This window comes from Kitasatospora sp. NPDC036993 (genome assembly GCF_055607525.1).
The window spans coordinates 1-57,671 of sequence record NZ_JBVJRP010000031.1 but is presented as its reverse complement, the minus strand read 5'-3'; the positions used below and the strand labels follow the sequence as shown (position 1 = coordinate 57,671).

Annotated in this window: 40 protein-coding genes, 3 pseudogenes and 3 riboswitches (1 of these 46 running past the window's edge); of the genes and pseudogenes, 13 read left to right on the top strand and 30 right to left on the bottom strand. The window is 73.9% G+C overall.

Annotated features, from left to right (window positions below; genetic code table 11):
* Together ACZ7C5_RS36880 and ACZ7C5_RS36875 are read right to left on the bottom strand one after the other, a co-directional pair.
* Nucleotides 1–133, bottom strand: partial view of a carbohydrate ABC transporter permease gene (locus ACZ7C5_RS36880; RefSeq protein WP_401088451.1) — the 5' end (the start) only. It extends 800 nt beyond the left edge of the window; only the first 133 of its 933 coding nucleotides appear in the window; the start codon lies at nt 131–133; its stop codon lies beyond the left edge, outside the window.
* Nucleotides 130–1,407, bottom strand: a complete 1,278-nt coding sequence (locus tag ACZ7C5_RS36875) for an ABC transporter substrate-binding protein (protein ID WP_470324369.1) — start codon at nt 1,405–1,407, stop codon at nt 130–132. Before ACZ7C5_RS36875 ends, ACZ7C5_RS36880 begins: the two co-directional genes overlap by 4 nt.
* 229 nt (nt 1,408–1,636) lie before the next feature.
* On the opposite strand from ACZ7C5_RS36875, the gene ACZ7C5_RS36870 reads away from it, so the two are divergent.
* Both ACZ7C5_RS36870 and ACZ7C5_RS36865 read left to right on the top strand, forming a co-directional pair.
* Nucleotides 1,637–2,485 (top strand): universal stress protein, encoded by an 849-nt coding sequence (locus ACZ7C5_RS36870; protein ID WP_470324368.1) that lies wholly within the window; start codon nt 1,637–1,639, stop codon nt 2,483–2,485.
* A 34-nt stretch (nt 2,486–2,519) separates the two neighbouring features.
* The gene (locus ACZ7C5_RS36865; RefSeq protein WP_470324367.1) at nt 2,520–3,083 is read left to right on the top strand and encodes a YbaK/EbsC family protein; all 564 of its coding nucleotides are present in this window, start codon (nt 2,520–2,522) and stop codon (nt 3,081–3,083) included.
* Between the two features lie 28 nt (nt 3,084–3,111).
* Here ACZ7C5_RS36865 and ACZ7C5_RS36860 read toward each other — a convergent pair whose 3' ends face one another.
* The 3 genes from ACZ7C5_RS36860 to ACZ7C5_RS36850 are packed head-to-tail and all read right to left on the bottom strand — an operon-like array spanning nt 3,112 to nt 6,106.
* Nucleotides 3,112–3,975 (bottom strand): ABC transporter ATP-binding protein, encoded by an 864-nt coding sequence (locus ACZ7C5_RS36860; protein ID WP_401088459.1) that lies wholly within the window; start codon nt 3,973–3,975, stop codon nt 3,112–3,114.
* Complete coding sequence (locus ACZ7C5_RS36855) at nt 3,972–5,099, bottom strand: FecCD family ABC transporter permease (protein ID WP_470324366.1); 1,128 nt, start codon at nt 5,097–5,099, stop codon at nt 3,972–3,974. Before ACZ7C5_RS36855 ends, ACZ7C5_RS36860 begins: the two co-directional genes overlap by 4 nt.
* An 8-nt stretch (nt 5,100–5,107) precedes the next feature.
* Nucleotides 5,108–6,106: a FecCD family ABC transporter permease gene (locus ACZ7C5_RS36850; RefSeq protein ID WP_401088463.1), complete on the bottom strand. Its 999-nt coding sequence runs from the start codon at nt 6,104–6,106 to the stop codon at nt 5,108–5,110.
* A gap of 90 nt (nt 6,107–6,196) precedes the next feature.
* Here ACZ7C5_RS36850 and ACZ7C5_RS36845 point away from each other — a divergent pair, with 90 nt between their 5' ends.
* On the top strand, nt 6,197–7,159 hold the full coding sequence (locus tag ACZ7C5_RS36845) for an ABC transporter substrate-binding protein (protein ID WP_401088465.1): 963 nt from the start codon (nt 6,197–6,199) through the stop codon (nt 7,157–7,159).
* Between the two features lie 135 nt (nt 7,160–7,294).
* On the opposite strand, the gene ACZ7C5_RS36840 is transcribed toward ACZ7C5_RS36845, so the two are convergent.
* On the bottom strand, nt 7,295–7,714 hold the full coding sequence (locus ACZ7C5_RS36840; RefSeq protein WP_401088466.1) for a MarR family winged helix-turn-helix transcriptional regulator: 420 nt from the start codon (nt 7,712–7,714) through the stop codon (nt 7,295–7,297).
* A 69-nt stretch (nt 7,715–7,783) separates the two neighbouring features.
* Here ACZ7C5_RS36840 and ACZ7C5_RS36835 point away from each other — a divergent pair, with 69 nt between their 5' ends.
* A complete protein-coding gene (locus tag ACZ7C5_RS36835) occupies nt 7,784–8,635 on the top strand; it encodes an SDR family oxidoreductase (protein WP_470324365.1) in 852 nt (283 codons plus the stop codon).
* Here ACZ7C5_RS36835 and ACZ7C5_RS36830 read toward each other — a convergent pair.
* The 4 genes and pseudogenes from ACZ7C5_RS36830 to folP all read right to left on the bottom strand — a co-directional run bounded on the left by ACZ7C5_RS36830 (nt 8,632) and on the right by folP (nt 11,825).
* A complete protein-coding gene (locus tag ACZ7C5_RS36830) occupies nt 8,632–9,384 on the bottom strand; it encodes an adenosylcobinamide amidohydrolase (protein WP_470324364.1) in 753 nt (250 codons plus the stop codon). The genes ACZ7C5_RS36835 and ACZ7C5_RS36830 overlap by 4 nt on opposite strands.
* Nucleotides 9,381–9,530: pseudogene (locus ACZ7C5_RS36825) on the bottom strand (short-chain fatty acyl-CoA regulator family protein); the annotation flags it as partial. The gene ACZ7C5_RS36830 and the pseudogene ACZ7C5_RS36825, both read right to left, overlap by 4 nt.
* Nucleotides 9,531–9,548: 18 nt before the next feature.
* Entirely contained in the window at nt 9,549–10,814 is a 1,266-nt protein-coding gene (gene thiI, locus ACZ7C5_RS36820; protein ID WP_470324372.1) for a tRNA uracil 4-sulfurtransferase ThiI, read from the bottom strand.
* 96 nt (nt 10,815–10,910) lie between these two features.
* Nucleotides 10,911–11,825, bottom strand: a complete 915-nt coding sequence (gene folP / locus ACZ7C5_RS36815) for a dihydropteroate synthase (RefSeq protein WP_470324363.1) — start codon at nt 11,823–11,825, stop codon at nt 10,911–10,913.
* A gap of 115 nt (nt 11,826–11,940) precedes the next feature.
* Here folP and metF point away from each other — a divergent pair, with 115 nt between their 5' ends.
* Complete coding sequence (gene metF, locus ACZ7C5_RS36810) at nt 11,941–12,858, top strand: methylenetetrahydrofolate reductase [NAD(P)H] (RefSeq protein ID WP_470324362.1); 918 nt, start codon at nt 11,941–11,943, stop codon at nt 12,856–12,858.
* A gap of 74 nt (nt 12,859–12,932) precedes the next feature.
* On the opposite strand, the gene metE is transcribed toward metF, so the two are convergent.
* Nucleotides 12,933–15,248: a 5-methyltetrahydropteroyltriglutamate--homocysteine S-methyltransferase gene (metE, locus tag ACZ7C5_RS36805; protein WP_470324361.1), complete on the bottom strand. Its 2,316-nt coding sequence runs from the start codon at nt 15,246–15,248 to the stop codon at nt 12,933–12,935.
* A gap of 156 nt (nt 15,249–15,404) precedes the next feature.
* Nucleotides 15,405–15,649, bottom strand: a riboswitch (cobalamin riboswitch).
* A gap of 69 nt (nt 15,650–15,718) precedes the next feature.
* On the bottom strand, nt 15,719–16,213 hold the full coding sequence (locus ACZ7C5_RS36800) for an acyl-CoA thioesterase (RefSeq protein WP_470324360.1): 495 nt from the start codon (nt 16,211–16,213) through the stop codon (nt 15,719–15,721).
* A 256-nt stretch (nt 16,214–16,469) separates the two neighbouring features.
* Nucleotides 16,470–16,694: riboswitch (cobalamin riboswitch) on the bottom strand.
* 87 nt (nt 16,695–16,781) lie between these two features.
* On the opposite strand from ACZ7C5_RS36800, the gene cobF reads away from it, so the two are divergent.
* The gene (gene cobF / locus ACZ7C5_RS36795) at nt 16,782–17,540 is read left to right on the top strand and encodes a precorrin-6A synthase (deacetylating) (protein WP_470324359.1); all 759 of its coding nucleotides are present in this window, start codon (nt 16,782–16,784) and stop codon (nt 17,538–17,540) included.
* A gap of 6 nt (nt 17,541–17,546) precedes the next feature.
* Here cobF and ACZ7C5_RS36790 read toward each other — a convergent pair.
* The 10 genes and pseudogenes from ACZ7C5_RS36790 to ACZ7C5_RS36745 all read right to left on the bottom strand — a co-directional run.
* A pseudogene (locus ACZ7C5_RS36790) lies at nt 17,547–18,013 on the bottom strand (enoyl-CoA hydratase-related protein); the annotation flags it as partial.
* A complete protein-coding gene (mmsB, locus tag ACZ7C5_RS36785; RefSeq protein WP_470324358.1) occupies nt 18,010–18,897 on the bottom strand; it encodes a 3-hydroxyisobutyrate dehydrogenase in 888 nt (295 codons plus the stop codon). The gene mmsB and the pseudogene ACZ7C5_RS36790, both read right to left, overlap by 4 nt.
* Nucleotides 18,894–19,973 carry an enoyl-CoA hydratase/isomerase family protein gene (locus ACZ7C5_RS36780; RefSeq protein ID WP_401088485.1) on the bottom strand — a complete coding sequence of 360 codons (1,080 nt, stop codon included), beginning with the start codon at nt 19,971–19,973 and terminating at the stop codon, nt 18,894–18,896. The genes mmsB and ACZ7C5_RS36780 overlap by 4 nt, the downstream gene beginning before the upstream one ends.
* A complete protein-coding gene (locus ACZ7C5_RS36775; protein WP_470324357.1) occupies nt 19,973–21,118 on the bottom strand; it encodes an acyl-CoA dehydrogenase family protein in 1,146 nt (381 codons plus the stop codon). The genes ACZ7C5_RS36780 and ACZ7C5_RS36775 overlap by 1 nt, the downstream gene beginning before the upstream one ends.
* Before the next feature lie 5 nt (nt 21,119–21,123).
* Nucleotides 21,124–22,623: a CoA-acylating methylmalonate-semialdehyde dehydrogenase gene (locus ACZ7C5_RS36770; protein WP_401088489.1), complete on the bottom strand. Its 1,500-nt coding sequence runs from the start codon at nt 22,621–22,623 to the stop codon at nt 21,124–21,126.
* A gap of 200 nt (nt 22,624–22,823) precedes the next feature.
* Nucleotides 22,824–23,007: riboswitch (cobalamin riboswitch) on the bottom strand.
* A gap of 103 nt (nt 23,008–23,110) precedes the next feature.
* Nucleotides 23,111–23,563, bottom strand: a complete 453-nt coding sequence (locus ACZ7C5_RS36765) for a MarR family winged helix-turn-helix transcriptional regulator (protein WP_470324356.1) — start codon at nt 23,561–23,563, stop codon at nt 23,111–23,113.
* Nucleotides 23,563–25,038, bottom strand: coding sequence for an MFS transporter (locus ACZ7C5_RS36760; RefSeq protein WP_470324355.1), 1,476 nt, complete (start codon nt 25,036–25,038; stop codon nt 23,563–23,565). Before ACZ7C5_RS36760 ends, ACZ7C5_RS36765 begins: the two co-directional genes overlap by 1 nt.
* Nucleotides 25,039–25,191: 153 nt before the next feature.
* The gene (locus tag ACZ7C5_RS36755) at nt 25,192–25,548 is read right to left on the bottom strand and encodes a zinc ribbon domain-containing protein YjdM (RefSeq protein ID WP_188294786.1); all 357 of its coding nucleotides are present in this window, start codon (nt 25,546–25,548) and stop codon (nt 25,192–25,194) included.
* A 459-nt stretch (nt 25,549–26,007) separates the two neighbouring features.
* Nucleotides 26,008–28,125 carry a HelD family protein gene (locus ACZ7C5_RS36750; RefSeq protein WP_470324354.1) on the bottom strand — a complete coding sequence of 706 codons (2,118 nt, stop codon included), beginning with the start codon at nt 28,123–28,125 and terminating at the stop codon, nt 26,008–26,010.
* Nucleotides 28,126–28,242: 117 nt separating this feature from the next.
* The gene (locus ACZ7C5_RS36745; protein WP_470324353.1) at nt 28,243–29,925 is read right to left on the bottom strand and encodes an ADP-ribosyltransferase domain-containing protein; all 1,683 of its coding nucleotides are present in this window, start codon (nt 29,923–29,925) and stop codon (nt 28,243–28,245) included.
* Between the two features lie 235 nt (nt 29,926–30,160).
* Between ACZ7C5_RS36745 and ACZ7C5_RS36740 the strand changes: the two genes are divergently transcribed.
* The gene (locus ACZ7C5_RS36740; protein ID WP_470324352.1) at nt 30,161–30,847 is read left to right on the top strand and encodes a macro domain-containing protein; all 687 of its coding nucleotides are present in this window, start codon (nt 30,161–30,163) and stop codon (nt 30,845–30,847) included.
* An 84-nt stretch (nt 30,848–30,931) separates the two neighbouring features.
* On the opposite strand, the gene ACZ7C5_RS36735 is transcribed toward ACZ7C5_RS36740, so the two are convergent.
* Nucleotides 30,932–31,588, bottom strand: coding sequence for a TetR/AcrR family transcriptional regulator (locus ACZ7C5_RS36735; RefSeq protein WP_470324351.1), 657 nt, complete (start codon nt 31,586–31,588; stop codon nt 30,932–30,934).
* 102 nt (nt 31,589–31,690) lie between these two features.
* Here ACZ7C5_RS36735 and ACZ7C5_RS36730 point away from each other — a divergent pair, with 102 nt between their 5' ends.
* Together ACZ7C5_RS36730 and ACZ7C5_RS36725 are read left to right on the top strand one after the other, a co-directional pair.
* Nucleotides 31,691–32,704: a zinc-binding dehydrogenase gene (locus ACZ7C5_RS36730; RefSeq protein WP_401088504.1), complete on the top strand. Its 1,014-nt coding sequence runs from the start codon at nt 31,691–31,693 to the stop codon at nt 32,702–32,704.
* A 215-nt stretch (nt 32,705–32,919) separates the two neighbouring features.
* On the top strand, nt 32,920–35,814 hold the full coding sequence (locus tag ACZ7C5_RS36725) for a penicillin acylase family protein (RefSeq protein WP_401088506.1): 2,895 nt from the start codon (nt 32,920–32,922) through the stop codon (nt 35,812–35,814).
* Between the two features lie 41 nt (nt 35,815–35,855).
* Here ACZ7C5_RS36725 and ACZ7C5_RS36720 read toward each other — a convergent pair whose 3' ends face one another.
* Complete coding sequence (locus tag ACZ7C5_RS36720) at nt 35,856–36,167, bottom strand: hypothetical protein (RefSeq protein WP_401088508.1); 312 nt, start codon at nt 36,165–36,167, stop codon at nt 35,856–35,858.
* A 167-nt stretch (nt 36,168–36,334) separates the two neighbouring features.
* Here ACZ7C5_RS36720 and ACZ7C5_RS36715 point away from each other — a divergent pair, with 167 nt between their 5' ends.
* The 3 genes from ACZ7C5_RS36715 (at nt 36,335) to ACZ7C5_RS36705 (ending at nt 39,759) form a co-directional block, all read left to right on the top strand.
* Nucleotides 36,335–36,889, top strand: coding sequence for a YceI family protein (locus ACZ7C5_RS36715; protein WP_401088510.1), 555 nt, complete (start codon nt 36,335–36,337; stop codon nt 36,887–36,889).
* Between the two features lie 110 nt (nt 36,890–36,999).
* Nucleotides 37,000–38,217, top strand: coding sequence for a threonine synthase (locus ACZ7C5_RS36710; protein ID WP_470324350.1), 1,218 nt, complete (start codon nt 37,000–37,002; stop codon nt 38,215–38,217).
* A 156-nt stretch (nt 38,218–38,373) separates the two neighbouring features.
* Complete coding sequence (locus tag ACZ7C5_RS36705) at nt 38,374–39,759, top strand: hypothetical protein (RefSeq protein ID WP_401088513.1); 1,386 nt, start codon at nt 38,374–38,376, stop codon at nt 39,757–39,759.
* A gap of 82 nt (nt 39,760–39,841) precedes the next feature.
* Here the strand turns inward: ACZ7C5_RS36705 and ACZ7C5_RS36700 are convergent, their stop codons facing one another.
* The 6 genes from ACZ7C5_RS36700 to ACZ7C5_RS36675 form a co-directional block, all read right to left on the bottom strand.
* The gene (locus ACZ7C5_RS36700) at nt 39,842–40,897 is read right to left on the bottom strand and encodes a zinc-binding dehydrogenase (RefSeq protein WP_401088514.1); all 1,056 of its coding nucleotides are present in this window, start codon (nt 40,895–40,897) and stop codon (nt 39,842–39,844) included.
* Nucleotides 40,894–42,558: a phytoene desaturase family protein gene (locus ACZ7C5_RS36695; RefSeq protein ID WP_470324371.1), complete on the bottom strand. Its 1,665-nt coding sequence runs from the start codon at nt 42,556–42,558 to the stop codon at nt 40,894–40,896. The genes ACZ7C5_RS36700 and ACZ7C5_RS36695 overlap by 4 nt, the downstream gene beginning before the upstream one ends.
* Before the next feature lie 29 nt (nt 42,559–42,587).
* A complete protein-coding gene (locus ACZ7C5_RS36690) occupies nt 42,588–44,357 on the bottom strand; it encodes a phytoene desaturase family protein (protein WP_470324349.1) in 1,770 nt (589 codons plus the stop codon).
* Nucleotides 44,344–53,592, bottom strand: coding sequence for a non-ribosomal peptide synthetase/type I polyketide synthase (locus tag ACZ7C5_RS36685; protein WP_470324348.1), 9,249 nt, complete (start codon nt 53,590–53,592; stop codon nt 44,344–44,346). The genes ACZ7C5_RS36690 and ACZ7C5_RS36685 overlap by 14 nt, the downstream gene beginning before the upstream one ends.
* Before the next feature lie 73 nt (nt 53,593–53,665).
* Entirely contained in the window at nt 53,666–54,523 is an 858-nt protein-coding gene (locus ACZ7C5_RS36680; protein WP_401088520.1) for a sterol desaturase family protein, read from the bottom strand.
* Between the two features lie 307 nt (nt 54,524–54,830).
* On the bottom strand, nt 54,831–56,249 hold the full coding sequence (locus ACZ7C5_RS36675; protein WP_401088522.1) for a helix-turn-helix domain-containing protein: 1,419 nt from the start codon (nt 56,247–56,249) through the stop codon (nt 54,831–54,833).
* Nucleotides 56,250–56,595: 346 nt separating this feature from the next.
* On the opposite strand from ACZ7C5_RS36675, the pseudogene ACZ7C5_RS36670 reads away from it, so the two are divergent.
* Nucleotides 56,596–57,671, top strand: a pseudogene (locus ACZ7C5_RS36670) (peptidase M28); the annotation flags it as partial.

The window sequence follows — 57,671 nt, the reverse complement described above, 5'->3', positions numbered from 1 at the left end:
CGGTGACCGCGAGCATCACGATCACCGCGGGGGCGCACAGCAGCAGGCCCAGCCGGCGCTCCTGGCGGGCGCCGCGCGACGGCCCGGCGGGCCTCGGCACGGCCGCGGCGGCGGCCTCGGTGGAGGGTGTCACGGGATCAGCCCCTTCGAACCGAGGGCGTCCCTGATCTGCCCGCGGAGGTCGGCCACGTCCTTCTCCGGGCGGATGCCGGCGGGCGGGGAGAGGGTGTGCGAGATGGCGATGGAGACGTTCTGGTAGGCCGGGGTCTGCGGCCGTACGCCGGCGGAGTCCAGGGCGGCCAGCACGTCGGCGGCGAACGGGTAGCTGGCGGTCAGTTCGGCGGTCTGGTACAGGCTCCGCAGCGAGGGCGGGAGGCCGCCCTTCAGCGCGTTGGTGAGCTGGTTGTCCCGGTCGCGCAGGCAGAGGGTGGCCTCGGCGGCGAGGTCGGGGTGCCGGCTGTAGGCGCCCACGGCGAGGTCGATGCCGCCGATGGTCACGTGGGCGGGGCGGTCGGCCGTCACCGCGGGGTACGGGGCCCAGCGGAAGTGCGGGAACAGCTCCGGCCGGTCGGCCTTCATCGCGGGGTAGACGAAGGGGTAGTTGAGTTCGAAGGCGGCGGTGCCGGACTCCATCGCGAGCCGGTTCTGGTCCTCCATCTGGTTGGCCAGCGAGGGGTCGGCGGCCACCGAGACCGCCAGGTCGCGCATCACCCCGGCGGCCGTGACGGCGGGCGCGCCGAGCGAGGGCGCCTGGGCGTCGGGGGTGAGGATCGAGCCGCCCGCGCTGGCGACCAGCGTGTTGAACCAGACCGTCAGTCCCTCGTACTGGGCGCCCTGGATCTCCACGAGGTGCGGCTTGCCCTCGTCGGCCAGCTGCCGCGCCAGGGCGAGCATCTCCGCCCAGGTCTTCGGCGGGGCCGGCACCAGGTCGTCGCGGTACCAGAGCAGCTGGGTGTTGGAGTTGTACGGGACGGCGTACAGCCGGTCCCGCCAGGTCGCGGTCCGCACCGCCGCGTCGAGGGTGTCGGCGGTGGCCCGCTCGCGCATCGTCCCGGTCCACTCGCGGATCCAGCCGGCCTCGGCGAACTCGGCGGGCCAGGTGACGTCCAGGCCCAGGATGTCCACGTCGGCGTCGTGCGCCGCCATCCGGCGCACCAGCTGCTGGCGCTGGCCGTCCGCGCCGCGGGGCAGCTTGTCGTAGCGGATCGTGTAGCGGCCGCCGGACTGCTGCCCGCAGCGGTCGGCGGCCTGCTGGAGGGCGCCCGAGTCGTCCGGGAAGTTGTACCAGTTCAGGGTGACCGGGCCGCCGCTCCCGCCGCCTCCGCAGCCCGCGAGCGCGGAGGCGAACACGGCCAGTCCGGCGGCGGCGCTCGCCCACCGCGAGCGGAGACTGAGGACCCTCGGCATCGTTCTCCCGGGCTGGGACGGACGGTCCGGCCGACCCTAGGGGCCGTCCCGCCGGTCGCTCCCGGGGCCGCGCCGCCGGTCGGCGCCGACCAGCCGGACGGCGGAACCGGCGGCGCCCGGCCGGACGTCGGAACCGGCGCCGGGCGCCCGGGAGGCGCCGGCCGGGGCCCGCGCGGATACTGGGCGCACACGGAGAGACCTCCGGCCGCACCGGAACGAGGAGCACGCCGTGACCGGACCCGTCGTCGTCGGATTCGACGGCTCACCCGAGAGCCTGGCCGCCGCCGCGTGGGCCGCCCGCGAGGCGCAGCGCCGCGGCCTGCGCCTGGACGTCCTCCAGGCCTGGCCGCGGCCGAAGCACGTCCCGCCCGGCAGCGAGTCGGGCGACCACCCCGCGCTGGCCCAGCTCGCGGAGCGCGAGGGCGAGTTGCGGGCCCTCGTGCCGGAGGTGACGGTCGCCGCCACGTCCGTGGCCGGCGATCCCGTCGAGGCGCTGGGGGCCGCCGGGCAGGGCGCCGCCGTACTGGTGGTCGGCTCGCGCGGGCTGGGCACCCTGCGCGGGTTCCTGATCGGCTCGGTGAGCCAGGAGGTGCTGCGGCGGGCGGCCTGCCCGGTGGTGCTGGTCCGGGCGGGCGGGGACGAGCCGGACGGCGAGGTGATGGTCGGCCTGGACCTCGGGCGCCCGGCCGAGGCGGTGCTGGCCTTCGCCTTCGAGGCCGCCGCCCTGCGCTCGGCGCCGCTGCGGGTGGTGCACGTCTGGTCGCCGCCGGCCGGCAGCGCGTACATGTCCTACGGGGCGATCGGCGGGCTGGAGCGCGAGGCGTCCGCGGCCGAGGACAGCGGGCTCGCGCAGGCCCTGGAGCCCTGGCGGATCCACCACCCCGAGGTCGAGGTGACGACCGAGCTGATCCGGGGCAAACCCGCCGTGGACCTGGTGGACGCCGCCGGGTCGGCCCGGCTGCTGGTCGTCGGCCGCCGCGTCCGGCGGATGCCGCTGCGCCACCACCACATCGGCCCGGTGGCGCACGCCGCGATCCATCACGTGCACTGCCCGGTCGCGGTCGTCCCGTACGGCTGAGCGAAGTGGCGGGCGCGCGCTACAGTCCGGTGCCATGAGTGAGTCCGTGACCCCGCCGTTCGGGAACTTCGCCGCCACCGTCACCGCCCTGGACGCCTGCGCCGGCCTCGCCGCGCCCGTCGCCGACGCGCTGAAGAACTGGGACGCGCCCGGGGCGGCCGCCTCGGTGCTCTACGTGGACAGCGACCCGGAGCACGCGGACACCGCCGTGTTCTGCGCCGCGTACGACGTGCCGCCGGAGCTCTCCGCGAACTGCGTGGTGGTCGCCGCCAAGCGGGCCGGGGAGGTCACCCTGGCGGCCTGCCTGGCCCTGGCGACCACGCGGGTGGACGTCAACAAGGCGGTGCGCACCCGGCTGGGGGCGCGCAAGGCGTCCTTCGCGCCGATGGACACCGCGGTCGAGCTGACCGGCATGGAGTACGGGGGCATCACCCCCGTCGGCCTGCCCGGCGGCTGGCCGCTGCTGATCGACGAGGCGGTGGCCGCGGCCCCGTACGTCCTGGTCGGCAGCGGCCGGCGGCGCGGCAAGCTGATCCTGCCCGGGTGGGCGCTGGCGGAGCTGCCGGGCGCCGAGGTGCTGCCCGGCCTGGCCGGCTGACCGGCCCGACAGCACCCCGGCCCGGAGGTCAGCGGGCCCGCGGGGCGAGGCCGACCGGGCAGACCACCGGGGTGCCGTGCACCGGGTCGGTGAGGATCGCGCTCTCCACCCCGTACAGCTCGCGCACCAGCTCCGGGGTGACGATGTCGCGCGGGGCGCCCTGGGCGGCCACCCTGCCGTCCCGCATGGCCACCATGTGGTCGGCGTAGCGGCAGGCGGTGGTCAGGTCGTGCAGGACGAGGACGACGGTGCGGCCGCGCTCGGTCAGGCCTCGCACCATCTCCAGCACCTCCAGGGCGTGGCCCATGTCCAGCGCCGAGGTGGGTTCGTCCAGCATCAGGATGTCGGTGTCCTGGGCGACGGCCATCGCGATCCAGGCGCGCTGGCGCTGGCCGCCGGAAAGGGTGTCCAGCGGGCGGTCGGCCAGGTCGTGGAGGTCGGCGGCGGTGAGCGCGTGCTCGACCGCCTCGGCGTCGGTGGCCGACCACTGCCGCAGCAGGCCCTGGTGCGGCTGGCGGCCGTAGCGGACCAGGTCACGGACGGTCAGCCCGTCCGGGGCGGTGGCGGACTGCGGCAGCAGGCCGATGATCCGGGCGATCGCCCGGGTGGACAGCGAGGTCAGCGGCTTGCCGTCGAGCAGCACCGCGCCGGAGCGCGGGGCGATGGTCCTGGCGAGGCCGCCGAGCAGGGTGGACTTGCCGCAGCCGTTCGGGCCGACGATGACGGTGACCTGCCGCTCCGGCAGTTCGAGGTCGAGCTCGCGCACCACGATGGTGCGGTCGTGGCCGAGGCTGAGCGCGCTGGTCGCCAGCCGGTGGGCCGGGGCGGTGGCGCCGCCGTCGGGGGTCGCGTCGCGGTGCTGGTCGGCAGCGGTCGCGGTGCGGGCGGTCATGCGGTCCTCCGGGGACGGGTGGTGAGCAGCAGCCAGAGCAGGTAGGGGCCGCCCACGACGGCGGTGACCAGGCCGGCTGGCACCTCGATCGGCGACAGGATCGTGCGGCCGAGCAGGTCGGCGAGCAGGGTGAAGGCGGCTCCGGCGGCGGCCGAGGTGAGCACCGGCACGCAGCGCGGCCCGGCGATCCGGCGGGCGGCCTCGGGCGCGGCGAGCGCGATCATGCCGAGCGGTCCCGCGACGGCCACCGCGAGGCCCGCGCAGACCACGGAGACCACCAGGACGCCGATCCGCAGGCCGCGCACCCGCACGCCCAGCCCGGTGGCGACGGCGTCGGAGAAGCGCAGCAGCGACAGCCGGCGGCCGAGCAGCACGGCGGCGGGCAGGCAGACCAGCAGGCCGAGTTCGAGGTGGCCGACGGTGTCGGCGTCCCGGCTGTTGAGGGTGCCGACCGTCCAGCCGAAGGCGGCGTTGGCGGCGTCGATCGCGGCGCGGGAGAGCATCAGGTTGGTCACCGCGCCGAAGACCGCGCCGATGCCGAGGCCGACCACCAGGAAGCGGTAGCCGTTGCGGCCGGCTCCGCCGCCGAGGGCGAAGGCCAGCGAGGCGGCGGTGGCGGCGCCGGCCAGGGCGGCGGCGGAGGGCAGCAGCTGGGTGGCGACACCGGTGACGGAGGCGACCGCGAAGGCGGTGGCGCCCTCGTTGAAGCCGACGGTGTCCGGGGTGGCCAGCCGGTTCTGGGCGAGCGTCTGCATCAGGCAGCCGGCGACGCCGAGGGCGGCGCCGACGGCCAGTGCGGCCTCGGCGCGGGGCAGCCGCAGCTTCTCCACCAGCAGCACGTCGCGTGCGGTCCCGTCGCCGAAGGCGGCGCGCAGGGCGGTCACCGGGTCGAGATTGGTCTCGCCGACGGCCAGGCAGACGGCGGTCACCACGACCAGGGCGAGCAGCAGGACGGTGCAGCCGATCAGCGGCCGGACCGGGACGAGCACCGAGCGGCCGCCGAGGGCGAGCAGCCGAGTGCCGGGCGGTACGGGCGGCGCCGGGCGGCGGGCCTCGGCCGAGGGGGCGTCGGGCGTGGCAACCACGTCCTCCGTGGGGGCGTGGTTCGCTGCGGTGTCGTTCACGGGGGCCTTCACAGCGCGGGCATTCGATGCGAGCGGACGACGGCGACCAGGACGGGGGCGCCGCACAGGGCGGTCATCACGCCGAGCGGCATCTCGTACGGGCGGGCGACCAGCCGGGAGGCCACGTCGGCGAGCAGCACGACGGCCGGCCCGAGCAGCGCGGACACCACGAGCAGCCGGCGCAGGTCGGGGCCGACCAGGGCCCGGGCGGCGAAGGGCACGACCAGGCCGACGAAGGAGACCGGTCCGGCGATCGCGGTGGCGGCGCCGACCAGCAGGGCGACGGAGGTCACCGCGAGGGCGCGGGCCCGGCGGGGCTTGTGGCCGAGGCCGGTGGCGACGTCGTCGCCGAGGCTGAGCGCGGTCAGCGCCGGGCCCGAGAGCAGCGCCAGCACCAGACCGAGCAGCAGGACCGGCAGCACGGCGACCAGTTGGTCGGTGCCGCGGCCGGCCACCGAGCCGATGGTCCAGAACCGGATCTCGTCGGCGGCGCGGGCGTCGGACAGCAGCAGGATGGAGGAGCCGGCGTTCATCAGCCCGCTCAGCGCGGCGCCGGCCAGCACCAGCCGGACCGGGTCGTCGCCCGCGCCGCGCAGCCGGGCCGCGCCGAGCGCCAGCAGGCAGCCGGCGGCGGCGCCCAGCACGGCGACGTACGGGCCGACGCTGGCGGCGCTGGCACCGAGCACGATCGCGATCACGACGGCGAAGGAGGCGCCGGTGCTGACCCCGAGCAGTCCGGGCTCGGCCAGCGGGTTGCGGGCGGCGGCCTGGAGCACGGTGCCGGCCACGCCGAGCGCGAGCCCGACCGCGAGGGCCACCGCGGTCCGCGGGGCGCGCAGGTGGAACACCGTGAAGCGGGAGTCGGAGTCGCCGTCACCGAACAGGGTGGCGAGCGCCCGTGACGGCCCCACGTCTCCCGCGCCGAGCAGCAGGCTCGCCAGTACGGCGAGCAGCAGTATCGCGCCGGCTGGCAGCAGTCCGCGCAGCAGGAGTGATCGGAATGTCACACCGGGCCTCCCCGTCAGGGCCTTACGTATGGTTAGGCTAACCTCAGATAAACGGTTCGTCCGTAAACTACCATTTCTCGGAGAACACCCATGCTTGGCACCCGCTTTACCAAGACCCTGCTCGGCACCGCCGTCGTCGGCGCCCTCGCCCTGGGCCTGACCGCGTGCGGCTCCTCGGGGTCCGACAGTTCCGCGGGTGGCAACGGCTCCTCGTCCCCGGCCGCCGCGAAGGACGGCAAGCACAGCATCGACACCGCCTTCGGCGCCGTCGAGGTCCCGGCCGAGGCCAAGCGGGTCGTCGCGCTCGGCGACACCTCCCTGGACACCGCCCTCTCGCTCGGCATCACCCCGGTGGGCACCAGCTCCAGCCGCGGCGGCACCACCGCCCCCGGGTACCTGAAGGCCGACGGCATCCCGCTGGTCGCCACGGTCAAGGAGCCCAACATCGAGGCGATCCTGAAGGCCACCCCGGACCTCATCCTGGCCTCCTCGGGCATCGAGAAGTCCCAGTACGACAAGCTCTCGGCGGTGGCCCCGACCATCGTCCCCAAGGCCGGCGACTGGCGCTCGGTGCTCGCCGTGTACGGCGACGCGCTGGGCCGCAAGGACGACCTGACGGCCAAGCTGGACGCCCTGGACAAGCGCGCCGCCAAGGCCGGCGAGGGCAAGACCGGCAGCGCCGTGGTGATGCGCTGGATGCCCAACGGGCCGATCGTGATGAACACCACCAACATGCCCGGCGACCTGCTGAAGAAGGCCGGCGCCGGCACCCTGCCGATCGCCGACGGCCTCGGCGCCCAGCCGCACTCCGACCCGCTGTCCCTGGAGAACCTCAACAAGGCCGACGCGGACCGGGTGTTCGTCGCCACCCTGAACGCCGAGGGCGAGAAGGCCCTGGAGACCGCCCGCTCGCAGGAGGCCTTCAACCGCCTCAAGGCGGTGGGCACCAACCAGCTGGCGGGCGTCGACGGCCAGGTGTGGAGCAGCAGCTCCGGCCCAATCGCGGCCGAGAAGGTCGTCGAGGACATCGAGAAGGCCTTCGCCGCGAAGTAACCGCACCCGCCCGGGAATTACCCCCCCCCGGAATTCTGAAGGGCCGTCACCGGATTCGATCCGGCGGCGGCCCTTCCGGCATTTCCGGGGCCCCCGACCGGACGGCGCCACGCACGGGAGGCGCGGCGACTGCCGTCATGCCTCCAGGACCAGCCGGAGCAGTTCGCGCAGGGACTCGCGCCGGCCGGCGTCGAGCCTGGCCAGCGGATCGCCGGCGAAGGGCATCCGGGCGCGCAGGTCGGCGGCGACCTCGCGGCCCGCGGCGGTGGCGGCGACGCGCTTGACGCGGCGGTCACCGGGATCGACGCTGCGCTCGACCAGGCCCCTGGACTCCAGGCGGTCGACGATCACGGTCACGTTGGACGGCTCCGCGTGCAGCCGCTCGGCGATGCGGCGGGTCGGGACGGGGTCCTCGGCGGCGAGCAGCGCCTTGGCCTGGAGCGCGGTCAGGCCGTGGACCGCCGCGGCGGCCTCGGACTCCCGGCTGTAGCGGCGGTTGACGGCCGCGAAGAGTCCGACGATCTCCCTGGTGAGGTCATCCGGTGGGTGGGGCATGCCGACCAGGGTATCCAGGTGCTTGACAGGGTGGAATGTCAGGTCACATAGTTATGAATCATATTGGTTATGTTCGATAAGCATCTGGGGTCCAGCGAGATGACCGACAAGACCGTCCTGATCACCGGCACCTCCTCCGGCATCGGCCTGGCCACCGCCGTCGCCGCCGCGCGCGGCGGCTGGCAGGTGATCGCCACCATGCGGAACACCGCGAAGTCCGGGCCCCTGCTGGCGGCCGCCGAACAGGCCGGCGTCACCGTCGACGTCCGGGCGCTGGACGTGACCGACCCGGCGTCGGTCGAGGCCTGCCTGGCCGGCGTCGACCGGCTGGACGCGCTGGTCAACAACGCCGGGGCCGGCCACGTCGGCACCCTGGAGCGGGAGAGCGTGGCCGACGTCCGCGCCGTCATGGAGGTCAACTTCTTCGGGGTGCTGCACGTCACCAAGGCCGCCCTGCCGCTGCTGCGGGCGAGCCGCGGCCGCCTGCTGACCGTGACCAGCGTCGGCGGCGTGGTCGGCCAGCCCTTCAACGAGGCGTACTGCGCCGCCAAGTTCGCGGTCGAGGGCTTCATGGAGTCCCTCGCGCCGGTCGCGGCCACGGCCGGTGTGTCCGTCAGCGTCGTCGAACCGGGCGCGGTGGCCAGCGAGTTCGTCAGCAACGTCGGCGTCACGGACGACGCGGCCGAGCAGGCAGGACCGTACGCACCGGCCCTCGCCGCCTACCTGGACCGCACCCGCGGCGCCTTCGCCCACGCCCAGGCGGCCGAGGACGTGGCCGCCCGGATCCTCGGCCTGCTCACCGCCGAGCGGCCCGCCTTCCGGCTGCTCACCTCCGACGCCGCCCGGGCCTTCGCCGGGGTGAAGCTCAACGACCTCGACGGCTCGGCCGTACAGACGCTGACCGCCGGCTGGGTCGGCTAGCGAACCGCCGCCGAGGCGCGGGGCCCGCGCACGTCCGGGAGGCGGCAGCCGGGCACCGTCAGCGGGTGCGACTCCGGCTCCCCCCGGGCCCGGCGCTCCCGGTCGAGTTCGGCCCCGTCCCGCACCGCCCGGTACACCGCCCTGGCCAGCCGGGCGCCCCACCGCGAGCGCGGGCCGCCGAAGGGGTCGGCGGGGCCCTCGGAGGAAGCGGCCCGGACGGCCACGCAGACCGCGTCGGACGGGGTGCCGGAGCAGTCGTAGCCGGCGTCCAGCAGCGCCTGGACCTTGGCCTCGGTCGCGGTGGCCAGCAGGTTGACCAGACCGCCGTCCGCGACCGCCGCCGGCACCACGGCCAGGATGTTGATCGTGCCGGGCCGGTACTCCACCGGTGCCGCGGCCGGGTCGGCCGCCCAGAGCGCGACGCCGATCCCGGTGGTGACCAGCGCGGTGACCCCACCGTCCTCGGCCCGGGTGCAGTCGTCCACTTCGGCCGCCGTCATCAGCCCCACGCCCGGCCCCACCAGGCCCTGCCCGGCGGCCAGTTCGGCCAGGTGCCGGTCCGGGTCCATCCGCGAGTAGCCGGGCCGCACCTGGGCGTTGAGCACCCAGGCGCGATCAGCGAGCCCGCCGCCGAGCACCGCGCTGCTGACCATCCGCCAGCCGGGCCCGGCCCGCCACACCAGCAGGTGCCGACAGGCGCCGTCCTCGGTCCGCGCCGCCCGTCCCACCCGCACTCCGCCGTCGTTCACGACCACTTCCCCTCCATCGGGTACGGCACCCTGCTCCTCCGGTCCGGGTCGGCCGCCGGCCGCTCCCCCGCCGCCGGCGGCCGGGCCCGCCGGACGCGGCCCGTCCGCTCGCAGGTCCGGCAGCCGAGGCCGATCGGGGTGGCCGCCCCGGCACGACCGTCCGGTCAGGACGGGAGGGTGCGGGCCGGTGCCGGCTCCTCCTCCTGCCCGGGCCGCGACACCTGGACGTTCTCCAGCAGCGCCTCGACCAGCTCGTCCAGGTCGAGGCGCTTCTCCACCGCCTTCAGGTCGCCGATCCGCGCCCCGGTGGTGACCTGGGGCGGGGCGAGCAGGCTGCAGCAGTCCTCGTCCGGCAGGACGGAGATGTCGGCCGTGCCGAGTGCCCTGGCCTGGTCGATGATCTCCTGCTTCTCCCAGCCGACCAGCGGGCGCAGCACCGGCAGGGTGGCCGCCTGGTCCACCGCGACCATGTTGGCCAGGGTCTGGCTCGCCACCTGCCCCAGGCTGTCGCCGGTCACCAGGGCCTGCGCCCCGGTGGCGGCGGCCAGCGCGGAGGCCGTCCGCACCATCAGCCGGCGCTGGGCGACCACCTGGAGCCGCCCGGCGCCCGCGACGGCCAGCTGCTTCTGGGCCTTGCCGAGGGCGATGACGTGCAGGGCGCCGGGCGGCTGGTACCGGTTGAGCTCCCGGGCCAGGGCGTACGCCTTGTAGACGGACGCCGGGTTGGTGTAGGGCGCGCCGCTGAAGTGCACGAAGTCACAGGCCAGGCCGCGCCGCATGGCCCGGTGCGCGGCCACCGGCGAGTCGTAGCCGCCGGACAGCAGGACCAGGGCCCGGCCGCTGGAACCCACCGGCAGCCCGCTCAGCCCGGGGTGCCGCTCGGCGGACAGGTAGGTCTCGCGGCGGTCGATCTCCACGGACAGGGTGACGTCGGGCGCGGTCAGGTCCACCCGCAGGCCGGCCACCCGGGGCTGCAGACGGCCCCCGAGTTCCCGCTCCAGCTGGGAGGAGGTCAGCGGGAAGGTCTTGTCGCGCCGTTTGACGCGCACGGCGAAGCCGGTGGCGGCCCGCCCGGCGCACGCGGTACGCAGCACCTCCAGCCCGTTGGCCTCGATCGACTCCATCGTGCTGGGCACGCGCAGCGCCGGTTCCACGGAGCTGAAGCCGATCACGGTACGCGCCCTGGCCACCAGGGTCTCCACGGGCACCTGCCCGCCGAGCACGGTGAGGCTGTGCGGGGTCCGGATCCAGGTCGAGCCGCCCACCCCGCGCAGCGCCGCCCGCAGGTTCTCCTCCAGGCGGTTCACGAACAGGCGCCGGTTGCGCCCCTTGAGGGCGACCTCGCCGTGCTTGAGGAGCACGCAGGGGCCGTAGGGGTCGGTGCCGCCGCGCGGAGCGGGCAGGCGGGTGTCGTCGGTCGGGTGGTCCATCCGGAAGTCCCAGTGTCGTCGGTCGGTGTCGTCGGCAGCGTCCATCGTGCAGGACGGGCCGGAGTAGGAGCCAGGCGCGTCCGCCGGGGGCGCGGTTCACGCCCGCGCCCCCGCCGTCAGTGCCTCCGCCGTCGGCGCCGTCCGGGGCGCGGCGGGTCCGCGGCGCCGCAGCGCCGCCTCGACCCGGACGGCGTCGGCCGTGTCGCGGACCTCGTGCACCCGTACCGCCCACGCCCCCTGGGCGGCGGCCAGGACGCTGGCCGCCGCGGTGGCCGCGTCGCGTTCCCTGGCCGGGCGGGCCTCGCCCGTGTCCGGGTCGGCCAGCAGCTCGCCCAGGAAGCGCTTGCGCGAGGCCGCCACCAGCAGCGGGCGTCCCAGCGCGCTCCACGCGTCCAGCGAGGCCAGCAGCGCCCAGTCGTCCCGCCTGCTCTTGGCGAAGCCGAGGCCCGGGTCCACGATGACCTGCGACGGGTCGACCCCGGCGGACACCACCGCGTCCATCTGCCGGGCCACCTCGCCGATCACCTCGGCCACCACGTCGGTGTAGTCGGCCAGTCCGTCCATGCCCGCGGACTGCCCGCGCCAGTGCATGACGACGAAGGGCACCCCGGTCCTGGCCACGGCGCGGGCCATGCCCGGATCGGCCCGGCCTCCGCTGACGTCGTTGACGATCCGCGCGCCGGCCTCCACCGCCGCCTCGGCGACCCGGGCCCGCATGGTGTCGATGCTGACCAGGACGCCCTCGCCGGCGAGAGAGCGCACCACCGGCAGCACCCGGCGCAGCTCCTCCTCCTCGGACACCCGGGTCGCTCCCGGCCTGGTCGACTCCCCGCCCACGTCCACGATGTCGGCGCCCTGCTCCGCCAGCAGCAGCCCCCGGTCCACCGCCCGCCCCGGGTCCAGCCAGCGACCGCCGTCCGAGAACGAGTCGGGGGTCACGTTCACGATTCCCATCACTGCGCACCGGTCCCATCCGGGGAGTCCCGGCAATGCCTGCGAAGGTCTTTTCATGTCCCCATTGTGCCGTCCCGTCCGGGATCTTCCCCGGGCACCCCCGGTGGAGAAATCCGTATCACGGAGTGGACGCTCCGGGATTGGTCCGCACCAATCCGGATAACCTCCTGTCATGACACTCGGAATCCCCACCACGCGCACGGACCGGGCGGCCTCCATCCGCGAACTCCTCGCGACCGGCAGGCGTTCCTACTCGTTCGAGTTCATGCCGCCCAGGAGCCCCGAAGCGGAAGCCGGCCTGTGGAATGCGATCCGGCGACTCGAAGCCCTGTCCCCCACCTTCGTCTCGGTGACCTACGGTGCCGGCGGGTCGACCCGGGAGCGGACGGTCAACGTCACCGGCCGCATCGCCCAGGAGACCACCCTCACCCCGGCCGCCCACCTGACCGCCGTCGGCCACAGCGTCGCCGAGCTTCGGAACATCCTCGGGCACTACGCCGACCAGGGCGTCCGCAACATCCTGGCGCTGCGCGGCGACCCGCCGGGCGACCCGCTGGGCCGCTGGGACCGCCACCCGGACGGGGTGGAGTACGCGGCCGACCTGGTGCGGCTGATCAAGGAGTCCGGGGAATTCTGTGTCGGCGTGGCCGCGTTCCCGGAAATGCACCCGCGGTCTCCCGACTGGGATTCCGAGATCGGGCATTTCATCGCCAAATGCCGGGCCGGAGCGGACTACGCGATCACCCAGATGTTCTTCGAGACGGACAGTTACCTCCGTTTCCGGGACCGGCTGGAATCCTCCGGGTGCACCGTTCCGATCATTCCGGAGATCATGCCGGTGACCACCATCCGGTCACTCCGGCGGATCCCCGACCTGTCCACCGCGGCCATTCCCCGGGAATTCTCCGAGCGCATGCTAAAGCACCGGGACGACCCGCGGGCGGTCCGCTCGATCGGCATCGAGTACGCGACCGGCATGTGCCGGCGCCTGCTGGCCGAAGGGGTCCCCGGCCTGCATTTCATGACCATGAACTTCTCCACGGTCACGACGGAGATCTACCAGAACCTCGGGCTGCCCGAGTCCGGCTGAGCTCGGCCCGGGCCTCCGGGGCACGAGGTGCCGGGGCGGCTACGACGGGGTCGCCGTACCCGCCCCGGTCACCGTCAGCCTGCGAGTTCCTCGCGCAGCAGGCGGGCGGCGCCGACCAGGCTCTCCAGCGAGGCCCGGGTCTCCGGCCAGCCGCGGGTCTTCAGCCCGCAGTCCGGGTTGACCCAGAGCCGCTCCGCCGGGATCGCGGCCAGGCCCGCGCGCAGCAGCGAGACGGCCTCCCCGGTGCCGGGGACGCGCGGGGAGTGGATGTCCCACACGCCCGGACCGACCTCGCGCGGGTAGCCCGCCCCGGCCAGTTCGCCGGCCACCTCCATGTGCGAGCGGGCGGCCTCCAACGAGATGACGTCCGCGTCGAGTTCGTCGATCGCGGTCATGATGGCGCCGAACTCGGCGTAGCACATGTGGGTGTGGATCTGGGTCTCGGCCCGCACCCCCGACGTGGCCAGCCGGAAGGCCTCGGTGGCCCAGTCCAGGTAGGCCGGGCGGGCCGCGGCCCGCAGCGGGAGGGTCTCGCGCAGGGCCGGCTCGTCGACCTGGACGACGGCCGCGCCCGCCGCCTCCAGGTCGGTCACCTCGTCGCGCAGCGCGAGGGCGACCTGCCGGGCGGTGTCGGCGAGCGGCTGGTCGTCGCGGACGAAGGACCAGGCGAGCATGGTGACCGGGCCGGTGAGCATGCCCTTGACCGGGCGCTCGGTGAGTCCCTGGGCGTAGCGGAACCACTCCGTGGTCATCGGGTGGGGGCGGGAGATGTCGCCGGCCAGCACCGGCGGCCGCACGTACCGGGTGCCGTACGACTGCACCCAGCCGTGCCGGGTGGCGAGGTAGCCGGTGAGCTGCTCGGCGAAGTACTGGACCATGTCGTTGCGCTCGGGCTCACCGTGCACCAGGACGTCCAGGCCGGCCTTCTCCTGGTACGCGATGACCTCGCGGACCTCGGCCTCCATCCGCTCCCGGTAGGCCGCCGCGTCGATCCGTCCGGCCGTCAGGTCGGCGCGGGCGGTGCGCAGTTCGGTGGTCTGCGGGAAGGAGCCGATGGTGGTGGTCGGCAGCAGCGGCAGGCCCAGCCGGGCCCGCTGGGCCTCGGCCCGGACGGGGTAGGGCTGGGCCCGGCGGGCGTCCTCGGCGGTGACGGCGGCGGCGCGGGCGCGCACCGCCGGGTCGCGGGTGATCGGCGAGCCGGCCCGGGAGGCCAGGTCGGCGCGGTTGGCGGCCAGGTCGGCCGTCACCGCGCCGGTGCCCTCGCGCAGGCCCCGGGCGAGCAGCGCCGCCTCGCCGGCCTTCTGCCGGGCGAAGGCCAGCCAGCGGGCGATCTGCGGGTCGATGTCGCGCTCCGCGGCGGCGTCGACCGGCACGTGCAGCAGCGAGCAGGACGGCGCCACGTCGACCGTGCCGGCGAGGCCCAGCAGGGTCGCCAGGGTCGCCAGCGACTTCTCCAGGTCGTTGATCCAGATGTTGCGCCCGTCGATCACCCCCGCCACCAGCCGCTTGCCGGGCAGTCCGCCGACCGCGGCGAGGTCGTCCAGGTTCGCGGCGGCCGGGCCGGTGAAGTCCAGCGCCAGGCCCTCGACCGGTGCCTTCGCCAGCACCGGCAGCGCCTCACCGAGCCGGTCGAAGTAGCTCGCGACCAGCAGCTTGGGCCGCTCGGTGAGGGCACCGAGCTCGCGGTAGGCGCGGGCGGCGGCGTTGAGTTCGGCCGGGGTGCGGTCCTGGACGAGCGCGGGCTCGTCCAGCTGCACCCAGCCGGCCCCCGCGGCCCTGAGCGCCGCGAGCAGCTCGGCGTAGACCGGCAGCAGCCGGTCCAGCAGCGTGATCGGCTGGAAGTCCTCGGCCACTCCCGGCGCCGGCTTCGCCAGCAGCAGGTACGTCACCGGGCCGACCAGCACCGGCCGCGCGGTGTGGCCCAGCGCCAGCGCCTCCCGCAGCTCGCCGACCGCCTTCGCCGGGTCGGCGGCGAACACCGTGTCCGGCCCCAACTCGGGGACCAGGTAGTGGTAGTTGGTGTCGAACCACTTCGTCATCTCCAGCGGCGCGACGTCCTGGGTGCCGCGCGCCATCGCGAAGTACCCGGCCAGCGCGTCGGCGTCCACCGCCTCCCGGTGCCGGAGCGGGATCGCGCCGACGGCCACGGTGGTGTCCAGCACGTGGTCGTAGAGCGAGAAGTCGCCGGTCGGGACCTCCTCGATCCCGGCCTCGGCGAGCTGCGCCCAGTTCGTCCGGCGCAGGTCGGCGGCGGTCGCCAGCAGCGCCTCCGCCGGGACGGCGCCCTTCCAGTACCCCTCGATCGCCTTCTTCAGTTCACGGTTGCGGCCCTGGCGGGGGTAGCCGTGCACGGTGGCGACGCTCGCCGCGGCTGCGGACTTCGTGGTCAAGGGACTCTCCTTCGCGAGCCTGATTCCTCAAGTGCCCGGTGACGGCACGAGGACGCGAAGGGATGACGAACCGGACGGATACCCGTGCACGCGCACGGCCCCGCCAGGTATGGTCGCCGACCCGCCCACGAGGTCACCGGATGGCCGCACGCGAACGGTCGCGCACGGGCAGTGGCAGGTCTTCGGACTCGTGGGCGCGCCCTCCCCGGCCTCACCAGGGCGGACACCTACTGGCCGTCGCTTCCCAGACCCGTTCCCGGGCCCAGTGCGTATGACGGCGGTCGTTCCCACTCACCGCTGCGGGGCAGTCCCGGACTGGCCAGTCGAAAGGCGTCACCGGGTTCCCTCTTGCGACGCGCCTGCCTGGCGGACAGGGCGAACCAGCTGCTCCGTCAGCTTAGGGGCAAACCGGCGGCGCCGAGGCGGAAATCTCGAAAGGCGTCCGCATGGTGGGACGTCGTCGCGGGCCGCTACTCGGCGGGCTCCAGCTCCGGCTCGGTCCTGCGGGCCCGCCGCTCCCGTGCCACCCGGCCGCGCTGCCGGTCGGCGGCGCTCTCCAGGAGCAGCTCCGGGACCCGGTGGGGCCGGCCCTCGGCGTCGACCGCCACGAACACCAGGTGCGCCGTCGCCACCCTGGTGACGGGCCCGGTGAGGTTCCACCGCTCCGAGGTCACCGCCACCGACACGTCCATCGACGTCCGTCCGACGTGGTCGACCCGGGCCCGGACGGTGAGGAGGTCTCCGGCCCGGACGGGCGCGAGGAACGACATCTCCTCGACCGAGACGGTGACCGCGGTGACACCGGCGTGCCGGCCCGCGGCGGCGGCGGCCGCGTCGTCGATCAGCTTCATCATCACGCCGCCGTGCACCGTCCCGTAGAGGTTGGTGTCGTGGTCGCTCATGATGTGGGCCAGGGTCACCGCGGACTCGGCCGGGGTGCGGGAGAGCGCGGAGGGGCTGGTCACAGCGACGGCCCGCCCTTCGGGGCACCGGACGGGGCCACGGCCGGACGCCCGGCGTGCCGGCTCCGCGGGCCGTCGGGCCCGGGCCGGTGTCCACGGCGTACGGGCTCGTGGGGATCGTGGTCGGTGTTCCGCTTCACGGAACTCTCCTTCGCGGTTTCGCACACCCCGGGCACGCGAAGGGGCAGGCAGCGGTCCGGACACGTCCCGCCTGCACCGTCGACCCGCCCTCGGGGTCCTGGTGGGACCGCGGGCCGGCACGGCACGCGGGCAGCGGCAGGTCTTCGGACTCGTGGGCACGCCCTCCCGGCCGAACCGGGACGGGCACCTACTGGCCGTCGCTTCCCGGGCCCGCTTCCGGGCCGGTGCACATGACGGCGGTCGTTCCCACTCACCGCTGCGGGGCAGTCCCGGACTCGCACCGGGTTCCCTCTTGCGACACCCCGCCTGGCGGACGGGGCGAACCAGCTGCCCCGCCAGCTTACGTCCATCGGCGCAGCTCACAGCCACCGCCCACCGGCCTGACCCGGCCCGGGGGACCACGCGCGGGGCCGGACGGCAGAATGTCCCCATGCGGCAGATCTTCGTCATCGGCATCGGTGCGGGCGACCCCGACCACCTCACCCTGCAAGCGGTCAAGGCCCTCGGCCGTACCGACGTCTTCTTCGTCCTCGGCAAGAACGAGGAGCGGCAGGACCTCATCACCCTGCGCCGCCGGATGCTCGCCGAGCACGGCCGGCCGGGGCACCGCGTGGTCGAGGTGCCCGACGCGGAGCGCGACCGCGCCACTCCCGCGTACACGGCCGCGGTGGACGACTGGCGCGTCCGCCGCGCCGATCTGGTCGAGCGGCTGGTCGCCGAGCACCTCGGCGAGGGCGAGAGCGGCGCGTTCCTGGTCTGGGGCGACCCGGCCCTCTACGACAGCGTCATCGCCGTGGTGGACGACGTGTCGGCCCGGGGCGGTGTGTCGTTCGAGTACCGGGTGATCCCGGGCATCAGCAGCGTCTCCGCGCTCGCCGCCGCGCACCGCACCACGCTGACCCGGGTCGGCCGCCCGGTGCAGATCACCACCGGCCGCCGCCTCGCCGAGGGTTTCCCCGAGGGAGTGGACGACGTGGTGGTGATGCTCGACGGCCGGGCCGCCTTCACCGAGGTCGACCCCGCGGGGTTGGAGATCCACTACGGCGCCTACCTCGGCACCCCGGACGAGGTGCTCGTCTCCGGGCCGCTTGCCGAGGCCGCTCCGCGGATCCGCGAGCTGCGCGCGCGGGCCCGCGCGCGCAAGGGCTGGATCATGGACACCTACCTGCTGCGCCGGTCGGACGGCTGACGGCTGACGGCTGACGGCTGTCGGGACACGGTGCGCCGCCCCGGGGGTGGGGCGGCGCGGCGCGTCAGCGAGCTTGATCTCCGGCTGCCCGAACTTCGCGGTGTCCGCCGCCAGCAGCACGTCGCAGAGCATCGCCAGCTCGCAGCCGCCGCCCAACGCGTGGCCCGCCACCGCCGCGACCACCGGCTTGCGCAGCGCACCGAAGCGGTCCCAGGCGGCGAACCAGTCGCCGAGGTAGGCGTCGACGAATTCGAGCGACTGCATCTCCTTGATGTCGGCGCCGGCCGCGAAGGCCTTCTCCGAGCCGGTGACCAGCAGACAGCCGGTCTCCGGGTCACGGTCGAACTCCGTTGCCACGGCCACGACTTCGTTCATCAGCCGGGCGTTCAGGGCGTTCAGTGCCTTGGGCCGGTCCGGGGTGATCAGCCCCACCCGGCCCTGCGCTCGACCAGGATCGTCTCGTAGCCGGTCACTCGGCACCCTCTCCCAGGGTCGTGATGATGGCCGAGAAGTCCAGTCCGGCCGCCTCGCCCCGGGCGAAGGAGGCGTACAACTCGGCAGCCCGGCGCCCGAATTCGGCCGGCAGGGCGGAGGCGGTGGCCGCGTCGGCGGCCAGCCCGAGGTCCTTGGCCATCAGGGCCGCGGCGAACCCGGCCGCGTACTCGCGGTTGGCCGGGCTGGCCGGGACGGGCCCGGGGACCGGACAGTTGGTGGTGAGCGCCCAGCACTGGCCGGAGGCCGTGGCGGCGACGTCGAAGAGCGCCTGGTGGCTGAGACCGAGGCTCTCCCCGAGGAGGAAGGCCTCGCTCACCGCGATCATCGAGACACCGAGGATCATGTTGTTGCAGAGCTTCGCGGCCTGCCCGGCACCGGACGGGCCGCAGTGCACCACCGTGCGCCCCATGGCCGCCAGCACCGGCTCCGCCTCGGCGAACTCGCCGTCGGAGCCGCCCACCATGAAGGTCAGGCTCGCGGCCTCGGCCCCGGGCACTCCGCCGGAGACCGGCGCGTCCGCGGCCAGGTGCCCCGCGGTGCGGGCCAGGTCTGCGGCGATCCGGGCGTCCCCGACCGCGATGGTGGAGCAGTCCACGAACAGCGCGCCGCGCGGCGCCGCCGCCGTCAACTCCCGGTAGGACTCCAGGACGTGGCGCCCGGCGGGGAGCATGGTGACGACCACCTCGGCCGCCGCGACCGCCTCCGCCGCCGAGCCGGCCACGGCCACGCCGTGGCCGGCCGCGCGTTCCCTGGCGTCCTCCGCCAGGTCGTAGCCGGTCACCCGGAGCCCCGCCCCCACCAGGTTGGCGGCCATCGGGCCGCCCATGTTGCCCAGCCCCACGAATCCGATGTTCAGGCTCACCAGCGCTCCAGGGTGCTCGTGGTGGAGAGACCGAGCTCACGCTCGCCCAGCCTCGCGAAGTGGCGGTCGACCTCGGCGTCCCGCACGGCGGCCAGGTCGGCCGGGCTCCAGCGCGGGGTGCGGTCCTTGTCGATCACCTGGGCCCGGATGCCCTCCGGCAGGTCGGCGGTGGCGAGCGCGGCGCAGGAGGTGCGGTACTCCTGGTCGAGGACGGCCTCCAGCGGGCCGAGCGCCCGGGCCCGGCGCAGCGCGGCGAGCGTCACCTTGACGGCGGTGGGCGAGTTGGCGGCGATCCGGTCGGCGGCCTCTCCGGCGGCCGGGTCGCCGGCCGCCGCCAGCCGCTCGACGATCTCCTCGACGGTCGGCGCGGCGTAGCAGCGGTCGATCCACTCCCGCTGCCCGGCCAGCCGGCCGGGCGGTGCGGCCGCGATGTGCCGGGCCAGCGCGTCGTGCACCGGCCGGACGGCCAGGTCGTCCAGCAGGGCGGGAAGCCGCCCGGCGGGCACGAAGTGGTCGGCGAACCCGCACAGCAGGGCGTCCGCGGCGCCGACCGCGCCGGCCGTGAGGGCCAGGTGGGTGCCCAGTTCGCCGGGGGCGAGGGCGAGCAGGTAGCTGCCGCCGACGTCCGGGACGAAGCCGATCCCGGTCTCCGGCAGGGCGATCCGGCTGCGTTCGGTGACGATCCGGACGCTGCCGTGCGCGGAGACGCCGACCCCGCCGCCCATCACGATGCCGTCCATCAGTGCCACGTATGGCTTCGGGTAGCGGGCGATCCGGGCGTTGAGGTGGTACTCGTCGCGCCAGAACCGCTCGGCGGCGGCGCGGTCCCCGCCGGTGGCGGCGCGGTGGATGGCGACGATGTCGCCGCCCGCGCAGAGCCCGCGCTCGCCGGCGCCGGTGACGACCACGGTCGCGACGGCGTCGTCGTGCTCCCAGTCGTCCAGGGCCCGGGCGATCCGCAGCACCATGGCGTGGGTGAGGGCGTTGAGGGCCTTGGGGCGGTTGAGCACGATCAGCCCGGCCCGGCCCTCCCGGTGGACCAGGACGTCGTCGGCCCCGGTGGTGTCGGCCCCCATCAGGCGGCCCCGATCAGGCCGCGGGCGACGATGACGCGCATGATCTCGTTGGTCCCTTCCAGGATCTGGTGCACCCGCAGGTCGCGGACGGTCTTCTCGATGCCGTACTCGGTCAGGTAGCCGTAGCCGCCGTGGAGCTGGAGCGCCTGGTTGGCCACCTCGAAGCCGGTGTCGGTGGCGTGCCGCTTGGCCATCGCGCACAGCTGCGGGGCCCGCGGGTCGCCGCGGTCCAGGGCCGCCGCCGCGCGCCAGAGCAGCGCCCGAGCGGCCTCCAGTTCGGTGGCCATGTCGGCGAGCCGGAACTGGAGCGCCTGGGCGTGCAGCAGCCGGGCGCCGAAGGCCTCGCGGTCGGCGAGGTGCGCCGTCGTCCGCTCCAGGGCGCTCTGGGCGCCGCCGAGCGAGCAGGCGGCGATGCCGAGCCGGCCGCCGTCGAGGCCGGCCATCGCGATCCGGAAGCCCTCGCCCTCGCCGCCGAGCAGCCGGTCGGCGGGCAGCCTGACCCCGTCCAGCAGCACCTGGCGGGTCGGCTGGGCGTTCCAGCCCATCTTCCTCTCGTTCGGCCCGAAGGAGAGGCCCGGGTCGTCGCGGTCCACCAGGAACGCCGAGATGCCCCTGGCGCCCGGTTCGCCGGTGCGGGCCATCACCAGGTACACCCTGGCGGCACCCGCGCCCGAGACGAACTGCTTGACGCCGTCCAGCACCCAGTGGTCGCCGGCGCGCACCGCCCGGGTGGTGATGGCGGCGGCGTCGGAACCTGCCCCCGGTTCGGTCAGGCAGTAGCTGCCCAGGTGCTCGGCCGAGCAGAGCGCGGGCAGCCAGCGGGCGCGCTGCTCCTCGGTGCCGTGGCGGTCGACCATCCAGCCGACCATGTTGTGGATGGACAGGTAGGCGGCGATGGAAGGGCAGCCGCCGGCCAGTGCCTCGAAGGCCACCACCCCGTCCTGCCGGGAGAGTCCGGAGCCGCCGGCCTCCTCGCGGACGTAGACCCCGGCCAGCCCGAGGTCGGCGGCCTTGCGCAGCACGTCCACCGGAAAGTGCTTGGCCTGGTCCCACTCCACCGCGTACGGCGCCAGGCACTCGGCGGCGAACTCCCGTACCGCGGCGGCGATATCAATCTGATCTTCCGTCAGATCACTTGCGTGCACGGCGTTCACCCCATCGTCGGCATGGTGAAGCTCGCGCCCTCCTTGACCCCGGAGGGCCAGCGCGAGGTGACGGTGCGGGTGCGGGTGTAGAAGCGGATGGAGTCGGGGCCGTGCTGGTTGAGGTCGCCGAACGCGGAGCGCTTCCAGCCGCCGAAGGTGTGGTAGGCGACCGGCACCGGGATGGGCACGTTGACCCCGACCATGCCGGTGTCCACCCGCCGGGCGAAGTCCCTGGCGGTGTCGCCGTCCCGGGTGTAGATGGCCACGCCGTTGCCGAACTCGTGCTCGCTGGGCAGCCGCAGCGCCTCCTCGTAGTCGGCGGCGCGGACGACCGTGAGCACCGGACCGAAGATCTCCTCGCGGTGGATCCGCATCCCGGGCGTGACCCGGTCGAACAGCGAGGCGCCGAGGAAGTAGCCGCCCTCGTGTCCTTCCAGTCGGAACTCCCGCCCGTCGACGACGAGTTCGGCGCCCTCCCGGACGCCGAGGTCCAGGTACCCGCGGACCCGGTCGAGCGCGTCGGCGCCGACCAGCGGGCCGAAGTCCGCCGCCGGGTCGTCCGAGCGCCCGACCTTGAGCGCGGCGATCCGCTCGACCAGCTTGGCCACCAAGGCGTCCGCGGTCTCCTCCCCCACCGGGACGGCCACCGAGATCGCCATGCACCGCTCGCCGGCCGAACCGTACCCGGCGCCGATCAGCGCGTCGGCCGCCTGGTCGAGGTCGGCGTCCGGCATCACGATCAGGTGGTTCTTGGCGCCTCCGAAGCACTGCGCCCGCTTGCCATGGGCGGCGGCGGTGGCGTAGACGTACTGGGCGATCGGTGTGGAGCCGACGAAGCCCACGGCCTGGACGCGCGGGTCCTCCAGCAGGGTGTCCACGGCCTCCTTGCCGCCGTTGACCACGTTGAGCACGCCTGGCGGCAGCCCGGCCTCCAGGAAGAGTTCGGCCAGCCGCAGCGGCACCGAGGGATCGCGCTCCGAGGGCTTGAGAACGAAGGCGTTTCCGCAGGCCAGGGCGGGGGCGGCCTTCCAGAGCGGGATCATCGCCGGAAAGTTGAACGGGGTGATGCCGGCGACCACGCCGAGCGGCTGGCGCATCGAGTACACGTCGATGCCCGTCCCGGCGTTGTCGCTGAACTCGCCCTTCAGCAGGTGCGGGATGCCGGCGGCGAACTCCACGACCTCCAGGCCGCGCTGGATGTCGCCGTGGGCGTCGGAAACGGTCTTGCCGTGCTCGGCGGAGAGCAGCCGGGCGAGTTCCTCCTTCTCGCCCTCGACCAGTTGCAGGAAGCGCAGCAGCACCCGGGCCCGCCGCTGCGGGTTCCAGGCCGCCCACTCGGGCTGCGCCTGGGCGGCGTCGGCGATCACCGCCTCGACCTCGCCACGGTCGGCCAGCGGCACCCGGGCCTGCACCCGGCCGGTGTTGGGGTCGAAGACGTCGCCGTACCGGCCGGACGTCCCGGCGGCGCGCTTGCCGCCGACGAAGTGGGTCAGTTCACGGACCATCGGTTCCTTCTCTCATCAGCGCTGGGGAGAGGAGGACTGGAGAGCACCGCCGCCCGGCCGCGCGCACGGTCGGCGCACGGGCCTGCGGGCAGGCGGAAAATGACGGATCGTCAGGCGTCGAGCGCCCTGGCGACCGGAAGCACGGCAGCGGAACGGGAACAGCGGCCCGGAGTCATGCGTGTCGTCTCCATCCTCGTGGAAAACACGAACCACCCGCGGCCGGTATCCTGACTCCCGGATCGACGCCCGCCCCCTGGCCTTCCCGGCTGGCTGCCAGTGGCCGTCTCCTGCGAGGACGGACTCCCCGGTCACAGTGGCGGGACCGTGCCGGACTCACACCGGCTTCCCTGACACCGCGGACCTGCCGTCGACCATATAGTTGGACGTCCTAGTAAGTCCAGAGCGACAACCCGTGAGAACACGTCACGGACGCGTCGTCACCGGCCCGCCCGGGGCCGTCGAGCACCGCCCGGGCCCGGGGGCGGCCTCAGCCCAGGAGCTTCGCCACCACCCGGTCGAGCGCGCGGATGTCCTCCGGCGGCAGCGCGAGCAGGGCGTCCGGCGGGGTGGCGAGGATGCCGGTGGCGAGCGCGGCCTTCGCCTCGCCCTCCTCGGTGAGGTGGACCAGCTTGGAGCGCCGGTCGGCCGGGTTGGTGATGCGTTCGGCGAGGCCGCGCCGCACCAGGTCGTCCACGATCACGGTGGTGTACGGCGGGTCGGCGGTCAGCCGCTCGGCCAGCTCCCGCAGGGTGAGCGGTCCGGCGGCGAGCCGGCGCAGCGCCCTGACCCGGCTGAAGCTCATGCCGAGGGCGTCGGCGACGGCCTTGCGGCGGTCGTGGCGCTCCAGCACGAGCGCGTACATCCCCTGCCAGACCCGGGCCGCCATCCCGGCATCGGCCTCGCCCGGCTCCGGGTGTCCGCCGGTGTCAAGGCACTCCATCAGGCGTCCACCGTCCCCTTCGTCTCTCTGATCCCGTTGCCGCCGGCGTCCTCGGCCGCCTCCTCGGCGGCGAGCCGCTCCGCCGCGCGTTCGGCCGTCGCCCTGGCCCAGCGACCGGAAGTGAGCGTACCGGTGACCAGCACGGCGACACCGCAGCCGGCGATGATCCACCACGCCGTCCGGGCGGCGGCGGTGAAGGCCGCCGGGTCGGCGTGGGCGGCACCGGCCATCAGCGCACCGGTCACCGCGACGCCCAGGGACTGGCCGACCTGCCGGCTGGTGGAGGCGACGGCCGCCGCCACGCCCGCCTGCGCGCGGGGCATCCCGGAGACGGCGGTGTTCGTGATCGGCGCGTTGACCAGGCCGAAGCCGGTGCCGAAGAGCAGGAAGGCGACGACCAGCAGACCGGTCGGCACGTGCTCGGCGTAGCCGACCGCCTGGAGCACGGCGCTCGCGGTCAGTGCCGTCCCGGCGAGCAGCAGGGGCGTGCGCGGCCCGCGGGTGGCCACCATCCGGCCGGACAGCGGCGCGGTGAGCAGCGACATGACCGCCATCGGCAGCATGAACAGCCCGGCGTGCAGCGGGTCGAGCCCGCGGACGTCCTGGAGGTACAGGGAGCCGACGAACAGGAACCCGCCGAGGCCGGCGAAGGCGGCGACCGCGATCACGGTGGCACCGGAGAACGGCGCGGAGCGGAAGAACCGCAGGTCGATCAGGGGGTCGGTGCGCCGGGGCTCGTACCACAGCAGGCCCAGCAGCGCGCCGAGCGCGGCCGCCGTGCAGCCGAGGACCACGGGCGAGGTCCAGCCGCGTTCCGGCGACTCGATGATCGCGTAGGTGAGTCCGGCGAGCAGCACGACGACCAGCAGCTGGCCGACCGGGTCCGCCCTGCGGGTGCGGGCCGCCCGCGACTCCGGCACGTAGCGGGTGAGGAAGAGCGCGGCCAGGCCGATCGGGACGTTGATCCAGAAGATCGCCCGCCAGCCGGCCGACTCCACCAGGACCCCGCCGAGGATCGGTCCGGCGGCCATGCTGATGCCGACCACGCCACTCCACACGCCGATCGCGCGGGCGCGCTGCCGGGAGTCGGTGAAGGTGTTGCTGATGATCGACATCGCGACGGGGTTCAGCATCGATCCGCCGACCGCCTGGAGCATCCGCGCGGCGAGCAACCAGCCGAGCCCGGGGGCCAGGCTGCACAGCAGGGAGGCCCCGGAGAACACCACCAGTCCGATCCGGAACACCCGGCGGCGGCCGATCCGGTCGGCGGTCGATCCGGAGAGCATCAGGAGGCTCGCCAGTACCAGGGTGTAGGCGTCGACCGTCCACTGGAGTCCGGACACCGAGGTGTGCAGGTCACTCCGGATGGCGGGCAGGGCCACGTTCAGGATGGTGACGTCGAGGCTGACGATCAGCAGGCTCATGCAGCAGATGGCGAGCACGAGCCAGGGCCGCGGTCGGGCGGCATCGGGCATGACGGACGCTCCATGGTTACTTGTGTTGTTGTAATCATTGTGAGCCTATAACTAACTCCCGCGACGACTCCACCCTTTTCCGGTCCGGGAAAGACGGAACGGCCGCGCCCACACCGATCTCCTCGGCGGGGCGCGGCCGTCCAGGCCCGCGGGTCAGGCCTTCTTGACCACGCTCGACTTGAGCTGCATGGCGCCGAAGCCCTCGACACGGCAGTCGATGTCGTGCCCGTCGACGCCGTCCACCAGGCGGATGTTGCGCACCTTGGTGCCGGCCTTGATGCCGGAGACGCTGCCCTTGACCTTGAGCGCCTTGACCACCGTCACGGTGTCCCCGTCGTTCAGCACGTTGCCGACGGCATCCTTGATCACACGCTCGCCGGCCGCGGCGCCGCTCTCCTCGGAGCCGCCGGGCACCCACTCGTGGGCGCACTCGGGGCAGACCACGAGGGCGTTCATCTCATAGGTGTACTCGCAGGAACACTGCGGGCACGGGGGCAGGCTGTCGCTCATGGGTTCAACGCATCCAGGGTTTCGAGGCGGCAAGGGGGCCGGGCCGGCGGGTCCGGTGCCCACGCAGAGGGCACCCTGACGCACCTCGCGCCGATCCGACGGCACGCCAGCATGTATGAACTTGAAGAATTTTTCAAACCACCTGTCCGCCGACGTGAGGGCAGCCCCCGAAGGTGCCCCGGTCGGAGGACGCCGGGCACCTGCCGGGGCCGTCCTCCGTACCGTCGGCGAACACGAAGGTGTCCCCTGCTACACCGCGGCCGTCGGCCCGCCCTGGGTCGCGGGCCCGCGTGCCTGGTTGCCGGGGCTCCGAGGGGACCAGCCGTGGTTCACAGGACCCGCGGTCCACTCCTGGAGGCTGCCGTCCCTCGTCGTCGTGTAGACCCTGGTCTCCTTGGCGGCCGCCGTCCCGAAACGGCCCCGCAATTGGCGCGATCCGCACCCGCCCCGCCCCGCCCGTCACCCGGCCAACGGCGCGGGCAGCGGGCGGGCGTGCAGGACGTCCAGCCGGGAGACCGCCCGCGTCACCACCACGTACAGGCGGTGCAGCCCGCGCGCTTCGGCCTCCACGATCGCGGCCGGCTCCAGCACCACCACGTGGTCGTACTCCAGCCCCTTCGCCAGCGACGCCGGCAGCACCGTCACCCGCGCCGTGGTGCCGGCCTGCTCGGCCGCGCCGGTCGGGACGCCCGCCTCCCGGAGGGCCTCGGCGGTCTCCGCCACCGCGTCGTCGGCCGCGATCACCGCGATCGAGCCCTCGCGCTCCAGCGCGGCCCGCACCGCCGTCACCACCGCCCCGCCCAGGCCGCCCCCGGCCACGCTCCGCACCGTCAGCTCGCCGTCCTGCCGCAGCGACACGGCCGGCGGCACCGCCACGCCCAGCGCTCCCAGCAGGGTGTTGGCGAGGGCCATCACCACGGCCGGGACGCGGAAACCGGTGGTCAGCGGCACCACCGCGGCCTGCGGCTTGCCCAGGTGGCCGAGCTGCTCGGGCCAGCTGCGGGCGGCCCACGGCGCCGTCGCCTGGGCGAGGTCGCCGAGGACGGTGAGCGAGCCGAAGACGCTGCGGCGGGCGATCGCCCGGCACTGCATCGGGGAGAGGTCCTGGGCCTCGTCCACCACGACGTGACCGAAGCCGGCCGGGTGCTCGATCAGTCCGGCCACCTCGTCCAGCAGCATCAGGTCGTGCTCGGACCACCTGGCGCTCTTCTCCGAGCGCGGCGGGCGGCGCCACAGGATCGCCGCCCGCTCCTCCGGACCGAGCACCCCCTCCGCCGCCTCGGCCAGCACCGCGGGGTCGCTCAGCAGTGCGGCGACCACAGCCTCCGGCCGCAGGTTCGGCCAGGCGGCCTCCAGGAAGGCCGCGACCGGCCTGGAACGCCCGATCTTCCGCGTCCACGCCCCGGGCATCACGCCGGACCGGCGCTCGGCCTGGTCCTGGAGCATCGCCACCACCCGGGTGCGCAGGCTCTCCCGGCCGATCGCGTACGGAGGCGCCTGCTCGCGCAGTTCGGCGACCACCCGGTCGAGCCGCTCCGGGGACACCCGCCAGCGGTAGGAGCCGTCCGGGACGACCAGCGGCTCCGAGCCCGTCGCCCGGATGCGCCCGTACAGCGCCCGGCGCAGCACCGTCGCCATCCGGGCGTCCTGCTTGACCACGGCGGCCCGCTCGTCGTCCACCGAGGTGACCGGCCGGGTGGCGACCAGGTCCTCGACGGTCTTCTGGACGACGTCGATCTCGCCGAGCGCGGGGAGCACCTCGGCGATGTAGCGCAGGAAGACCGGGTTGGGGCCGATGACCAGCAGACCGCTCCGCCGGATCCGCTGCGGGTAGCTGTAGAGCAGGTACGCGGCGCGGTGCAGCCCGACGGCGGTCTTGCCGCTTCCGGGAGCGCCCTGCACGCACACCGACTCGCTCAACTCGCCCCGCACCAGGGCGTCCTGCTCGGGCTGGATGGTGGCGACGATGTCCCGCATCGGACCGGTACGGGGCCGCTCGATCTCGGCGGCCAGGATGCCGCCCGCACCGCTGCCGCCTCGGCCGCTCCCGTCGCCGCTGCCGCCGTCCGCACCGGGCCCGCCGACCACGGCCGCCCCGCCGAGGGCCTCGTCCTCCAGCCCGGTCAGCTCCTCCGGCGCGCCCAGGCTCCACGGCGCCCAGCCGAACCTGCGCCGCCGCGCGAGCCCGAGCGGGGTGTGGGCGCTCGCCTGGTAGAACGCCCGGGAGACCGGGGCGCGCCAGTCGACCACCAGTGGCGGCACCGTCGGGTCCTCGGAGATCCGCCGGCGGCCCACGTAGTAGCGCTGCCGCCGGTGGTCCCCGGCCTCCGCGGTGTCGGCGAAGTCCAGGCGGCCGAAGAACGACGGGCTCTCCGGCAGCTCCTTCATCCGCTTGGCGCGGGTGCGCAGGTACCGGCCGAGCGCCTCCGCGCTGGCGCCGTCGCCGGAGACGTCCTCCCCGGCGACGACCTGGTGGCCGGCGTCCTCGACCTGCCGGGCCGTCGCCACCCGGCAGGCCTCGACGTAGGCCCGTTCGCGTTCCAGTTCACCGTCGAGGCTCTGGGTTTCCGAGGTCATCGTTCGCGTCCCTTCCCGCACCACGAGCTCACCGGCTGCTCGAAGTCCAGTATAACTTAACTCAGTAAAAATACTGACCTGGTTGTGCAGACTGGCACGGAAGACCTCGGGCACGCCTCAGGACACCAGGGGCGCCTCCTCCAGCTCGGTCAGCGTCACGGTGCACAGACCGCCGCGCTCCGCCTTGACGGCCGTCACCTGGAGCTGGGTGCCGGGCAGCAGGATGAACTCCTCCTCGCCGGTGAACGCCGAGAAGTTCTGGATGCCGGTGGCCCGCACCGGGCGCACCTCGAAGAGCGTCCGCTTGCCCCTGCCGCCGAGGAAGGACCGCGCCACCCCGAGCTTGGAGGTGCAGGAGGACACGCCCCACCACGTCACCGTCCTGCCGAGCGGGTACTGCCGGCGCAGGTCCAGCGAGACCCCGCGCCAGAGCGGCTCGGTGCGGACGGGCAGCCGCGACACCGCCGCGAACAGCAGCCGCAGGTACGGCAGGTAGGGCACCAGCCGGCCGCGGTCCGGCGAGCGGAGCACCGCGTTGATCTCCCGGTAGAACGCGGACTCGCAGGTGTACAGGTACAGCGCGGCGATCTCGTCGGCGGAGAGCCCGGCCGGGAGCCCGGCGGGGAGCCCCGCGGCCGGGCCTCCGGAGACTCCACCGGACAGGCCTGCGGCCGGCTCGTCCACCCGCCGCTTGCCGAAGTCGTGCGACAGCGACACGTGCCGGTCCAGCCCCCGCAGCAGCTCGGCGACCGGGGCCACCGCCTCCCGGAACCCCATCAGCGGGGTGTCGAACACGCCGGTGATGGCGGGCAGGACGAGGCCCTCGTCCTTCACCCCGGCGAGCCGGTCCAGGTAGAGCTGGTGCAGCTCCATGGTGGAGGCGATGAAGGCGCCCATCCGCTCGGCGACCCCGTCCCGCGCCCCGCCGCCCTGCGCCGACGACGCGTTCCAGCCGGTGCTGGGCAGCCAGTCGACCTCGTCGGCGCCGAGCGAGGCGAGCGCCGCGTTCACCGTGGCGAAGTGCTCGCCGTCGCAGAAGACGTCCCCCTGGGCCGCCGGGTTGGCGTGGTCGATGTGGCGGACCTCGACCTCGGGGTACTTCTGCTGCAACCGCAGCACGACGTTCTTCAGGCTGCGCGCGTGCGCACCCCACCAGGCGAAGACCACGAAGCGGTCCTCCTCGGCGGCCTGCCGCTTGGCCCGGAGGATCTCCTCCACGATCCGCTCGGCGACCGGCCGCCAGAACCCGGTGTGCTGGTCCGGCCCCATCGCGCCGTCACCGCTGGCGGTCAGCGCCGCGTTCAGCAGCAGCACGCCCTGGGTGAGCATCGCCTGGAACCACTCCGGCGGCTGGACGGTCTTCCGCTCCTTCAGCAGCGCCCGTATGTCGGCGATCGGCGTCTTCTTGGGGATGCCGTACTTCCACATCGCCGCGGCCTTGATCAGGCAGCGGATGCTGATCACCCGGCCGAACTGGCTGTCCTTCCAGTCGTGGAAGGTGTTGTCGAACATCGCGATGCCGGTGGCGCTCTCCGGCCGCGGGTACGGGTTCTGGCCGAAGACGACGACCTTCCACTCGTGCGGCGCGTGCGGCTTGAGCGCCTGGAAGGTCAGCTCGCGGACCGGGACGACCTCGGGGCCGCGACCGGGGCCGATGAACGAGGCCGCGCCGGGCTGCGCCTCGATGACCGGCTTCAGCAGCGGCAGCCACGGCTCGCCGCCTCCCGTGAAGAGCTCCGCGAGGGCCAGCGGGTCGCCCGGGTCGGGCTGGGCGGCGGCGGGGGTGTCGGCAGCGCTCATGGTGGTGCGACTCCGGCTGGTCGGGACCGTACGGACGGCAGGCGGACGACGAATGACGATCCGTCAGATTCCCCGGCGGACAGCACAGTCCTACCAGCCGGGTCTGACAGTCCCCGGCCGCCCCCGGCCCCGGCGAACGGGGCCGGACGGGACCGGACGAGACCGGACGGACTGTCAGTGCCGCGCGCTAGCTTCGTCGGTGTCACCAAGGAACCGAACCGACAGGAGCCCCGACATGACCACGGACCGCACGCAGGCGCCGCTCAGGGTGGTGCTGACCGACCTCGACGCGACGGTCGTGGAGTCCTGGCGGGCGGCCTTCGCCGGCGTCCCCGGGATCGAGATCCGGCACGCCTCGCTGCTCACCGCGGAGGTCGACGCCTGGGTCAGCCCCACCAACTCCCGCGGCCGGATGGACGGCGGGACGGACGCCGCGGTCAAGCGCCACCTGGGCGCGGGCATCCAGCTGCGGGTGCAGAAGGCGATCCGCGAGCAGCACGCCGGCAGCCTCCCGGTCGGCAGCGCGGTGTGCGTCCCGTCCGGCGCCGTCAACCCCCGGTTCCTGATCTCGGCCCCGACCATGCGGACCTCCTCGCAGAACGTCAGCGAGACCCTGAACGTGGCCCTGGCCTGCGCCGCCGCCTTCCAGGCCGTCCACCGGCAGAACCTGCTGGAGCCGGGCTCCGTCCGCTCGGTCGCCCTGGTCGGCATGGGCGCCAGGACCGGCCGGGTCCCGGCCCGGGTCTGCGCCAACCTGATGTGGTCGGGGTACACCCTCTTCCACGACCACCACTTCGCGGACGACGACGAGCTGCGCGCCACCGTCCTCGCCCAGCTGGACGACCTCGAGAAGGCTCCCGTCACCGAGCGGGTGCGGATCGCGCCGCCCGCGCGCCGGAGTTCACCGGCCCGCCGCGGCTGACGCCACCCGCGAACCGCCCACGAGCCGTCCGCACGCCCCGCCGTGAGCCGCCGCACGGTCGGCCGTGCGGTGGCGGACGGCGCCTCAGCCCGCCGTGAGCGCGAGCCGGATCCAGCGCTCCGACTCCGCGATCGCCACCCCCACGTCGAAGGCCCGCGGAGCGGCCGCGGCCTGCACCACCAGCCCCTTGAGCAGTCCCACGAAGGCCAGCGCGAAGGCCCCCGGGTCCACGCCGGCGCCCAGTTCCCCGTCCCGCTGCCCCTGCCCGACCACCTCGGCGGTCCACTGCCGGGTCCTGGCGTCCAGCTCCGCGACCGCGACGGTCAGCTCCGAGGCCCCGGCGAGCGCCTCGGCCCCGAGCACCACGAAGGCCCGGCCGAGGTCGGTCGGGTTGCGCACGCCCTCCAGGCAGCCGCGCGCGAACCCGCACAGTTCCTCCAGCGCACCCGCCCCGCTGCGCTCCGGGGCGGCCGCCGCCATCGCCTCGGCCAGTGCCGCCTCCTGGAGCCGGGCCAGCAGCGCGGCCTTCGAGCCGAAGTAGTGGGTGGCCAGGCCCCGGCTGAAGCCCGCCTCCTCCCCCACCCTGGCGAGCGTGACCCCGGTGCTGCCGTGCTCGGCGATCAGCCGGGCGGCGGCGGCGATCAGTGCGGTCTCGGCCCGGGCGCGCCGTTCGGCCTGGGTCCGGCGCGGCGGCACGTCCCGGGGGTCCCGGTCGTCGCGGTCCTCATCGTGCGTAGGCATAGCACCATGCTACGGTGAACTTGCTTGTTGGCTAACAAGTAACTTCCGGAGCAGCGGGCCCACCCCCCCCGACCCGCCGCTCCCGCGAGAAGGGAAGTCCTGATGACCGCCACGATGCTCGCCGGCCGGCTCGACGTCGCGAAGGGCGCCTTCGCCGTGGAGGAGGTCCCCGTCCCCGCCCCCGGCCCGGGCGAGGTCCTGATCAGGGTCGAGGCCGCCGGCGTCTGCCTCTCCGACGTCCACCTGATCCAGGGCATGCTCAAGCCGCTCCACCTCAAGGGCGACAAGGTCACCCTGGGCCACGAGGTCGCGGGCACCGTGCACACCCTCGGCGAGGGCGTGACCACCGCGGCCGTCGGCGACCGGGTGCTGCTCCAGGCCGGCGAGAGCCGCGACGGCGTCGTGTACACCCGCGGCGTGGACTACGACGGCGGCTGGGCCGAGTACGCGCTCGCCACCGCCACCACCCTGGTGCCGATCCCGGACGAGCTCCCCTTCGAGCAGGCCTGCTTCATCCCCGACGCGGTCTCCACCCCGTGGGCCGCCATCACCGCCACCGGCGCCGTGCGCCCGGCCGAGGCGGTCGGCGTCTGGGGCGTCGGCGGCCTCGGCGCCCACGGCGTGCAGCTGCTGCGCGCGATCGGCGCCTTCCCGATCGTCGCCGTCGACCCGCTGCCCGCCGCCCGCGAGCGCGCCCTGGCCTTCGGCGCCGACGCCGCCCTCGACCCGGCCGACCCCGGGTTCGCCGGACTGCTGCGCGAGGCCACCGGCGGCCGCCCGCTGTCCGTCGCCTTCGACTTCGCCGGGGTCGCCCCGGTGCGCGAGCAGGCGATGGCCACCCTCGGCGAGCACGGCCGGCTGGTCCTGGTCGGCCTCACCGACAAGCCGCTGACCGTCACCAACGGCACCCTGGTCAGCTACCTGCGCCAGCAGATCCGCGGCCACTACGGCTCCGAGGGCCAGGACGTCGTCGACCTGGTCAACCTGGTCCGCGGCGGCCGGCTGGACTTCTCCCGCTCGGTGAGCGGCACCTTCCCGCTGGCCGAGGCCGCCCGCGCGGTCGAGGCGCTGGAGCGCAAGGAGGGCAACCCGATCCGCCTGGTACTCAAGCCCTGACCGGCCCCGCCCCGGCGGCCCGCCGACCCGGCGCCGTACCCACCGGACTGAGCCCGGCGGGTGCGGCGCCGCCTCGCCCCCTCGGCAGGTCCCCTGCCCTCCGTCCCGAAGAGGCGCCCAGGCTACTGCCCCGGTCCGCCCCCACCGGGCCCCCTCGGAGGCACCCGCCCGATCGGCCGAACCCGGCAACTCCCCACCCCCGCCCGGTAAATGACATGCACGCTACTAGTCAACCGTCCGGTAGCACCCCTAGCGTCGACTCTTCCGCGCCCCCGACGGAGGAGTCCGCCTTGCGTCCACGCCAACGACAGCGAACCCGCCCCCTCCGGCTCCCGGCCGCCGCCACCGCAGCGGCCCTGCTCGCCACCGCCGCCCTGACCACCACGCCCAGCGCCACCGCCGCACCCACCCCCGCGACGACGACCGTCGCCGCCAACGACTACTGCGGCGGCCACTGCGCCGACATCCTGCCGCCCGGCGAGAACGGCAACGCCACCCTCTCGGACATCCTGCTCAACCGGGCCTTCGGCACCCGCCCCGCGCACACCGACGACCAGCTCGCCCCGTACGCCGCCCTCGCCTCCGGCTATCCCGGCCTGACCGAGGCCAAGCTCCGCGACTTCTTCAACGACGCCTCCTTCGGCGTCCCCGCCGACCAGGTGGCCAGCAGCATCAGCCCCCGCCCGGACGTCACCATCGTGCGCGACAAGGCCACCGGTGTCCCGCACATCACCGGCACCACCCGCTACGGCACCGAGTTCGGCGCCGGCTACGCCGCCGCCCAGGACCGGCTCTGGCTGATGGACCTCTTCCGGCACGTCGGCCGCGGCCAGCTGTCCGGCTTCGCGGGCGGCGCCGCCGCCAACCGCCAGCTGGAGCAGACCTTCTGGCAGGCCGCGCCGTACACCGAGGCGGAGCTGCAACAGCAGATCGACGCCATGGCCGCCCGCGGCGGCCGGGCCACCCAGGCGCTCGCCGACGCCACCGCCTACCTCGACGGCATCAACAAGTACGCCCAGGAGTCCTACAACGCCCGCACCTTCCCCGGCGAGTACGACCTGACCGGGCACATCGACCCGATCACCAACGCCGGCTCGATCGAGCCGTTCAAGCTGACCGACCTGGTCGCCCTCGCCTCCGTGGTCGGCGCGCTGTTCGGCTCCGGCGGCGGCGGCGAACTCTCCTCCGCCCAGGTCAAGGCGGCCGCCGAGGCCAAGTACGGCAAGGACGCCGGCGACGTGGTCTGGAAGTCACTGCGCGAGTCCGACGACCCCGAGGCCGTCCAGACCCTGCACGACGGACAGAGCTTCCCGTACGCGACCGTCCCGGCCCAGCCACAGGGTGAGGCGCTGCCCGACCCCGGCTCGGTGGTGTCCGAGCGGGTGGTCTACGACCCCACCGGCTCCGCCAACTCCGCCACCACCAAGGCGAACGGCGTCCTGCCCGGCAACCTGCTGAGCGCCAAGCACGGGATGTCCAACGCCCTGCTGGTCTCCGGCGCGCACACCGACGACGGCCACCCGGCCGCCGTGTTCGGCCCGCAGACCGGCTACTTCGCCCCTCAGCTGCTGATGCTGGAGGAGATCCAGGGCCCCGGGATCAGCGCACGCGGCGCCGCCTTCGCCGGCCTGAGCTTCTACGTGCAGCTCGGCCGCGGCCAGGACTACGCCTGGAGCGCCACCTCGGCCGGGCAGGACATCACCGACACCTACGCCGTCCCGCTCTGCACCACCGACGGCTCCCCGGTCACCACCGCCGCCAACTCCTACCTCTGGCACGGCCAGTGCCTGCCCTTCGACCGGCTGGAACGCAAGAACGCCTGGAAACCGACCACCGCCGACTCCACCGCGGCCGGCTCGTACACCCTGGTGATGTACCGCTCCAAGTACGGCCTGGTGTCGGCCCGCGGGACGGTCGGCGGCGCACCCGTCGCCTTCACCTCGCTGCGCTCCACCTACCGGCACGAGGTCGACTCCATCGTCGGCTTCCAGGAGTTGAACGACCCGGGCACGGTGCACGACGCCGCGAGCTTCCAGCAGGCCGCCCAGGACATCAACTACACCTTCAACTGGTTCTACGCCGACTCGCGCGACATCGCGTACTACAACTCCGGCAGCAACCCGGTGCGCGCCCCCGGTGTGGACCCCGGGCTGCCGGTCAAGGCCCAACCCGCCTACGAGTGGGCCGACTTCGACCCCACCGCCAACACCGCCCGGTACACCCCGGCGGCCCAGCACCCGCAGTCCGTCAACCAGGACTACTACATCTCCTGGAACAACAAGCAGGCGAACGGCTACACCTCGGCCGGCTTCGGCAACGGCTCGGTGCACCGCGGCAACCTGCTGGACGACCGGGTCAAGTCCCTGCTCCGCAACGGCGGGAAGGCGAGCCGGGTCTCGCTCACCCAGGCCATGGAGAGCGCCGCCCTGACCGACCTGCGGGCCGAGGACGTGCTGCCCGAGCTGATCCGGGTGCTGCGCAGCGCGCCCGTCACCGACCAGACCACCCTCACCGCCGTCCAGCAGCTGGAGGCCTGGCTCGCCAACGGCGGTCAGCGGAAGGAGACTTCACCGGGCAGCCACAGCTACGCGGACGCCACCGCGATCCGGGTGATGGACGCCTGGTGGCCGCTGGTCGCCGAGGGCGTCATGCGGCCGGGCCTCGGTGACCCGCTGTTCGGCGCGCTGACCGGCGCCCTCCAGATCAACGAGTCCCCCTCCGGCGGCCAGACCGGTCCCGGCAGCGGCCCGACCAACGCCAACGAGGCCATCCCGCACAAGGGTTCGGCCTTCCAGTACGGCTGGTGGAGCTACCTGGACAAGGACCTGCGCTCCGTCCTCGGCGACCAGGTGGCCGGCCCGCTGGCCCGCCCGTTCTGCGGCGGCGGCGACCTCGCGGCCTGCCGGACGGTCCTGCTGAACTCCCTGAAGCAGGCCGCCGCCCAGACCTCCGCGCAGGTCTACCCCGGCGACACGGACTGCTCGGCCGGCGACCAGTGGTGCGCCGACGCGATCATCCACCGCCCGCTGGGCGGGGTGACCGACCCCAAGAGCACCTGGCAGAACCGCCCGACCTACCAGCAGGTGGTGCAGTTCTCCAGCCACCGCTGACCGACCCCGCCGGGCCCCTCCAGCAGGGGCCCGGCGGCCGGTCACCGCGGTCCGCGCACCCGCCGTTCGACCGCCGCCGCGTCGTCCCGCAGGTAGCCCGGCTGGTCCCGCAGCCGCCGGGCCACCTTGACGTACGTCTCACGGCTGTCGCCCGTGGTCATCCGGTCCGAGGCGGCGTCGGCCAGCTCGACGACGGCCTCCACCAGCCCGGCGAGCGCCGCCAGCAGCGCCGCCTCCTCCGACTCGGGGACCTTGTCGCGGCCGCTGTCCCGCGCCTTCGGCAGCGCGTTCTCCCGCAGCTGCCGCCGCGCCTCGTCGACCGCGTCGACCATCGCCCGTACCCCACTGTCCATCGCGGCCCCTGCTCCGTTCGCTCCTCCGGCGTACCCCGCGAGCCTTCCCGCCCCCGCTTGGGCCCAACCCGGCGCGCGACCCGCGGAGACTGCCCCTAGCGTGGTCCGGGGACCGCCCGGACACCGCCGGGCCGGGCCCGCGACCCCCATCAGGAGGCATGCCGACCATGACCGCCAAACTCTCCGAGCTCACCGGCGACTACGTCCTCGATCCGACCCACACCCGGATCGGCTTCGTCGCCCGCCACGCGATGGTGACCAAGGTCCGCGGCGCGTTCCACCGGTTCGAGGGCTCCGCCCACCTGGACGGCAACGACCCGTCCCGCTCCACCGGCCAGGTGGTGATCAAGGCCGAGAGCATCGACACCGGCGTGGAGCAGCGCGACCAGCACCTGCGCACCAACGACTTCCTGGACGCGCCGAACTTCCCCGACATCACCTTCCGCGCCACCGCGGTCGAGGCCCGCTCCGAGACCGACTACCGGGTCACCGGCGACCTCACCATCAAGGACACCACCCGCCCGGTCACCATCGACTTCGAGTACACCGGCAACGCCGTCGACCCGTACGGCAACCTCCGGGTCGGCCTGGAGGGCTCGGTCACGATCAGCCGCAAGGAGTACGGGGTCACCTGGAACGCTGCTCTGGAGGGCGGCGGTGTCCTGGTCGGCGACAAGGTCGTCCTGGAGTTCGACATCTCCGCGATCCGCCAGGGCGGCTGACCCGGCCGAACCGCCGGAACCGGCCCGAACCCGCCGGAAACCGTTGCCCCACGCACGAGTTCACGCCGGAGCCCGGCCACCGGCGGGGCCCGCCCGGTTAGTCTCCTGTCATGCCGACAGAACACTCCCTCGCCACCGGCCAGCGCTCCCTGGGCGACCCCGCCCTCGGCTTCCCGCTCTGGCCCCCGCTCACCGCCGGCTGCCCGCGCACCGGTACCGAGGACGTCTCCTACCCCGTCGAGGTCGACTACGCCTACGACAAGGCCGACCCGGCGGCCCTGTTCGCCCCCGCCCCGGTGCGCGGCGGCCTGGAGCGCTGGGCCCCGCTGCTGCCGCCGCTGCTCGCCACCGGCCTGGGCGAGGGCACCACTCCGCTGGTGGAGATCGAACCCGGGGTGTACGTCAAGGACGAGTCCCGCAACCCCACGTGGAGCCACAAGGACCGGCTCAACCGCTGCACCACCAGCGCCGCCGTGGGCGTCGGCGCCGCCGGCATCGCGGTCGCCTCCTCGGGCAACCACGGCGCCGCGGCCGCCGCCTACGCCGCCCGCGCCGGACTGCGCTGCGTGGTGTTCACCGGCCCGGACCTCCCGCCGAACGTCGACTCCTTCCTCGACGCCTACGGCGCGGTGGTGCTCCCGGTGCCGTGGGAGGCCCGCTGGCCGCTGCTGCGCCAGGTGGTCGACCGGCTGGGCCTGCACCCGGTCAGCAACCTGACCACCACCCACACCGGGCACGCGTACGGCCCCGAGGGCTACAAGACCATCGCGTACGAGATCTTCCAGGACGTCGGCCTGCCGAGCGCGGTGTTCGTCCCCACCGGCTACGGCGAGCTCCTGTTCGGCGTCTGGAAGGGGTTCACCGAGCTGGTCCGGCTGGGTCTGGCCGACCGGGTGCCGCGCATCCACTCCTGCGAGACGGTCACCTCGGGGCCGCTCGCCCGGGCGGTCGCCGAGGGGCTGCCCGCCGCCCGCGTGACGGTCCGCCCGAGCGCGGCGTACTCGATCAACTCCCCCGTCAGCGGCTATCGCGGCGTGCTCGCGGTCCGCGAGAGCGGCGGCCGGGCGCTGACCCTGACCGACACCCAACTCACCGACGCGAAGGAGGAGATGGCCAGGGCCGGGCTCTGGGCCGAGCTGTCCGCGGCGGCCGGCCTGGCCGGGCTGCGCAGCCTCGGCGAGCCGGACCTCTCGGACGGCCCGGTGGTCTGCGTGTCGACGTCCAGCGGCTTCAAGGACTCGGGCGTCGGCACCCGTCGCACCGATCCGGTCGCCCCCGAGTGGGACGCGGTCAGCCGGGTGCTGCGCAAGGCCGGCATCACCGGCTGAACCAAGGGTTCCCCGATCGTCGGCGGACACCCGGCGCACGCCTGCTGTTCGCCCGCCCGTCCGCCCTCGTAAGGTCGCCGTAGGGTCGGTGTTCGCCGAGCGCCAGCAGGCTGACACCCTCCGTCAACTCCCCCCGCATGTCGAAGGGTAGCCACCGTGTCGCGTCCCCTCCGCCGCCTGCTCCCGCTCGCCGTCGCCGTCGCGGCGGTGCCCGTGCTCGCCCTGCCCGCCCTCCCGGCCGGCGCGGTCTCGTACGGCACCCCGACGATCACCTTCTCGGCCGGGTACCTCTCCGGCGCGGTCGGCGCCACCGGCGACCCGACCGTGACCGTGACGGTCGCCCAGTCCGGCGCCTCGGTCTCGGCCCTGACCGTCGCCGCCTCCGCCACCACCCGCAGCGCCGTGGCCCGCACCGGCGACGTCACCGTGACCGGCACCACCGGCACCCGCACCCTCGCGGTCGCCGCCCAGGGCGTCGGCTACGCCGACCTCACCATCAAGGTCACCGGCCTCGGCGGCAAGAGCGCCACCCGCACCCTGCACTACGCCGCCTCCCCCGCCGTCCAGTCCTCCGCCACCAGCCGCTACCTGACCGGCTCCAGCGACGCCTCGGCCGCCGTGGACGCGGGCGGCGGCTACCTCGTGGTCGGCGACGACGAGTCCAACACCCTGCGCCTGTACGACCGCGACAACTCCGGTGCGCCGGTCCGCACCTGGGACTTCAGCTCGGCCCTCGGCGTCTCCAAGGAGATCGACATCGAGGGCGCCACCCGGGTCGGCAACACCATCTACTGGACCGGCTCGCTCGGCAACAACAAGGACGGCGTGGTCAAGCCGGACCGGCACACCGTCTTCGCCACCACCGTCACCGGCTCCGGCGCCGACACCCAGCTGTCCCTGGCCGGTTCGTACCACGGCCTGCGCGACGACCTGATCGCCTGGGACAACGCCCACGGCAAGCACTACGGCTTCGCGGCGGGCGCCGCCGACGGCCAGGTGCCCAAGCAGATCGACGGGTTCAACGTCGAGGGCCTGGAGTTCGCCCCCGGCAGCACCAGCACCGCGTACATCGGCTTCCGCGCGCCGCTCACCCCGGCCGTCACCGGCGGCCGGGCGCTGCTCGTCCCGGTCACCGACTTCCCCTCACTGCTGAACGGTTCGGCCTCGCACGCGACCTTCGGCGACGCGATCGAGCTGAACCTCGGCGGCCTGTCGATCCGCGACATCCGCCGCAACGACCTCGGCCAGTACCTGATCGTGGCCGGCTCCTGGTCCGCCGAGGACAACTCCGCCCCGTACGCGCTCTACCGCTGGAACGGGCAGCCCGGCTCCCAGCCGACCAAGCTGACCGACCTGCCGACCAGCGACTACGGCGCCTGGGAGGCCGTCCCGGACGTCCCGGACCTGGACGCCCCCGGCGCCCGCGCCCAGCTGATCACCGACGACGGCTCCGCCGACCTGTACGGCGACGCCACCGCCGCCAAGGACCTCACCCACCCCGAGTGGAAGAAGTCCCGCAGCACCTGGTTCACCCTGAACTGAGCGCGCGGCAGGGCCTCTTCGACGGATCCGCCGAAGAGGCCCTGCCCGTTCCCGCGGCCTCCCCCGCCGGAGGCCGCCCCGGTCAGAGCTCGACCAGCACCTTCCCCCGGCTGGCCGAGCGGTCCAGGTAGAGGCCGCGGTAGGCCGCCGGGATGCTGTCGAACCCCTGGTGCACGGTCTCCTGGTACGTCAGCTCCCCGCTGCTCACCAGGGCCCCGAGGTCCCGCCGCAGCGCGGCCCAGTTCTCCTCGGTGAACCACTCCAGCGAGAAGATGCCGCGGATCGTGGTCCGCGGGAACATGATCATCGGCAGCAGCCGCGGCCCCGCCCAGTCCCCGCCGACCTGGCTCCCCCACTGCCAGCAGACGGCCACCCGGCTCTCCACCGCGAGCATCCCGAAGACCACGTCGGTCAGCACCCCGCCGAGGCTGTCGAAGTACCGGTCGATGCCGTCCGGCGCCAGCTCGGCCAGTTCCTTCTCCAGCCGCTCGGGCTCGTCGCCGTCGCGGTACAGCAGCACCCCGTCGAAGCCCAGCTCCCACAACCGGGCCGCCTTCTCCGGCGACGCCGTGGTGCCGATCACCCGCCCGCCCCGGTGCTTCGCCAGCTGCCCGACCAGCGAACCGACCGCCCCGGAGGCACCGCTGACCAGCACCGTCGACCCCGGGCGCACGTCGAGGAACTTCTCGACCGTCCCCCAGGCCGTCATCCCCGGCCCGCCCAGGACGCCGAGCGCGGTGGTCAGCGGCAGGGTCTCGTCGTAGTGCGAGGGGTCCAGCCGGCGGAAGGCCGGGAAGACCATCGGGAAGGTGCCGGTCTGCCAGAGCCGCTGCTCGCCGTTGCTGACCAGGTGGGTGCGCCAGCCGCCGAAGCCCTGCACCAGGTCGCCGACCGCGAAGCGCGCGGCCGGCCCCGCCTCCACCACCTCCATGATCGAGTCCGCGCCCATGTGATCACCGATCGGGGTGTCCAGCGCGATGCCCTGGAGGTACGGGTCCACCGAGACGTACCGGGTGCGCAGCAGCATCTCGTCCTCGGCGAGCCCGACGTCCACCTCCTCCACGACCTTCCGGTACATCCGGTCGACGTCCGGCACACCGTCCACGTGCTCCCGGACGACCCACTTCTCGATCCTCACGAGGTGACTCCAAACTGCCGGTCGGAGGGGCCGACCGGTTCGATGAGCAGGGTGGGCAGGGGTGCGCTGTCGTCCACCTCGGCGGTGAACGGTTTGCCGTCGTCCCGGCAGATGAACTGGACGACGTGCCGGCCGGCCGCGGCCGCCCTGATCAGCCCGCCGGTGGTCGCCCAGACTCCTGAGAGGTAGAAGTTCGCGAGGCCGGGCAGCCCCGGGCCGTTGCGCTTGACCTCCTCCTCCAGGGTCTCGCCGCTCTCCACGAAGGGCTGCCAGCCCAGCACCGTGCCGTTGTAGTTGCCGGTGTAGCGGACCTGGGTGAGCGGGGTGGAGACGTCCTTGACGGCCACCGCCTCGCTCAGCCCGGGGTGGTGGCCGTCCAGGAACTCGACGATGGTGTCGCGCACCCGGCGCTTCTCCCGCTGGTACTCCCGCCCCCGGCCGACCGGCAGGGTGTGCAGCTCCTCGCCGCGCCGTACCCGGGGCGTCTGCTCCGGTCCGGTGCTCAGCTCCCGCCAGGGCTCGATGTCGCAGAAGTAGCTGGCGTACACCACGGTGGTGTCGGCGGGCGACAGCTCCGGGTAGTGCCGGCTGCGGAACTGGACGTTGATGCTCGGGTGCCGGATGCCGGTGAGCCGCTCGGCGACCTCGTCCTCCAGCAGGTAGGTGGTGCACGGGTCCCCTGCGGGGAAGGGCCGGCGCAGGCCGAGGAAGACCGTCATGTAGCCGGGGAAGACCATGCCCGGCTCGGAGATGGTCTGGGTGTACAGCCGGCGGTAGGTGTCGCTCAGGTAGCGGCCCTTGAGCAGGTCCATCATGGTGGTCCGCCCGTCGCAGGCGGCCACCACGATGTCGGCCCGCACCTCCTGGCCGTCGCTCAGCCGCACCCCCACCGCCCGGTCGTCCTCGACCAGGACCTCGGTCACCTTGGTGTTGTACGTGATCTCGCCGCCCAGCCGCCGGTAGCGCTGCTCGATCGACTGCGCCAGCCCCAGCGAGCCGCCCTCCGGCACCCCGGCCGACTGCCCGGCGTGGCAGGCGAGCTGGAAGTAGTTGGGCAGCACCGGGAAGTTGGGATGCTTCTCGTACAGGATGAAGTTGAACGCCTCGCGCAGCAGCGGGCTCCTGAACCGCGCCGAGTAGTCGCTCATCAGTACCGTGATCGAGCGCCGGATCACGTTGAAGTACGGCAGGAAGGAGGCGAGCATCCGCGTCCGCTCCCACCGGCCCATCAGTCCGACCGGCTTGAGGAAGGGGTAACGGGCCAGCGCCAGACGGAACTTGCGGAGCCCCGCGCAGAACTGCCGGATCTGCCGGGCGTCCTCCGGGGCGAGGTCCAGCAGGTGGGCCTCCAGCCGGTCCGGGTCGGAGTAGAAGTAGACCGCCCGGCCGTCCCGGGTGCGCACCACGTTGAAGACGTCGAAGTTGCGCATCCGCTTGCCCTGCAGCGCGCCGAGTTCGAGCCAGATCTGGTGCATCTCGTTGCCGGGGCCGCTGCCCAGCAGCCAGCTGATGCAGCAGTCGAAGGTGAACTCGCCGCGGTCCCAGCCGGTGCAGCAGCCGCCGGGGATCTCGTGCATCTCCAGGATCCGGGTGCGGTAGCCGTTCATCTGCGCGTAGCAGCCGGTGGAAAGGCCGCCGAGCCCCCCGCCGATGATGACCATGCTCCGCCGGTCGCCGGTCGTCGTCCCGCTCACTCCGCCACTCCCACTTCCGCCACTCCCGGTTCCGGCACGCCCACGCCCGGCACGCCCGCTTCCGGCGGTCCCTCGTCGGCCGCTCCCGGTTCCGGCAGTCCCACGGTGGCCCGTCCGAGTTGCGGCAGGCGGCCCCACTTGCCCGGGTGCCAGGGTTCCCGGTTGTCGCTGGGCCAGGCCCGGAACGGCACGCCCAGCTCCCGGCAGAGGTACTGCGCGGCGAACCGGCCGCTGGTGGCGGCCCGGATCAGCCCGCCGAGCGCGGTCCACTGGCCCGCCATGGAGAAGCCGCTCAGCCCGGGCAGCCGCATCCGGTCCCGGTTGACCAGCCGGTTCACGGCGTCCTCGGCCTCGGAGAAGGCCTGCCAGGCCAGGATGCTGCCGTAGGTGTTGCCGGTGAACCGCTCGGTGGTCACCGGTGAGGCGACGTCCACGAGTTCGATCCGCCGGCCGAGCCCGGGGTACGTCCGCTCCAGGAACTCCCGGACGAACACGGCGACTTCCTGCTTGCGGGCCCGGTACGCCCGGCGGTCGCCGGTCCGCAGGTCCTTCCAGGAGCGGTAGTCGCTGAAGTAGGTGCAGTGCAGCACCGACTTGCCCGGCGGCGCGAAGCCGTCCGCGTAGGAGGAGCGCAGCTGCACCACCAGGCTGCGCTGGAGCGTGCCGGGCAGCCGGTCGCCGTCCTCAGGGGACAGCAGGTAGGTGGTGCTGTGCGGCTCGCCCTCGGGCAGCGGGCCGTCGATGCCGACGAAGGCGGAGACCACCGCCGGGTAGAGGTTGCCCGGCTTGTCGAGCAGTTCGCCGTACAGCTTCTCGGTGGCGGGGCTGGAGTAGCGGCCCTCCAGCAGCCGGTCGAGCACCGTCGGGCCGTCGCAGGCGGCCACCACGTGGTCGGCGTAGTGCCGTGAGCCGTCCTTGAGTTCCACCCCGATCGCGCGCCCGTCCTCGATCAGGATGCGCTCGGCCCGGCGGCGGTAGCCGATCACCCCGCCGAGCGAGGTGTAGCGCTCCTCCACCGAGCGGGCCAGCCCGAGCGAACCGCCCTGCGGGAAGCCCGCGTTGCCGTTGTGCGCGGCCGCCAGGGTGTACAGGTACGGCAGCAGCGGGAAGCCCGCGGGCTCCTGGAGGAACATGTTGGGGAAGGCCCGCCGCAGCAGCGGGTCCTGGAAGCGCTCGGCGAAGCCGCTCATCGGGGTGGTGGCGGTGCGCCAGAACAGCCGGAACGCGGGCAGCACGGCGCGCAGGGTGCGCAGCCGTTCCGCCGTGGTGCGCAGCGGCGGCGGGGTGAGGTCCCAGGGCAGCTCGGTCGCGGCGAAGCGGCGCAGGTCCCGGCAGAAGGCCCGGATCGGCTTGGCGTCGCCGGGCGCGACGGCCAGCAGGTGGGCCTCCAGCCGGTCCGGGTCGCCGTAGAAGGTGACGGCCCTGCCGTGTTCGTCGACCACCCGGTTGAAGGTGTCGAAGAGGGTCACCGACTTGCCGTCCAGGGCGCCGAGTTCGCTCCAGACCTGGTGTGCGCCGGTGCCCTCGGCGGTGCCGATCAGCCAGTCGATGCAGTAGTCGAAGAGGTAGCCGTGCCGGGACCACGCGGTGCAGCAGCCGCCGGGCAGCACGTGTTTCTCGAAGATCCGGGTCTCCAGGCCGCTCATCTGCGCGTAGCAGCCGGTGGCGAGGCCGGCCAGGCCGGCCCCGATCACGATGACCCGGGGCGGGCCGCCGGGGGCCCGCTCCCTGGTGGACCAGTCGGGTCCGCGGTCAGCCGCGGGCATCGGTGGTGCCCCCGGCCAGGATGGCGCCCGCCAGTTCGGCGTTGCGGGCCGCGAAGTCCCCGTCGAGCATCTCGGCGTGGACGCCGTGGCCGACGTACACCGCGGTTCCGGTGGTGGAGGCGCCGTGCCAGGAGCCCGGTTCGCCGCCCACGTGCACGGACAGCCGCTCGCGTTCGCAGACCACGTCCAGCTGGGCCGTCACCGTGCCGGTGTTGGGCGTGCGGCTGCAGAACTCCAGGTAGTCCCTGGCCTGTTCGAGGGTCTCCCGGGCGACGATCCGCGAGCCGGTGTGGCGGTGCAGGTGCTCGTGGAGTTCGCGTTCGAAGACGGCCAGGTGTTCCTCGCCGAGGTCGAAGGCCTCGGTGACCCGGTAGGCGTCCACCATCAGCACCGAGCCGACGGCGCGTCCGCGCCGTTCCAGTTCCTTGGCCACCTCGAAGGCCAGGTTGCCGCCGAGCGAGTAGCCGAGCAGGACGTACGGCCCGGAGGCGTGCAGCTGCTCGACCAGGTCCGCGTAGCGGGCCGTCTTGTCGTCGCCGGTCAGGTAGTTGAACGCGGCGATCCGGTGCTCGGGCAGGTGCGCGGCGAGCTGCCGGTAGACCAGCCCGTGGCCGCCGGCCGGCGGGAAGCAGAAGACCGTGCGGTCCTCGGGTGCCTCGGGGTTGAACCGGAGGTAGGGCTCGCCGCCGGCCACCTCGCCGGTGATGATCTGCTCGACGGTGCGGGCCATGCCGTGCAGGGTGGTGACCTTGAACAGCAGGCCGACCGGGATGGCGATGTTGAACTCGCTCTGGAGGTGGTGGATCAGTTCGATGAGCCGGATCGAGCTGCCGCCGAGCTCGAAGAAGTCGTGCTGGAGACCGACTTCCGCCAGGCCGAGGAGGTTCTTCCAGTGCTCGGCGACGCTGGTCTCGTAGAGCGTGACGGGCGGTTCGTGCCGGGCCCCCGCGGTGTCGGCCTTCGGTTCGGGCAGCGCCGCGAGGTCCACCTTGCCGTTCGGGGTGAGCGGCAGGGCGGGCAGCTCGGTGAGGTAGGAGGGGATCATCACGGTGGGCAGGTGCTCGGCCAGGTGGCGGCGCAGTTCGCGGCGGTCCAGTGTGGTGCCCTCGGCGGGCACCACGTAGGCGGCGAGCACGGCCTCGCCCCTGGTGTCCTGGCGGACCGCCACGCAGGCCTGGGCGAGTTCGGGGCGGGCGGTGAGGTGGGCCTCGATCTCGCCCAGCTCGATCCGGTGGCCGCGGACCTTGACCTGGTTGTCGATCCGGCCGAGCAGGTGCACGGTGCCTTCGGTGTCCCAGTGGCCGAGGTCGCCGGTGCGGTAGAGCCGCAGGGGCGTGCCGTCGGGTTCCAGGGTGACGAAGCGGCCGGCGGTCTGCTCGGGGTCGTTGGGGTAGCCGGCGGCGACGCCGGCGCCGCCGATCCACAGCTCGCCGGGCACGCCCACCGGGACGGGCTCGCCGTAGGGGTCGAGGATGTACACCGCGCTGTTCGGGAACGGCCGGCCGATCGGCACCATCCGGCCGGGTTCCAGCCGCTCGGCCGCGCCCTCGTAGTAGGTGCTGTCGACGCTGGCCTCGGTCAGTCCGTAGGAGTTGACCAGCCTGGTCCGCGGGCCGCACAGGGCGCGCACCCGCCGGTGCTCGGCGGCCTTCCAGGAGTCGGATCCGACGATCAGCAGCCGCAGGAAGTCCAGCGTCAGGCCGTCGCGCTCGCAGTGCGCCAGCAGCGCGCGGGCCACCGCGGGCACGAACTCGCCGCCGTCCACGGCCTCCTCGCGCATCACCCGGTACAGCCGGGCGGTGTCGAAGAGCAGCTCGCGGTCGACCAGTACGAGGGTGCCGCCGGTGCTGAGCGCCCGGGCGAGGTCGCCGGAGAACACGTCGAAGGCGGTGCCGGCCATCTGGAGGTGCACCCGGACGTCGGTGTCCAGCCGGTACTCGGCGCGCCAGCCCGCGGTGACGGCGGCCAGGTTGCGGTGGTCGACCCTGACCCCCTTCGGGCGGCCGGTGGAGCCCGAGGTGTGGATCACGTAGGCGGCCCGGTCCGGGTCGGCGGCGGGCAGCGGCACCGCGGTGCCCGCGGGCCGGTCCAGCTCCTCCAGGGTGACCGGCGTGGCGGGCAGCGCGGCCGGCAGCGGGCGCCGCTGGTCGACCACCACCAGCGCGGCTCCCGCGTCGGCCACCTGGTGGGCGATCCGGTCGGCCGGGTGGCCGGGGTCGAGCGGCAGGTAGGCGGCGCCGGCCCGCCAGATCGCCAGCAGGACGGTGATCAGCTCGGGCGACTTGTCCAGGCAGACCGCGACCACCGAGCCCTCGCCGACGCCGAGTTCGCGCAGCCGTACGGCGGTGCGCTGGGAGCGCCGGTCCAGTTCCCCGTAGGTCAGCCGGCGGATCCGGTCCCGGCCCGGCGCGACCACGGCGATGGCCTCCGGCCGCTCGGCGGCGGCCTTGGCGATCAGCTCCGGCACCGGGGTGTCGTGCTCGATCCGGCGTTCGGCACCGCTGAAGCCGGTGAGGATCTCGCGGCGTTCGGCCTCGCCCAGCATCCGCAGCCGTCCGACCGGCTCCGCCCCGGCCGAGCGGGTCATGGCGTCCAGCAGGTTGCGGTAGTGGGCGGCGAGCCGTCGGACGGTGGCGGGCTCGAAGAGGTCGGAGTTGTACTTGAAGACGCAGTGGAAGCAGTCGTCCGCGCGGTCCTCGTAGGCGGACAGTGTGAGGTCGAACTGCCCTTCCTCCTCCGGAAGTTCGATGTACTCCAGGCGGTAGCCGAAGCGCTCCACGGCGACCTTGTGGGTGAGCAGGATGAACATCGCCTGGAACACCGCGGAGCGGCTCGGGTCGTGCTGGAGCCCCAGCTGCTCGACCAGCAGCGGGAAGGGGTACTCCTGGTTGTCCAGACCCCCGAGCACGCTCTCGCGCACCCTGGCCAGCAGCTCGGCCACCGTCGGCTCCCCCGCCAGACTCACGTGCAGCGGCAGGGGGTTGACGAAGTAGCCGTAGACGGAGGCGAACTCCTCCTGGGTGCGGCCGGTGACCGGGCTGCCGACCACGACGTCCGGCTGCCCGGACCACCGGTGCAGCAGCAGGTAGTAGGCGCCGAGCAGCACCATGAACGGGGTGGCTCCGTTCGCGCGGGCCAACTCGTGGACCCTGGAGGTGAGTTCGGCGTCCAGCCGGAAGAACTCGGAGGCGCCGTTGTGGGTCTGCACGGCCGGGCGCGGCTTGTCGGTGGGAAGCGCCAGCACCGGCATCCCGGCCGGCAGGCGTTCGCGCCAGTAGTCGAGCATCCGCCGCGCCTCGGGCCCGGCCAGGAAGCGGTTCTGGTGGTTGAGGAAGTCCAGGTAGCGGGCGGGCACCGGGGGCAGTTCCGGGGCGCGGCCCTGGCGCAGCGCCTCGTAGACCTCGAACAGCTCCTCGATGAAGGTGAAGGTGGAGATCGCGTCCGAGACGATGTGGTGGACGGCCTTCATCAGTACCCAGCGGTCCGGCCCGCGCCGGAACAGCCGCAGCCGCACCAGCGGGTCCTCGGCGAGGTCGTACGGCCGCCGGTACTCGCGGACGATCAGCTCGTGGATCTCCTCCCACGGCCGGCCCTCGACGTCGAACAGCCCGGTGTCGGCCTCGGCCTCGGCCTCGGCCCGGATGTGCTGGACGGGGCGGCCCTCCTCCGCGGTGAAGGCGGCGCGCAGCTCGGGGTGCCGGGCGACCAGGAAGCGGAAGGCCGCGAACATCAGCTCCGGGTCGAGCTCCGCGCGCACCTCGACGGCGCCGCCGATGTTGTACGCGAAGCCGTCCGGGTGCAGCAGGCGCAGGAACCAGAGCGCCTGCTGGTTGTGGGTGAGCGGGTGGCGGGACTCGTCGGTGTACAGCTCCACCTCGGCCTCGGCCGGGCCGCCGTCGGTGGCGAGCCGCTCGGCCAGGCCCTCGGTGAGCAGGTCGGCCAGGTCGCCGACGGTGCCGTTGCCGAGCAGGGCCACCACCGGCAGGGCGACGCCCAGTTCGCCGTGCACCCGGGCGCGCAGCTCCATCGCGAGCAGCGAGTCCAGGCCGTGGGCGCCGAGCCTGGTGTCCCGGTCGATCCGCTCGGCACCGATCCGCAGGACGGCCGCGGCGGCGGCGGTGAGCCGCTCGGTGACCAGTTCGGACCGGGTCTGCGGGTCGGCCGCGCGGTAGGCGTCCAGGAAGCCGCCGGTCTCGGCCGGGGCCTGCTCGGCGGCGTTCGCCGCCAGGTCGGCGACCAGCGGCGGCGGCGCCGGGTACCAGGCGAGGAAGGTCGGCCAGTCGACCACGGTGGCGACCAGCAGCTGGGCGCGGTCCTGGCCGAGGACGCGCTCCAGGACGGCCGTTCCGGCGTCCGGCGGCAGCGAGCTCATGCCGCGGGCGTCGCGGTAGTGGGCGACCAGGCCCAGTTCCTCGATCATGCCGGTGGCCCAGGGGCCCCAGTCCAGGCTGAGCCCGGGCAGCCCGTCGGCCCTGCGGTGGTGGGCGAGGGCGTCCAGGAAGGCGTTGCCGGCCGCGTAGTTGGTCTGCCCCGCGGTGGTGAGCAGCGAGGCGACGGAGGCGAAGAGCACGAAGTGGTCGAGCGGTTCGTCGCTCAGCAGCCGGTGCAGCAGGTGGCCGCCGACCACCTTGGGGGTGTAGCCGGCGTCGAAGGACGGCCGGTCCATCTGGGCCAGCAGGGTGTCCTTGACCTGCCCGGCGAGGTGGAACACGCCCCGGATCGGCGGGCGCTGGCGCTGCCGGTAGTCGGCGAGCCAGTCCGCGAGGGCGGCCTCGTCGGTGACGTCCACCGGGGCGATCAGCGGTTCGGCGCCGAGCGCCTGGAGTTCGCGCAGGAAGGCGATCCGCTCGCCGGCCGGGGTGTCCGGGTCGGTGTGCGCCCACTGGGAGCGCTCGGGCAGCGCGGTGCGGCCGACCAGGATCAGCCGCCGGGCGCCGCGCCGGACGAGGGTGCGGCAGAGCAGCCGGCCGAGGGCGCCGAAGGCCCCGGTGACCAGGTAGCTGCCGTCGGGGCGCAGGACCGGCGGCAGCGGGCGGGTGAGGCCCTCGGCCTGCCGCAGCCGGCTGGTGAGCCTGGCACCGGCCCGCAGCGCGATCTCCTGCTCGTCGTGGGCGGCGAGTTCGGCGAGCAGTGCCTCGGCCTGGTCGGCGGCGCCGACGGCCGGGTCGAGGTCGATCAGGGTGCCGCGCTGGGCGACCAGCTCCTGCTGCCACAGCACCCGGCCGATGCCCCAGGCGGGGGCGCCGAGCGGTTCGACCCGGTCGCCGGGGACGGCGGGCTGGGTGCCCCGGGTGACGATGTGCAGCCGGCCGTCCGGGCGGGCGGCGGGCAGGGCCTGGGCGAGGGTGATCAGGGAGTAACCGCCGAGGGCGGCGAGCGGGCCGAGCCGGTCCGCGGCGGTGGCGGCCAGCGCGGGCTGGTCGAGGTTCCAGAGGTGGACGACGGTGCCGAAGCCCGGGCCGAGGTCGGCGAGCAGCCGCTGGACGTCCTCGGCGGAGTCGGGCCGTACGGTCGAGTGCCCGTCGCCGTGCCGGTACCCGGTGCCGGGCCTGACCAGGTGGCAGCGGGTGCCGCGCTCGGCGGCCAGTGCGGCCAGCCGCTCGGCGAGACCGCCCTCGTCGGCGAAGAGCAGCAGGTCGCCGACGGTCCCCTCGGTGGCCGGCTCGGGTGCGGCCACCCAGGCGACCTCGGTGAGCCAGCCGTCGATGGTGGCGAGCCCCACGGAGGCCGGGGCCTGGGCGACGTCGGCGACCCGGAAGCCGGTGATCCTGCCGACCGGGGTGCCGTCCTCGGCGTGGAGCGCGAGGTCGCCGACGAGTTCCTCGCCGCTGTCCCGGGTGACGGTGGCGTGCACCCACAGCGGGCGGTCGCCGATCTCGTCGAGCCTGACCTCCTCGATCGAGACCGGCAGCCGGACGCTGCCGTCCTCGGGCGCGTCCAGCCGGGTGGCGAGCAGGGCCTGGAAGCAGCCGTCCAGCAGCACCGGGTGCAGGTGGTGGCCGGCCGCGTCCGGGCCGAGCTGTCCGGTCGGCCGGATCCGGGCGAGCGCCTCGCCCCGGCCCGTCCACACCTCGGCGACGGTCTGGAAGGCCGGTCCGTAGTGGTAGCCGCGCTCGGCCAGCTGCCGGTAGCAGTCCGGCCCGTCGAGGTGCCGTCCGCGGGCGCGCAGCGCGTCCACGTCCAGGGCGGGCCCGTACGAGCGGCGCTGGCCGGTGCGGACCCGGCCGCTCGCGTGCACGCCCGGCTCGCCGCCGGCCGGGGTGGAGGTGACGGTGAAGCGGGCGTCCTCGGGCGCGTAGCCGAACTGGACCGGGACGGGCTCGGTATCGGAGAGGAACAGCGCCCGGTTCAGCTCGATCTCGGCCAGCGTCACGTCGGTGCCGCCGGTCAGGGTACGGACGGCCTGGGCGGCCATCTCCAGGTACCCGGCGGCCGGGAAGACCACCTGGCCCTCGATCCGGTGGTCGCTCAGGTAGGGCAGCCGCTCGGGGTCGAGCGCGCTGGTCCAGCCTGGCTGGGCGCTCGCGGTGCGGCGGCCGAGCAGCGGGTGGTCGAGCCGTCCGAGCCGGACCTGCTCGACCGGCTTGGGCTCCACCCAGTAGCGGTCGCGCCGCCACGGGTAGGCGGGCAGTGGCACCGGGCGGCCGGCCGGGTGCAGCGCGTTCCAGCTCAACTCGACGCCGAGGGTGTGGAGTTCGGCAAGGCTGCGGGCGAAGCGCTCGGGCTCGTCCTGTTGCCGGCGGATCGACGGGAGGGTGTGCGTCTGCTCGGCGCACTCACGGATCGCGTGGCCGAGCACCGGGTGCGGGCCGAGCTCCAGGAACAGCCCGTGCCCGTCCTCGGCCATCCGCTCGACGGCGGCCCGGAAGCGCACCGGGTTGCGGACGTTCTGCCACCAGTACGCGCCGTCCAGCTCCGGCCCGCGGGCGAGCCCCTCGCGGGCGGTCAGGTAGAGCGGGAGCCGCGCCTCCTGCGGCTTGATGACGGTGAGCGCGGCGACCAGTTCGTCCCGGATCGGGTCCATCCGCACGCTGTGGTAGGGGACTTCGACGTCCAGCAGGCGGGCGAAGACGCCCTGCTGCCGCAGTTCCCCGGCCAGCTCGCGCAGCGCCTCGGTGTCCCCGGCCAGGGTCACCGCGGAGGGGCTGTTGACCGCGCCGAGCGAGACCTGGCTGCGGTACGGGCGGATCCGGCGCTCGGCCTCGGCCTCCGGCAGGCCGACCGCGAGCATGGTGCCGGTGCCGGCCAGGCGCTGCTGGAGCCGGCTGCGGGCGAGCACCACCCGCACGGCGTCGGCCAGGTCGTACACCCCGGCCTCGTGGAAGGCGGCGACCTCGCCGGTGCTGTGGCCGACGACCGCGTCGGGGCGCAGGCCGTGGCTCCGCCAGAGCGCCGAAAGCCCCACCTGGACGGCGAAGTTGGCGGGCTGGGCGAGCCAGGTCTCGGCCATCCTGGAGTCCGCCTCGTCGCGGCCCAGCTCGGTCAGCAGCGACCAGCCGGCCTGCGCGCGGATCTCCCGGTCGACGGCCTGCACGGCCTCGCGGTAGACCGGCTCGTGCTCGTGGAGCCCCCGGCCCATCCCCCACCACTGCGGGCCCATGCCGGTGAACACCCAGGCCAGGCGGCGCTGCCGGCGCTCCCTGGCGCGGCCCTGGACCACCCGCGGGTGCTCCTCGCCGCGCTCGCACGCGGCCAGCGCCTCGTCCAGGTCCTCCCGGGTGGAGTAGACCACGCCGAGCCGCTCGGGCAGGTGCTGGCGGCGGTGCGCCAGGGTGTGGCCGAGGTCGGCCAGGGACGTCCCGCCGGCCAGCTCCTGCCGTACGGCGGCGGCCAGTTCGGGCAGTCCCGCGGTGTCCTTGGTGCTCAGCGGCAGCACCGTACGGGCCGGCTCGGCCACCGGCACGACGGGGCCCGCCTGCGGCGGTTCCTCCAGCAGGACGTGGGCGTTGGTGCCGCCGAACCCGAAGGAGTTGACGCCGGCCCTGGCCGGGCCCCGGTGCTCGGGCCACTCGACCGGGGCGGTCGGGATCTCGAACGGCAGCGCGGCCAGGTCGATGCCGGGGTTGGGCCGCTCCAGGTTGAGGTGCGGCGGGATGCGGCGGTGCCTGAGCGCGAGCGCGGTCTTGATCAGCCCGGCGACGCCGGCCGCCGCCTCGGTGTGCCCGATGTTGGTCTTCACCGAGCCGACGTAGCAGCGGTCCCCGGCGCGGCGGCCGATGCCGAGCACCCGGCCGAGGGCCGCGGCCTCGATCGGGTCGCCGACCGGGGTGGAGGTGCCGTGCGCCTCGACGTACTGGAGACTGCCGGGCAGCACCCCGGCCTCGGCGCAGACCCGTTCGATCAGGGTGACCTGGGCGTCCGCGCTGGGGACGGTGATGCCGTTGGTGCGGCCGTCCTGGTTGACGCCGCTGCCGAGGATGACGGCGTGCACCGGGTCCCCGTCGCGCAGCGCGTCGGAGAGCCGCTTGAGCACGACCACACCGACGCCCTCGGCCCGGACGTAGCCGTCGGCGGAGGCGTCGAAGGCGCGCGAGCGGCCGTCCGCGGACAGGAAGCCGCCCTTGGTCTCGGCGATCGTGTACTGCGGCGCCATGTGCAACAACGCACCGCCGGCCAGGGCGAGTTCGGTCTCGCCGCGGAGCAGGCTCTGGCAGGCCAGGTGCACCGCGACCAGGGAGGAGCTGCACGCGGTGTCGATCGAGACGCTCGGCCCGCGGAAGTCGAAGCAGTGCGAGATCCGGTTGGACACCATCGTCATCATGGTGCCGGTGGCGGTGTGCGCGGCGATGGTGTCGAAGGCGAGGTCGGCGAACTGGAGGATCTTCCAGTCGAGGGTGAAGGCGCCCATGTAGACGCCGACCTCCCGGCCGGCCAGTGCGCCGGGGCGCAGGCCGCCGTCCTCCAGGGCCTCCCAGCTGACCTCCAGGAGCTTGCGCTGCTGCGGGTCCATGTGCTCGGCCTCGCGCGGGCTGATCCCGAAGAAGTCCGGGTCGAAGGTGTCGAATCCGTCGATGTAGCCGCCCCGGCCGCCGATCAGCCGCCCCGGCTTGGCCCGGTCCCTGCTGCCCAGGGTCGCGGTGTCGTAGCGGTCGGCTGGCGTCTCGGTGAGACAGTCCCGGCCCTCGATCAGGTTGCGCCAGTAGGAACGGTGGTCGTTGGCGTGTCCCGGCAGGCGGCAGCCGATACCGGTGATCGCGATGCGCTCGCGGGGCACGGCGAAGGGCGAGGAAGTCATGATCCAATCCGAGGGTGATGGCGTGGCGCCGGGGACGCGGTCAGGTGGAGGCGGCCTCGCGGTGGCCGGGGTTTCAGGCGGACTGCTCGGTGGTCTTGGCCCGGCGCCACGGGTGCAGCAGAGTGGCGCCGAACTCCCCGGTGGCGGGGAACGCGGCCGGGTCGGTGAGGCCGACGGCCTTCGGCACTCTGCCGGGCCGCCAGGTGAAGCTCCCGAACACGTGATCCCAGAGCGAGAGGTCGGAGGCGTAGTGGCCGGCTTCGGCGAGGTCGGTGCTGTGGTGCAGGCGGTGGAGTTCCGGGCCGGCCAGGATATGGCCGAGCGGGCCGATTCGGACTTCGATGTTCGCGTGGACGAAATACCCCTGAGCCAGGACGAATATTCCGACCACGAACACTGAATCCGGTGAGAAGCCGATGAGCGCCAGCGACAGTTGGACCACGGACTGCGCGGCGAACACGTCCAGGAAATGATTCACGCCGTTGTTCGAGACGTTCACCTTCCCCGGGACGTGGTGCACCCCGTGCAGCCGCCAGAGCCACCGGTTGCGGTGGGACCAGCGGTGCACGAGGTAGTCGCCGAGCGAGCCGACCAGCAGCGCGAGTGGGATCTCCACCGCGAACGGCAGCGCCGGACGGGCCGGGCCGAGCAGTACCACCAGCGTCGCGACCAGCCCCTGGGCCAGTCCGCCGCCGACCATGCTCAGCGCGAAGTAGACGCTGTACCAGCCGAGTTCGCGACGATTCGGATGCCAGTCGGTCCGGTACGGGATGACCCGTTCCAGGACCGCCAGGTAGGCGATGACGGCGATCAGAAAGAGCGAGGAGACCCGGTCCGTCGCCCAGTGGAAGTGCAGGGTCGCAACGGCCGTGCACAGCACACCCAGGAGCAGGAGCGGATGGGCGAGCCGGCGGGCAATGGCTGACAGCACGCGCCCCCCGTTCTTCGCGAACTAACGACTGGAAACGTCAGAGACTCTAGCGGCAGATCTGCGTCGTGACAGTCATTCGACGTGTTAACTCCATGAATGACCCGATCGGCGGACTATACGCGCACAAAGTTGACGTTTGGGCGGCGCAAAGGGGGCGCATTGTGTGAATTACGCGGGAGTTGCCGGGGTGCGACCGCCGTCGTTCCAGCAGGTGAGCGCCGTCGCACGCCCCTTCTGCGCCGCCCTGCGCCGCCCTCGTTCCGGCCAACCGGGCACCGGACGTCACGGTCCCCAGGACGGCCGTCGGTCAGGAGCGGGCCGGTTCCGTCAACCGGTGTGCGGCGCGGGGCGCGTGCGCCGCGAGACGGTCGCGCAGACCGCGCAGCTCGTACTCGACGAGCGCGGGCAGGGCGGTGGCCCCGGTCGCCTCCAGGGCGGGGGCGAGCAGTTCGACGGCCGCCTCCGGATCGTGCGCGCAGACCAGGCAGTCGGCCGCCCGGACGACGAAGAGCAGTCGGCTGGACGGCAGTTGGTTCGGGCCGAGCAGGCCGAGGGCGGTCTCGGTGGCGCGCAGCGCCCGGCGGGCCAGCCGGGGGTCGTCGGTGGCCGCGGCGAGGTCACGCAGCGCGGCCGCCGCGGCGGACTCCACCCGCATCCGCATCGAGGCGATGGAGAGCCAGGGCACGTCGGCCTCGTCCTCCGCTCCGATGTGGTCCAGGTGCGCCCGGGCCAGCCCGATCTCCCGGACGGTCGCCCTGACCTCCCCGGTCAGGGCGTACGCCCTGGCCCGACTGATCCGGCCCATCGCGCCGGCCCAGGGCCGGCCGGGGGCGGCCCGTTCGATCTCGCCCGCGTAGCCGAGGGCGGCGACCGGATCGCCGTCCAGCCGGGCCAGGATGCTCATGTCGCTGAGCGTGCCGACCAGGGTGGCCCGGTCGGAGGCCAGCCCGGCCCAGGTGAGCGCGCGGTCGTAGCAGGCCATCGCGGTGGCGTTGCGGCCGTCCTGCATCCGCAGTGCGCCCGCCGCGTGGGAGTGCTCGGCGGCCAGCCGGACCAGCGGTCCGCGCTGCGCGGCGGGGGCGGCGGCCAGCCGGGCGAGCACGGCGTGCAGGGTGCGCTCGACGGCGGCGGCCAGGCCGAGCCGGTCGCCGGTCTCGCCGGAGCGCAGGTGGGCGGCGAGCAGCCCGGTCAGGGCGTGCACGGTCTCGGCGTCCAGCGGGCGCGCGGCGGCCGGGTCGGCGAGCGCCCCGGGGGCGCAGAACTCGGCGTGCAGGGCGGCGACTTCGGCGGGTCCGGGGACCTCGCAGCCCTCGGCGCCGTGGAGCGGGCAGAGCAGGCCGTAGTCGGGCAGCCGCGGCGGAGCGGGGGCCGGCATGGGGACGGGCGTGCCGAGCGGCGCCCCGCCGGGCAGCGGGGGCCGGAGCAGCGCGGGCTGGAGGGCCTCCAGCCCGCCCAGTTCGGCGCTCTCGGCACGCTGGCAGGCCGCGCTCAGCTCGCCACCGGCTCCGAGGAGCTCGTCGATCCGGTCGGCGATCCTGGGGGTGACCCGGCGGGCGCCGTGCTCGATCCGGCTGACCGCGGTGTGGTCGTAGCCGATCCCGGCACCGAGCTGTGCCTGGGTGAGGCCGGCCCGGCGCCGCCAGTGCCGCAGCCGGGCGCCGAACTCCCGCCAGGTGTCCTGCCCCCGGCCGGTCGGCGGTGCCGGAACCCCTGTCGCGGGGGTCACACGGTTCCGCTCCACGGCTGCCTCCCGGGCGCGTCGTCCCCGGCCGGGCGCGGGGCCCGCCGACGGTTCCAGTGATTCCGACGACTCCGATGATGAGGACGGTACTCGATCGCCACCCACCCCGTACATGACGTGGTCTCAACCACTTGAAGAAAACCGCAGCTTGACGGAATTTGCCAACCCCTTGCATCGCGTGCACCAGCCATTGACCAGAGCATGACGCCGTGTGAGTGTTCGGGCACCCGAGCGCGGACGGCCCGCACGGCCGTCCCCCCAGACGCGACCCTGCGGTGCGCCACCAGCCATACCGTCCGCGGTCGAGGACCCCCACATGCGAGGAGCCTCGATGCAACGCAGGATTACCGCAGGAAGGTTGCTGACCACGGCAACCACCCTGACCGTGCTGGCCGGCATGTTCGCCGCCACCGCGGGGCCGGCCACCGCCGCGCCCACCCCCGCCACCGCGCCGCCCAGCGCTCTGGCCGCCGCCGTGAACGCCGCCGACGCCGCGGTCGCGGCCGGTTTCGACGCCCTGGCCAAGGGCACCGACGAGACGTACGAGCGCACGAACGTCACCCCGTGGGTCGGTGGCCTGTACTCCGTCGCCTACGAGCGCAGCTACCGCGGCCTGCCGGTGGTCGGCGGCGACGCGGTCGTGCTGGCCGACTCCCAGGGCACCGTCCGCGCCCTGCAGTCCGCCGCCCCCGGCCCGGTCGGCGGCTCCACCACGGCGCAGGTCAGCGCGGCGCAGGCGGAGAAGACCGCCCGCACCAAGCTGGCCTCGGTGGACTCCGTCGAGTCCCGCCGCCTGGTCGTGCGGGTCAAGGACGGCGGCAGCCGCCTGGCCTGGGAGACCGTCCTGGCCGGCCACAAGGGCGCGGCCCCCAGCCGCCTGCACGTGTTCGTGGACGCCGCGACGGGCGAGGTCGTGGACAGCTACGACGACGTCCACGCCGGCACCCTGAACAGCGAGTGGAACGGCCCCTCGCCCACCATCAGCACCACCGGTTCCGGCAGCTCCTACTCGCTGCGCGACCCGAACCGTCCGGGCCTGTCGTGTGCGGACTACAGCACCGGCCAGGTCTTCTCCAAGTCGAGTGACACCTGGGGCACCGGCAGCGCCACCAGCAAGGAGACCGGCTGCGGCGACGCGATGTTCGCCGCCCAGAAGGAATGGGACATGCTCCGCGACTGGCTCGGTCGCAACGGGCACAACGGCAACGGCGGCAGCTGGCCGGTCAAGGTCGGCCTCAACGACGTCAACGCCTACTGGGACGGCAGCACGATATCCATCGGGCACAGCCAGGCCAACAAGTGGATCGCCTCCATCGACGTCGTCGGCCACGAGTTCGGCCACGGCCTCGACCAGTTCACCCCCGGCGGCGCCAACAACGAGTCCGGCCTGGGCGAGGCCACCGGCGA

Bases quoted from the DNA above. Each gene is read 5' to 3' on its own strand.
- ACZ7C5_RS36710 (WP_470324350.1), top strand. From the start codon at position 37,000: ATGCCGACAGAACACTCCCTCGCCACCGGCCAGCGCTCCCTGGGCGAC.
- ACZ7C5_RS36860 (WP_401088459.1), bottom strand. From the start codon at position 3,975: ATGACCGCCCGCACCGCGACCGCTGCCGACCAGCACCGCGACGCGACC.
- ACZ7C5_RS36720 (WP_401088508.1), bottom strand. From the start codon at position 36,167: ATGGACAGTGGGGTACGGGCGATGGTCGACGCGGTCGACGAGGCGCGG.
- ACZ7C5_RS36760 (WP_470324355.1), bottom strand. From the start codon at position 25,038: ATGCCCGATGCCGCCCGACCGCGGCCCTGGCTCGTGCTCGCCATCTGC.
- ACZ7C5_RS36735 (WP_470324351.1), bottom strand. From the start codon at position 31,588: ATGCCTACGCACGATGAGGACCGCGACGACCGGGACCCCCGGGACGTG.
- ACZ7C5_RS36685 (WP_470324348.1), bottom strand. From the start codon at position 53,592: ATGACTTCCTCGCCCTTCGCCGTGCCCCGCGAGCGCATCGCGATCACC.
- cobF (WP_470324359.1), top strand. From the start codon at position 16,782: ATGCGGCAGATCTTCGTCATCGGCATCGGTGCGGGCGACCCCGACCAC.
- thiI (WP_470324372.1), bottom strand. From the start codon at position 10,814: ATGGACCACCCGACCGACGACACCCGCCTGCCCGCTCCGCGCGGCGGC.
- ACZ7C5_RS36745 (WP_470324353.1), bottom strand. From the start codon at position 29,925: ATGAGCGCTGCCGACACCCCCGCCGCCGCCCAGCCCGACCCGGGCGAC.
- ACZ7C5_RS36690 (WP_470324349.1), bottom strand. From the start codon at position 44,357: ATGCCCGCGGCTGACCGCGGACCCGACTGGTCCACCAGGGAGCGGGCC.
- ACZ7C5_RS36740 (WP_470324352.1), top strand. From the start codon at position 30,161: ATGACCACGGACCGCACGCAGGCGCCGCTCAGGGTGGTGCTGACCGAC.
- ACZ7C5_RS36725 (WP_401088506.1), top strand. From the start codon at position 32,920: ATGCACGCTACTAGTCAACCGTCCGGTAGCACCCCTAGCGTCGACTCT.
- ACZ7C5_RS36755 (WP_188294786.1), bottom strand. From the start codon at position 25,548: ATGAGCGACAGCCTGCCCCCGTGCCCGCAGTGTTCCTGCGAGTACACC.
- folP (WP_470324363.1), bottom strand. From the start codon at position 11,825: ATGAAAAGACCTTCGCAGGCATTGCCGGGACTCCCCGGATGGGACCGG.
- ACZ7C5_RS36865 (WP_470324367.1), top strand. From the start codon at position 2,520: ATGAGTGAGTCCGTGACCCCGCCGTTCGGGAACTTCGCCGCCACCGTC.
- ACZ7C5_RS36715 (WP_401088510.1), top strand. From the start codon at position 36,335: ATGACCGCCAAACTCTCCGAGCTCACCGGCGACTACGTCCTCGATCCG.
- ACZ7C5_RS36875 (WP_470324369.1), bottom strand. From the start codon at position 1,407: ATGCCGAGGGTCCTCAGTCTCCGCTCGCGGTGGGCGAGCGCCGCCGCC.
- ACZ7C5_RS36695 (WP_470324371.1), bottom strand. From the start codon at position 42,558: ATGGTCATCATCGGCGGGGGGCTCGGCGGCCTTTCCACCGGCTGCTAC.
- ACZ7C5_RS36730 (WP_401088504.1), top strand. From the start codon at position 31,691: ATGACCGCCACGATGCTCGCCGGCCGGCTCGACGTCGCGAAGGGCGCC.
- ACZ7C5_RS36765 (WP_470324356.1), bottom strand. From the start codon at position 23,563: ATGGAGTGCCTTGACACCGGCGGACACCCGGAGCCGGGCGAGGCCGAT.
- ACZ7C5_RS36780 (WP_401088485.1), bottom strand. From the start codon at position 19,973: ATGGGGGCCGACACCACCGGGGCCGACGACGTCCTGGTCCACCGGGAG.
- ACZ7C5_RS36770 (WP_401088489.1), bottom strand. From the start codon at position 22,623: ATGGTCCGTGAACTGACCCACTTCGTCGGCGGCAAGCGCGCCGCCGGG.
- ACZ7C5_RS36840 (WP_401088466.1), bottom strand. From the start codon at position 7,714: ATGCCCCACCCACCGGATGACCTCACCAGGGAGATCGTCGGACTCTTC.
- metF (WP_470324362.1), top strand. From the start codon at position 11,941: ATGACACTCGGAATCCCCACCACGCGCACGGACCGGGCGGCCTCCATC.
- ACZ7C5_RS36845 (WP_401088465.1), top strand. From the start codon at position 6,197: ATGCTTGGCACCCGCTTTACCAAGACCCTGCTCGGCACCGCCGTCGTC.
- ACZ7C5_RS36835 (WP_470324365.1), top strand. From the start codon at position 7,784: ATGTTCGATAAGCATCTGGGGTCCAGCGAGATGACCGACAAGACCGTC.
- ACZ7C5_RS36750 (WP_470324354.1), bottom strand. From the start codon at position 28,125: ATGACCTCGGAAACCCAGAGCCTCGACGGTGAACTGGAACGCGAACGG.